The organism is Pseudofrankia asymbiotica, from assembly GCF_001983105.1.
GTDB classification, from domain to species: Bacteria; Actinomycetota; Actinomycetes; order Frankiales; family Frankiaceae; genus Pseudofrankia; species Pseudofrankia asymbiotica.
This window is the reverse complement of record NZ_MOMC01000024.1, coordinates 57,672-115,342: the sequence shown is the minus strand read 5'-3', so window position 1 is coordinate 115,342 and position 57,671 is coordinate 57,672. Positions and strand designations below refer to the sequence as shown.

Here is a 57,671-nt window from a genome sequence, read left to right as displayed (position 1 = left end):
AGGACCCCCACTGTGACGACTCACGGCAGCTCGGACCATCCCGGCGCGCACCAGACGCCCGCCCCCGCCGTCAATCCGGCGCTCCTGCGCGGGCTGACCCAGCCCAGGCTGGGCCGTCGCGACGTCTTCCGGTTGGGCGGCCTCGCCGGCGCGGCCGCGCTGCTGGCCGCCTGCGGGGTCAAGGGCGAGAAGAAGGACGACTCGGCGAGCGTCGTGCCCAGCGACTTCTGGGCGGGCAAGACCAAGACCAACACGCTTGACTTCTCGAACTGGCCGCTCTACATCGACGTGTCGGAGGACGGGAAGTCCAACCCGTCGCTGGACAAGTTCAAGGCCGACACGGGAATCAAGGTCAACTACCGCGAGGACATCCAGGACAACGAGTCGTACTTCGGCAAGGTCCGGCCGAGCCTGGCCGCCGGCAAGTCGATCGGCGCCGACCTGATCGTCATCACCAACGGCATCTTCCTGGACAAGTTCATCCAGCTCGGCTACCTGGCGCCGCTCGACCAGGCGAAGCTGCCCACGTTCACGGCGAACGCGGACGCCAGCGTGAAGAACCCGTCGTACGACCCGGGCAACAAGTACACGGTCGCCTGGCAGTCGGGGCTCACCGGCATCGCGTACGACCCGGCCAAGACCGGCCGTGAGATCACCAGCTACGAGGACCTGTTCGACCCGAAGTTCGCCGGCCACGTCGGCATGTTCGGCGACAACCTCGACCTGCCGAACCTGGCGCTCGTCGGCATGGGGGTGAACCCGGAGAAGTCCACCCCGGACGACTGGAAGAAGGCCGCCGAGAAGCTGAACAAGCAGCGCACCGACGGCATCGTCCGCAAATACTACACGCAGGACTACATCGACGCGCTGGCGGCCGGTGACCTGTGGATCTCCATGGCGTGGTCCGGTGACGTGTACCAGCAGGTCGCGGGCGGCAAGGACCTGCGGTTCGTCGTGCCGAAGGAGGGCGGGATCCTCTGGACCGACAACATGTGCATCCCGATCACCGCCCAGCACCCGGTCGACGCGATCACCTACATGGACTACGTGTACAAGCCGGAGATCRCCGCGATGCTGGCCGAGTACATCAACTACATCACCCCGGTGCCGGGGGCCAAGCAGGACGTGTCCCCGGCGCTCGCCGACTCGCCGCTGATCTTCCCGAGCGAGTCGGACCTCGCGAAGACCCACCGGTTCCGCGTCCTCACCACCGATGAGGAAACCGAGTGGAACAAGATCTTCCAGCCGGTCTACCAGTCGTGACCACCGGATCCGCGGCCACCGTCGCCCCCGCGCCGGGAGCGCCCAGCTCCCGGCGCGGGCGGCGGGGGGCGCGGTGGCGATCGCCCTTCACCCCGTACCTGCTGGCGCTGCCGGGCGGGCTGTGGCTCGCCATCTTCTTCGTCGTCCCGATGCTGGTGATGCTCTCGGTCTCGCTGCAGACCGGGAACGTCGTGGACGGCTTCGCGCAGACCTTCAACTTCGCGGTCTACCCCGACGCGATCAGGCAGTACTCCGACCAGTTCATCCGGTCGTTCGCCTACGGCGGGATCTGCACCGTCCTGTGCGTCGTGCTCGCCTACCCGATGGCGTACTGGATCGCGTTCCACGGCGGGCRGCGGCGTTCGACCTACCTGTTCCTGGTGCTGCTGCCGTTCTTCGTCTCGTTCGTGATCCGGACGGTCTCGTGGAAGTTCCTGCTGGCCGACAACGGCGTGCTGCTGGGCAACCTGAAGGACATCGGCCTGCTGCCGGACGACTTCCGGGTGCTCGCCACCTCGACGGCGGTCATCGGGGGTCTGACCTACAACTCGTTCCCCTTCATGCTGCTGCCGATCTACGTCGCGCTCGAGCGTATGGACCCGAAGCTGCTCGAGGCGGCCGACGACCTCTACGCCGGCAGGGCGGCGGTGTTCGGCCGGGTGGTGCTGCCGCTGTCGATGCCGGGCGTGTTCGCCGGCGTGCTGCTCACCTTCGTTCCCGCGACCTCGGACTACGTCAACGCCTCGATCCTCGGTGGCACCAGCGACACGATGATCGGCAACATCATCCAGACGACGTTCCTGACGAACGCGGACTATCCGCTGGCCTCCGCGATCTCGTTCATCCTGATGGTGATCCTGCTCGTCGGGATCTTCATCTACGCGCGTGTGCTCGGCACCCGCGACGTCTTCGAGATGGGCACCCGATGAGCGCGGCTCCGGCTCCGGCCTCGACGCCGTCTCCGGCCGCGTCGGCCTCGGCGGCATCCGGGGCCATGCCCAAGGGCAAGGGCAGACGCGTGCGCGGCCGGCTCGGCGAGCACCTGCTGCGGGTCTATACCTGGCTGATCCTGCTGTGGCTGGTCGCGCCGATCATCTCGATGATCGTCTTTAGTTTCAACGACACGCACAGCAAGCAGAACAACAACTGGCAGGGGTTCACCCTCACCTGGTGGAAACGCATCGGGGCCATTCCCGACCTGACCACCGCGCTGGAGAACTCGCTCACGATCGCGGTGCTGTCGACCCTCATCGCGACCGTACTGGGCACGATGATCGGCATGGCGATCGGCAAGCACGCGTTCCGCGGCAAGGGCGCCGTGAACCTGCTGCTGTTCGCGAACATCGCCGCGCCCGAGGTGGTACTTGGCGCGTCGCTGCTCTCGCTGTTCATCACGCTGGGTATTCCGCGCGGCTACCTGACGATCCTCATCGCGCACGCGATGTTCAACATCGCCTATGTCGCGGTGGTGGTCAGTACACGGCTGGCCAGCTACGACCTGAGTCTCGAGGAAGCGGCGCGCGACCTGGGAGCCGGTCCGTTCGCGACGTTCCGGCTGGTCACCCTGCCCATTATCTTCCCGGGCGTGATGTCGGGCGCGCTGCTCGCCTTCTCGCTGTCGATCGACGAATACATCATGACGCAGTTCAACGCGGGCGGAACRCTCACCTTCCCGCTGTGGGTCTTCGGGGCGACGCGGGTCGGCGTCCCGCCGCAGGTGAACGTCATGGCAACGATCATCTTCATGGGTGGCGTGCTGCTCGCCGTACTCGGCGCGACCGTCGGCCGCGGCCGGCGTACCCGGCGGCCGGCCGACGACACCGCCGCGGCCTGACCCAGCGGGATGTCAGCCGGTGGGGCTGGGGGACCGGGATGGATCACGCGACCATCCCGGTCGGCCGCCAGAGCCAGCTCCGGACCGCCTGGCCAGCCCCGCTGGCTAGTCCTGGCCGGTGGTGGCGGAGGTCGCCTCCCGCCACAGATCGATCTGGTCGCCCTTGTCCCGGCGCCAGCGGGCGGCCAGCGCGGCGGCACTGGCCACCGCGGCGATCAACGCAAGCCTGCGCATCATCGGGCGCTCTCCTTGTCCTGGTTGCTGGGCTCCCGGCCCCGCCTCGTCACGGTATCGCGGGCGTCCGGCGCCCGCGATCGGGCGCGAGGCGCCCTCTTGCGTGATTCCGGGCCGGGCGGGTGACGATGCCTGGCCTGGTCCCGGGCCGACGAGGTGGCGGGGTTCGCGGGTTGAACGCGGGGATCGTGCCTGGGCGGGCCGAGCGCCCCGGATGGACGCTCGGCGTTGCCATGGGCCGTTCAGCGCTGGTAGGTCGCCCGCAGGACGCCCCGGGCCAGCGTGTGGAACGCCAGGTTGAATCCGACGACCGCGGGCGAGACCGCGTCGTTGATCTCCAGCTTCGGGACGTCGACCGCATGCACGACGAACACGTACCGGTGCGGGCGGTCGCCCGCCGGCGGCGCCGCGCCGCCGTAGTTCTTCGTTCCCCAGTCACAAGCCACGTGATAGGCGCCCGCCGGCAGGCCGGAGAGGTCGCCGGAGGCGGCCCCCGTCGCCAGCTCGGTGACCGACGCCGGGACGTCGACGAGGGTCCAGTGCCAGAAGCCGGAGCCCGTCGGCGCGTCCGGGTCATAGCAGCTGATGACGAAGCTGGCCGTCTCGGCCGGGAATCCGGACCAGGACAGCTGCGGGGAGACGTCCTGCCCGCCGGCGCTGCCGTGCACCTGGGCCAGGGACAGCGGCTCGCCGTCGGTCAGGTCGGTGCTCGTCAGGGCGAAGGCGGGGGCAGGCGGCAGCAGGTCGAGAGGATCTGGCGCCAGGGCGCGATCGGCCAGCGACATACGGCGTTCCTCCAGATGAGCAAGGGTGGGCAGCGCGGCCCGCCACGCGTCGGCTCTACGCTTTGGCGGAACGAAAACCCGCAGTCCGAGCGCATGAGTGGGGCCTGGTCGTGAAGCTTGTCACCGCAATCCTCCGCCCGCACCGGGTAGCCGACGTACGCGCCGCGCTGACTACATTCGGTATCCATGGCATGACGACTAGCCAGGTAACCGGCTACGGTATGGAAGTTTGGCGTACCAGTACGCATAGGGGGCAGAAATTCCACGACGAAACCGTCAGCAACGTCCGGCTGGAGATCGTCACCGAGGACGCTGACGCGGAGGACGTCGTCAACGTCATCCTGCGCTCGGCCTCGAGCACCGCGAGTGGCGCGGGCAAGATCTGGATCACTCCGGTCGACGGGCTGGCCAGAGTGCGTACCGGCGAGCGCGGCTCCGACGCGCTMTGATCTCCGGGAGCCCGGTCCCAGAAGGCCTCCGATCCAGAAGCCTCGGTTCCAGAAACTGAGTACCCAGATGTCGTCTGTTGTGCCACGCCGGCCTGTGAAGGCGTAAGCTAACGTTCGTCTCGGTCGTCCTGCTCGTCGAATCCCCCCGTATCGACGAGCAGGCGATCGGGATTTTTCGTGTGCGGCCGGATCCGTCAGCGACGGTGGCGGCCGCCCCCCTCAGCGCGGCGAGCGGCGGGACGCGCGGCCGGTGGCCGGACGGAAGCGCCGGAACGCGGACGGGCGAGGACCTGGGTGGTCTCGTGGCTGGCCGGGTGCATCTCGGCGTCGAGCACCTCGTCGTCCAGCGCGTCTCGCATCGCGGGCACGATGTCGGGAGAGCGGCGCTTGGCCGCGCGGCGGGCGCGCAGGAGTTCGTAGGCGACCGGGACCACCGAGATCAGCACGATGAGGACGAGAATCGCCTCGATGTTGTTCCGGATGAAGCCGATCTGACCGAGGAAGTAGCCGAGAGCCGTCACACCGCAGCCCCAGATCACGGCGCCGATCAGGTTGTAGACGACGAACGTGCGGTAGCTCATCCGGCTCACGCCGGCGATGATCGGCGTGAAGGTGCGGATCACCGGGACGAAGCGGGCCAGCACGATCGACCGGGCGCCATGCTGCTCGAAGAAGGCGTGTGCCTTCTCGATGTGCTCCTGCTTGAACACCCGGGAGTTCGGCCGGCGGAACAGCGCGGGGCCGACCTTGCGCCCGAACAGATACCCCACCTGGTCGCCGGCCGCGGCCGCGATGCCGATCAACAGGCAGGCGAGCCAGATCGGGGTGGAGATCTCGCCCCGCGCGATCAGCATGCCGAACGTGAACAGCACCGAGTCGCCGGGCAGGAAGAAGCCGACGAGCAGCCCCGACTCCGCGAAGACGATGATCAGGATAACCGCGATGCCGGCCTTCGCCAGGGTGTCGGCATTCAGGAAGGCGGGAAGGGCAAGCGTGTTCGCCGCGATCGAGGTGGTCACAGTGCGGGCCTCCGGAGCGGACGCGGTCGCGAGGATGGCCAGCCGCCCGCGGGAACGGCATGCCCGCTCGTCGATGGCCCAGTCCGTGGGTCCAGATCAGGGTAACCAGCGCCTCCGCGCGCCAGGCGAGCGGCTGGCAATGCTCGGCTGGGCCGGCCGGAGGCCGTGCTTCGAGGCGCGGTGGCCCGGAGGCCGTGGGTCCGAGGCCGTGGTGCGGAGGCCATGGCCGGAGCGTGTGTCCCACGGCATGCCGCGGCCGGGCGGCCGGGGGCCGTGCGACGTCAGCAGGGACCGGATCGGGTGCCGCTTTGGGTGTGGGGCGGCGAAGCGATCGACGGTTGACGGTTGGCGACGGTTGTGCGTGCGGTCATAGCGGGTGAAGTTGGTTCACGTGAAACGTTCGCCGACACGGAGGGTGAATAACCTCAACATGTGCGGACGCAGGCATCTCCGGGTGGACCGGGCAGACGGCGGGCGCGGCGACGGCTGGTTGTCGTCGCGGCGGCTCTGGCCGTTGGGTGCGCGACCGCGCCGCTGACCGGTTGTGGCCCTGGTGGGGATGGTGGCGGTGCCGCGYCCGCGACGGCCGGGCCGGCCCAGGCGGACACCGAGCTACCCGCGGACATCAGGCCGGGCGCGCCGGGCGAGCTGATCTCGGCGATGCCGCTGACCCCGTCAGATGGCATGGCTGCCTGGCGGATCGTCTACCACACGCGGGACCAGAACGGCGCCGACGTCGTGGCCTCCGGGCTGGTGGTCGCTCCGTCGGCCGGGCAGGGCGGCCCGGTCCTGGCAAGCGGCCGGCCGGTGGTCGCCTTCGGGCATGGGACCACCGGCGTGAATGACGCGTGCGCGCCGTCCAGGTCCAACCCGCCGCTGTCATCCATCGGCGGGGCGCTCGGGCTGGTGACGCAGGGATACGTGCTCGCCGTCACCGACTACATCGGGCTCGGCACTCCCGGCGAGCACGCGATCTATGTCGCCCGCCCGGAGGCCCAGGCGCTGCTCGACGTCGCCCGTGCCGCCCGGGCGCTGCCGGCCGCGCACGCCGGCGGCAGCGTGGTCATCTGGGGTTACTCACAGGGCGGCCAGGCCGCGTTGGCCGCCGGAGCGCTGGCCGCCCGCTACGCGCCGGAACTCCATATCCGCGGGGTGGCGACGACCGCGCCCCTGGCTGACGTGCAGAACTCGCTGCGCAGCATGCTGGCCGCGCCCAACGGAGTCGCCTACGTGCTGCTGGCGGCGTTCGGCGTCTCGGTGATCGATCCCGGCGTGCGGCTTTCTGACGACCTCACCGCGCAGGGAGAGCGGTTGTTGTCGATCGCCCGGGAGAAGTGCGCGGTAGATCTGCTCGTCGCGAGCTCCGGGCAGACCAGCGCGACCGTGTTCGTCCACGACCCGCTGACCACGGAGCCCTACGCCTCGGTGTTCGCCGCGCAGCGGACCGCGGTCATCGCCCGGATGGCCCCTGTACTGGTGCTGCAGGGCGATATCGACGATGTGATCCATCAGCCCGTGACGGATGGTGTGGTGCGCGACCTGTGCGCCACCGGCACCGAGGTCGCCTACCACCGCTACGCGATCGCGGACCATCGCACGGTCGTCGACGCGTCCCTTCCCGAGATGTACAGCTGGATCGCGGACCGGTTCGCCGCCGACCCGCCGCCGGCCCCCAACATCTGCGCGGGCCCGCTAGCGCCCAGGCCGTAGCGGGGCGAGCACCTCGATCCAGCGAGCCAGCTCATCGAACATCAGCTTCGCGGCGGCCTCCATCGCGTCGTCGGCCCGCAGCGTGCCGGTCGAATCGATCTTCTGGCCGACAAAGGCGATGTTCACCGCCGGGCCCGCGGGGATCATCGAGAGGGCGGCGACCACGGGCTTGATCGCCTGCACGGCGCGGGTGCCGGCGGCCACCCCGCCGTAGCTGACGAAACCGACCGGCTTGTGCTGCCACTCGGCCGACAGGAAGTCGAGTGCGTTCTTCAGCGGCGCGGTGAACGAGTGGTTGTACTCCGCCATGACGAAGACGAACGCGTCCGCCGAGGCGACCGAGGCGGCCCACCGCTGGGTGTGGTCGTGGGCGTAGTCGCCCAGGCGCGGGTGCTTCGGCTCGTCGAACAGCGGGAGGTCCACGTCGGCGAGGTCGATGAGCTCGACGTCGAAGCCGCCGCGCGCGCCCGCCTGCTCGGCCACCCAGGCGCCGATGGACGGCCCGACCCGACCCGGGCGGGTGCTTGAGATGATGATCTGCAGCTTCGGCACGGCGACGGCCTCCACCTTCGGTGACGACGATGAGGATTGCGGATGCAACTACTCCGAGGCTAACGACAACCGTCGCCGTCCTCCGGCGGGCGGCCCGATGCGCTTGCCCACAGTTCCCTCATCGGCCGGCGAGCGGCGGGGCGGGGCCGGAGCCGCCAGGCCGACCCGGCGGCGGCTGCGCGACGATGCCACGACGGCGGCGTCTCGCGTGGCCGGAGGCGCTCGACCAGCCTGGTGCCTTCGGCGCCCAGGCGGTCGGCTCGCCGCCACGAGGGCACCAAAGTCGGGCATCACTGGCAGGTATGTGACGCGGCTCGCGGCAACTGGGTGATAACTAGGCCGAAGACGGTTCGGCCTCGCTGGCAGAGACGGAGAATGGCGCGGTGACTCAGGACGGCGTACCACGCGCGGGCGGCGTGGGCACGGATCCGGTTCTTGGCCTCGATCTCGGCGGCACGTCGATCAAGTGGGTGACCCTGGTCGACGGCACGGTGATCGACAAGGGCCAGGTGCCCACGCCGCGGACCGGCGTCGACGATGTGCTGCGCGCGCTCGCCGGCCTGGCCGACCAGGTCCCGGCGGCCAGCGCGATCGGCATCGCGGTGGCGGGCGCGCTGGACCCGATCGCCGGCAAGCTGCTCGTGGTCCCGAACATCCCGGGCGACTGGCCGGCCCGGGCGATCGGCCCGGAGCTCGCGAACGCCATCGGACGGCCGGTCAACCTCGCCAACGACGCACGGGCGTTCGCCTACGGCCAGCTGCGGCACGGCGCCGCCGCCACGGCGGCCGACGCGATCTTCGTGACGCTCGGGACCGGGATCGGCGGCGCGATCGCCTCCGACGGCCAGCTGCGGCTCGGCTACCAGCGCCGCGGCGGCGAGATCGGGCACATGCCGATCGAGCCCGAGGACGGCCGCAAGTGCGGCTGCGGCGCGATCGGCTGCCTGGAGACCATCGCGGGCGGCCGGGCACTGGCCGAGATGGGCGCCGACCTCGTCCGGAGCGGCTCCGCGCCGGCGCTCGCCGCGGCGGTCGAGGGCCGGCCCGAGCTGGTCACGCCCGGGCACGTGGTCAAGCTCGCCCCCGTCGAGCCGGCCTGCGCGCGCCTGGTCGCCCGCGCGGGGCGAGCCCTCGGCATCGCGTTGGCCTGCCTCGCGAACACGCTGGCGCCCGAGGTCATCGTGTTCGGTGGCGGGGTGTCGGCCGGCCTGCCGGCCTTCCGCCCGCACATCGACGAGATCATGTCCCGCTACACCGTTCTCGTCGAGAACCCGCGGGTCGTCACCGCCATCGACGGCTTCGCCGGTGCCGTCGGCGCCGCCGCCTGGGCCGCCGAGCCCCCCGCCGGCTACCCGTCCCCGACCCTGCCCAGCGCCGGCTGACCTTCGCCACAGCGGTGAAGGCCGCGATCCATGACGCCTTCACCTACGGCCTGCCAGCGGACCAGTTCGCCGCCGCGCCGCAGGATGGCCAGGCGCTTACGGCCGTCCGCGCCAAGGCACTCTCCTGGACGGCGTACCCCGTACCTGGCAATTGCCAGGGAAGTGCTGGAGATCGCCGGGAGTTGCTAGATCAACCAAGGCCCACCCCCCGCGTAGCTATCCAGTAGCGGCGCGTAAGCGTTTATTGTCACTTAATGGAGGTTAAGTGCCAATACACGAGGTGAGGGGCGTCTTCGCGGATGAGCCAACGCGATGATCAGGTCGACCAGCAGGTGGACGAGCTGCTGACCGCGATGACGCGGCTGTGGGCCGCGGCGCCGCCGGTGGTCCGGTGGCGGGCCCTGCGCGAACTCGCCGACAAGCGGGCGGGCCTGCAGGCGATGACGGTCCACCAGCTGCTCCCCGAGGACGGCTCCCGCCGAGGCCTCGGCGAGCTGGCCCGCACGCTCGGCGTGACGACCAGCTGGGTCAGCCAGCTGGCCGCGCTTCCCCGCCGGCACGCCGGCCTGTTCGCCTGGGGGCGGGCGCTGGCCGTCGCGTCCGATCTGGTCGCCCTGGCCGAACGGTCCGGCTCCAGCCGGCTCTCCGGTGAGCTCGCCGGCATGATCCGGCGCGGCCTGCACGACACCAGTCCGCTCAGTGATCTGGAGGACGCGGCCAGCCGCTGGGCGGTGGCCGCCCGCCGCCAGCGCCGCGGCCCCGAGGCGGACGCGCTCGTCGAGCGCCTGAACACCCTGCTCGCGCGGGTCACCCCCGCTCTCGACCTGGACTGGCTGGCTCGCGCCGAGATCGCCCTCGGCTACCAGACCGGCCGTCCTTCCGCCGCCGGCGGCATCGCGCCCGCGGCCGGAGCCTCCGCCTCTCGGGACGTCGCCGCTGGTGGAGCGCGCGTCACCAGCGCCGATCCGGCCGTCCCCACGCCTCGGACCGCGGCGGCCACCGACTCGGCGCCGCCGCCGGCCGTGCCTGGGCCGAGGCGCGGTCCCAGCGACCCCCTGCCCTGGAGCCGTTACCGCCTCCGCGACCGCTGACCGACTACGGCGTGCGACGCAGGACGCCGGTCGGCCGGCCGGCGGCGGAGGAATCGGAGGCGTAGGTCAGCCCGCCGTCGGTCTCCAGATGCAGGCGCACGACGTCACCCTGGGTACATGCATGTATGCCCATTATGACTGGATTCTCGCCAGAGCCGGGAATGTCCACGACGATCACCTCGTCGCCGCGGGGGCCGCCGATTCCGTCGAACCGCAGTTCTCCCGTGCAGGTGAGCGGTTCCACGTCCATACCAAGGGCCTGGACCAGGGTGGACTCCGCGTGGCCGAGGGTCTGTCCGTTCTCGCCCGCCCGCAGCGTGATCACCACGTTGGAGACGACGCCCTCACCGGAGGTGACCCGTCCTTCCCACGTCCCGACGTAGTTCGCGGGCAGCGCACCGGACCGCGGGGCGCCGGTCTGGCTCGGCTGGCTGGAACCGTCAGGGGAGTTCGAGACGCTGCGCTCAGGGCCGGAGGAGACGTCCGGGGAACCGCTGGGGCTGGTGGTCTCCAGGCCCTCGGGTCCCTCGTCACCGCTCCAGCCGGGCAGCACCAGCAGGACGACCAGCAGGGCGGCGACCACAAGGCTCAGGAAACCGGCGGCCGCGGCCACGATGAGCCGGCGCTGGCGCGAGTCGCCGGCGGGCGGTGCCGTCGCGGCTGGGGGGATCGACACGGCCTGGGGTCGCGGCGCCGACGCCGTGCCTGTCCCGGAGCCCCACGAATGGTCGTGGCTGCTCCGGGAACCCGGTGTGCTGCCTGGGTCCTGGCCGGTGGGCGGCCCGGTGTGCGACCAGGCGGGCGCGTCCAGGTCGAGAAGGGCGATGGCCTGCCGGCCCAGCCCGGTGATGAGGTCGGCCGGCAGCCAGCCCGCGGCGACCAGCGCCGCCGCGCCGCCGCCTGGCGCGAGCGCGGCGAGCACGGCGGGTGGGGTGGGCCGCGCGGCCGGGTTCTTGTTCAGGCAGGCGCGCGCGAGGTCACGCAGGTCGGGGGGCATGGCGGCGAGGTTCGGCTCCCGGGTGACCACGCTGTGCAGCACCGCGGCGACGATGGATCCGTCGAACGGACCGGTGCCGGTCGCGGCGAACACCAGCACGGAGCCCAGGGAGAACACGTCGCTGGCTGGGCCGGCGTCGAGGCCGCCCACCTGCTCGGGCGACATGAACGCGGGCGAGCCGATCGGCGAGCCGGTCCGGGTGAGCACCGAGGCGTCGACCGCCCGGGAGATCCCGAAGTCGATGACCCGCGGCCCGTCCAGGCTCAGCAACACGTTCGACGGCTTGAGATCGCGGTGGACCAGGCCGGCGCCGTGGATGGCGATCAGCGCCTCGGCGAGGCCGGCGCCGAGCGCGCGCACGGTCGGCGCCGGCAGCGGGCCATGCTCGGCCACCGCCTGCGTCAGCGACGGCCCGGGAATGTACGCGGTGACGAGGTAGGGATGCTCGGCGTCCGGGTCGGCGTCGAGAAGCGGGGCGGTCCAGGGGCCGCCGACCCGTCGGGCCGCGTCAACCTCCCGCCGGAACCGGACGCGAAACGAGGGGTCGTCGGCGTACTCGGGGCGGATCACCTTGACCGCCACGGTCCGGCCGCCGTGGCCGCGGGCCAGGTAGACGCGACCCATGCCCCCGCCGCCGAGGACGCCGAGCAGCTGGTAGCCGCCGACGACGCGGGGGTCGTCCGCACGGAGCGGTCTCACGCGGCGTCACCCTCCTCGCCTCCTGTGTCACCCCGCGGGCAAGTGTCGCGGATGCCGTCCGCCGGAATGGCGGCGGGGTGTCAGGCGCCGAGGAAGTTCAGGACGGTGTCCATGGCGCGCATGTTGGACTGCAGGGAGAAGTGGTCCGCGCCGTCGATGGTCACGCCGGCGGCGTTCGGCAGCATCGCGGCCAGGGCCTCGGGCGAGCCGGCGCCGTCACGCTCGCCGGTGACGACGAGCACCTCACACGTGACGGCGGCCAGCTCCACGGCAGTGAGTGGCTCCACGGGACGGCGAGCGAACGCGGCCAGTGCGCCGAGGTCGTTGCCCGCGCTGCGCGCGAGGCCGCGGAAGAGTCGAGCCCGGACGTCCGCCGGGTCGGCGTTGTCGATCGCGAACGGGACGGCCTCGCGGATCTCGAGAACCGCCGGGCCGATGCCCATCAGCACCAGCCGCTCGAACGAGGCGAGCCCGCGCGCGGCGCACTCGAGCAGCAGGCGAGCGCCGGCGGAGAAGCCGACGGCGTCGACGGGACCGCGGTCGGCGAACGCCTCGGCGACGGTCGCCGCGACGTCGGCGTAGTCCGCCGGGTCGATCGAGTGGGGGGCGGTGCCGTGCCCGGGCAGGTCGACGGCGATGACCTCCCGCCCGGTCTCCCGCAGCAGGTCGATCCAGCCGGCCGGGCGCCAGCCGTGCTCGCTCGAGGACGCGAAGCCATGTATCAGGACGATCGGCGCTGAATCAGCCACTCCGGCACGCTAACGCGATCCCCGCGTATCCGCCCGAACTGTCTCCGCGGACCGGACAGCTTCGAGGCGCCCCGCGCAAGAGGGCATAGGTCATCGCGCTTCGGGAAGGACTACACGAGTGTGTAGCTGACTGCTTCTCCGTATAGTCGACGTCGGGAAGAGAAGAAGGTGACGCGGATGGAGCGAGCGAACGAGGACCTGACCGCCAAGGCGCGGATCCGGGACGCGGCGCTGCGGCTGTTCGCCGAACAGGGCTTCGAAGCGACGACGATCCGGGGGGTCGCCGCGGCGGCCGGCGTGTCCTCGGGTCTGGTGCGCCACCATTTCGGGTCGAAGGAGGCGCTGCGCGACGCGTGTGACGCGCACGCGCTAGACCATGCGATGGCCGTCAAGGAGGAGGCCATCCTCGCGGGGGGACTGGCCGACTCCACGTTCATGGCGGCCGTCTACCCGTCGATGCTGCTGATGCAGCGCTACCTGGCGCGGTCGCTGGTCGACGGCTCACCGTCGGCCGCCGCGCTGTTCGACCGCATGGTCGACGTCACCGAGCAGTGGGCCCAGGCCGGGCGGCTGCCGACGAGGCCGGCCGATCCGCGGGCGTTCGCCGCCGCGCTGGTCGCCATGCAGACCGGGCTGCTCATGCTGCACGACCAGGTCTCGCGCGCGCTCGGTGCCGACATCCTCGACGCCAGCGGGAACCTCCGCCTCGGCAGGGCCGTCCTCGACATCTACACGCATCCGCTGCTCACCGAGGACCAGGCCGCTCAGGCGCGGGCCGCCTATGACCAACTGCAGGCACGCCAGCCGCTCTCGTCCGCGTCCTCGGCGGCGGCACCCCACGTCGGCGGTGGGCGCGATGGCGAAGGACCACGAACATGAGTGAGGCGATCCGCGCGGAGGGGCTGGTCAAGAGCTTCGGGGCCACCCGGGCGCTCGACGGCCTGGACCTGGCCGTCCGCACCGGAGAGGTCCACGGCTTCCTGGGGCCCAACGGCGCCGGCAAGAGCACGACGCTGCGCATCCTGCTCGGGCTGATGCGGGCCGACGCCGGCAGGGCGACCGTGCTGGGCGAGGACGCCTGGCGGGACGCGACGGAGCTGCACCGCCGGCTCGCGTACGTGCCCGGCGACGTGACGCTCTGGCCGAACCTGTCCGGCGGCGAGGCGATCGACCTGCTTGGCCGGCTGCGCGGCGGCCTGGACCGGCGGCGGCGGGCCGAGCTGCTGGAGCGGTTCGACCTGGACCCGCGCAAGAAGGGCCGGTCCTACTCGAAGGGCAACCGGCAGAAGGTCGCGCTCGTCGCCGCGTTCGCGTCCGACGTCGAGCTGCTGCTGCTCGACGAGCCGACGAGCGGTCTCGACCCGCTGATGGAGGACCAGTTCCGCCGGTACATCCGTGAGGAGCGGCGTCGGGGCGGGCGCACGGTCTTGCTGTCCAGCCATCTCCTCGACGAGGTCGAGGCGCTGTGCGAACGGGTCACGATCATCCGCGACGGGCGGGCGGTCGAGGCGGGCACGCTTGCCGAGATGCGCCACCTCACCCGGACCGTCGTGGTGGCGGACCTCGTGGCCACGGCGGACRCGGCGGCGACCGCCGCCGGTCTCGGCGCCCTGCCCGGTGTCCACGGCCTGGTGACCGAAGGTGACCGGGTCAGCTTCGAGGCGGACGCCGACGCGCTTACCCCCGCGCTGTCGCGGCTGGCCGCGGCCGGGGTCCACGGCCTGGTGAGCAAGCCGCCCACGCTGGAGGAGCTGTTCCTGCGCCACTACGACCGGACCGGTCGGGAAGGCGGCGCCGCGTCCGCCGGCGCGCCCGTCGAGACGGCCCCCACCGGCGACGGGCGGGCGGAGGCGCGGCGATGACCAACCTGTGGGGGACCGGCGCCCTGGCGCGGCTGGTGCTGCGGCGTGACCGGTTGCTGCTGCCGATCTGGGTCTACGTCGTCGGGATCCTCCCGGTCAGCTTCGCCGTGACGTTCGCCGACCTGTACCCGACACCCGCGGACCGGGCGCGCTTCGCCGCGACCAGCGCGCACAACGGCACGTTCACGGCGCTCTACGGCAGGCTTTCCGGCGCGAGCCTTGGCGAGCTGGTCACCTGGCGCGGCGGGTTCATCCCGGTCGTCATCGGGCTGATCAGCCTGCTCGCCGTCATCCGGCACACCAGGACCGAGGAGGAGGCCGGCCGGCGCGAACTGATCGGTTCGACGGTCGTCGGCCGGCAGGCTGGTCTGGCGGCGGCGCTCGCGGTCGTGTTCGTGGCGAACCTGAGCACCGCCCTGATCACCGCGGTCGCGCTGAGCCTGCGCGGCCTGCCCGTGGCCGGGTCGGTCGCCGTGGGCCTGGAATGGGCTGCCGCCGGCTGGATCTTCGCCGGCGTCGGAGCGGTGACCGCGCAGCTCACGACCAGCGCGGGCGCCGCGCGCGGGATCGGCGTCGGCGTGCTCGCGGCTTCCTACGCCGCTCGGATTCTCGGCGATCGTGGCGGCTCCGCCACCCCCGGCGGTACCGGGGGCCCGTTGGAATGGCTGTCGTGGGTCTCGCCGGTCGGGCTGCTCCAGCGCGTCCACCCGTTCGYCGGGCCGTCCGGAGCCCGGCACTGGTGGGTGTTCGCGGTGGCCGCCGGCATCGTCGCCGTGCTCGTGGCGGTGGCCGCGGCGCTGTCGGCGCGGCGCGACCTCGGCGCGGGCCTGCTGCCCGACCGACTCGGGCCGGCGACGGCACGGCCGGCGTTCGGCTCGCCGCTGGCGCTGGCCTGGCGGCTGCATCGAGGGCTGCTCGCCGGCTGGGTCGCCGGGTTCGCGCTGCTCGGCGCCGTCTTCGGCGGCGTCGCGAGTGGCGTGACGGACATCGTCGGCGACAACCCGGGCCTGCGGGACGTGCTCACCCGCCTTGGCGGCCGGGCCGAGCTCGTCAGCTCCTACCTGGCTTCGATCATGTCCATCCTCGGGATGATCGCCGCCGGCTACGCCATCCAGGCGGTGCTGCGCCTGCGCGCCGAGGAGGCGGGCGGCCGGGCGGAGCCCGTCCTGACCACGGCCGTGGGCCGGCTGCGCTGGGCCACGAGCCATCTCGTCCTGGCGGTTCTCGGCCCGGCACTCGCGATGCTGGCCGCCGGGGCCGTCACGGGACTCGTGTACGGGGCCAGCTCCGGCGACGTCGGCCACGAGACGGCCAGGGCAGTCGGCGCGGCGGCCGTTCAGCTGCCCGCCGTGGCGGTGCTCGCCGCGTTGGCACTCGCCCTGTTCGGCCTGCTCCCGCGCCTGTGGCCGGTCGGCTGGGGAGCCCTGGCCACCTGCCTGCTGATCGGGCTTGTCGGCTCCGGCCTGAATCTGAGCCACTGGCTCCTCGACGTCTCGCCCTTCACCCACGCGACCCGCCCTCCCGGCGGCTCCGTCACCGCTCTCCCGCTGGCCGTCCTGTGCGTCCTGGCCGTGGCCCTCGGCGCCGCCGGCCTCGCCGGCCTGCGCCGCCGCGACATCCCCGTCGCCTGACCCGCGGGTCTGACCAGGCGTCTGATCTGTCGCCTGGCCTGCGCCCGGCCCGCCGTCTGAAGTCGCTCCCACCTGGGCATGTACACGCAGAGAGAGCGAACAAGCTCAGGGGGTGAGCAGACATGGCCGGGTCGACAGACATAGTCAGATCCACATCCACGTCCATGCTGGTGCGCGGCGTGATTGCCTTGATCATGGGGATCTTCGCCATAGCCTGGCCCGGCGTCACCATCGCCGTACTGGTGGCGCTGTTCGCGATCTACGTGTTCTGCGACGCGTTCGGCCAGTTCCACCGCGCGTTCGCCAGCGATCGGGCCGGCCCGGTCGCCGGCCATGTGCTGCTCGGAGTCCTGGACATCGTGGCCGGCATCGTGGCGCTCGCGTGGCCCGGCATCACGGCGTTCGTGCTGACCGTCTGGATCGCGGCCTGGGCGGTGGTCACCGGAGTGATCGAGATCGGTTCGGCCGTCGCCTCCCGGGGGACCAGCGGTCTTCGCCTCAGCCTCGGGCTGCTCGGTGTCGCCAGCGTCCTGTTCGGGATCGTCGTGTTCGCCCACCCGTATGCCGGTGCCGTCAGCGTCGCCCTGCTGTTCGGCCTGTTCCTGCTGGTGTACGGCGTGGACCTGCTGGTGACGGGCGGCCGGATGCACCGCGACCAGCAGGCTGGCGGGCACCTGGACACCGGAGCCACGGGCTGGACCGGTCTCGGCCGGCACGCGGACACGCGGCGGCAGGCGGACCGCCCGACGTCGAGCCCCCGCTGACGGACAGGACGGACAGGTCGCCCAGGTCGGCCGCGCGGACACCTCGCGGAAATTTCCCTTAACGAGGTGCCGCGGCTGGGTGAGGATGGCGGCCATGGTCGCTGCCGCCCAGACTCACGCCACCCAGCCGCATCCGCCGACGCACAGCTACTCGGTCACCTGTTCGTGGTCGGGATCCACCGGGGCCGGGTACGAGCGGTACTCGCGGGCGCACGCCGGGCACGCGGGTACCGCCCCGGCGGCCGTGCGCCTGTCCGCCGATCCGGCCTTCCGCGGTGACCCGGCACTGCTGAACCCCGAGCAGCTCCTGGTCCTGTCGGCGGCGTCCTGCCAGCTGCTGTCGTTTCTCGCGGTCGCCGCCCGTGCCCGCGTCGACGTGCGCGACTACCAGGAGGCCGGCCACGCCGTCATGACCGAGGACGGCAGGGGCGGCGGCCGGATCACCGAGATCACCCTGCGCCCCCGGATCACCGCCGTCACGGACGCGACCGAGGAACGGCTGCGCCGGCTCGTCCAGCTCGCGCACCAGCAGTGCTACATCTCCGCGTCGCTCGCCTGCCCGGTCACCGTCGAGCCGGCGTTCGAGATCCTCACCCCGTACGCCTTCCGCGACACCGAGGCGGCGGTGCGGCGGCTCGGCCTCGTCTCCGAGATCTTCGACCCCGGATCGCGCGCGTTCGTCGCCGCGCGCGTGCCGGCGGGCACCGAGCCCGCGCTCGCGGTAGACCTCGGCTGCGGGCCCGGCCACACCACCCGCCTGCTCGCGGCCGCCACCGGCGCGCGCCGCACGGTCGGGCTGGACGCGTCCGCCGCGTTTCTCGCCGCCGCCTCCGGCATCGCCGCCCCGGCCTCCCCAGCCGCCGACACAGGCGCCGACACAGGCGCCGACACAGGCGCCGACACGGGCGTGGACGTCGACAGCCGGGCAGCTCAGCCGGGTCAGACCGGTCACGTGAACGGTGCCGGCGCCCGGGGCGGCGAGACGGGCGAGATCGGGTTCGTCCGCCACGACGTCCGGCGCGTCCCGTTCCCGGCTCAGGCCCGCGGCGCCGACGTGGTCTACGCGCGGCTTCTGCTGGCGCATCTGGCCGACGTCACCACCGCCATCGGCGGCTGGATCACCCAGCTCGCGCCGCGCGGCGTGCTGCTGCTCGACGAGATCGAGTCCATCGACACCGACCAGCCCGTTCTCGCCGCCTATCTCGACGACGCCAGGCGCCTGCTCGCCGCCCGCGGCACGACGCTGCACGCCGGCCGGCTGCTCAACACCGCGCTGCACGACCTGGCCGCCCACCAGTCGACACCGGACTTCGAGGTCGAGTACAACGCGACCGAACGGCTGAGCCCGCCGGTCGCCGCCGCGGCGGCGATGTTCGGCATGAACCTCGCCATCTGGCGGGCGGACCCGCTGTTCCGCGACGACCAGGCCGAGCTCGACCGGCTCGGCGCCGGCCTGGCGGCGCTGACGTCGGCGCCGCCGAAGGCCGGCATCATCACCTGGACCCTGCGCCGCATCGCCGTTCGGCGCCTCGGCACTGACGCCCGCGCCGCCGCCGCCGACCATGCCGATCCGGTGCTTTGAAGGGAACATCCTGTGACCGTCGATCAGGACGGTGCCGACAATTCCACCGGATCATGGCCCGGTTCATGATCTGGTGGGATCCTCGGACCCCGAGCTCCGAGGATCCCACCAGATCACCAGTGGCCTCCCGCGCCGGTGGTCTCGACGGCGACGCGGGCGAGGGTTCGCAGCAGCGACTGCCACCATTCGGCGAAGCGCAGCTGGAAGGACGCCAGCGGGAAGCCGTGGCGGGCCGCGTGCTCGGGCGGCAGGCGGTCCCAGCCGAAGTGCTCCACGGTGACGCGAGTCTGGACGGGCTGGCCGGCGGCGTCGTCGCGGATCTCGTCGAACCGGACGTGCAGCTCGGTTTCCTGGTCTGGGGTGAAGCTGGCGTGGCGCCAGCTGAGCACGAGCCGGCTGGGCGGCTCCCAGACGCGGATGTGGCCGACGACGAACGCGTCGCCGTCGTCATAGGTCTCGACCAGCCGGCCGCCCGGGCCCGGCTCGAAGGCCAGGGTTCCCGTGCGGTCGCTGAACGAGAAGAGTCCGTTTGGACGCCACCAGTCGGCGATCTGCGCCGTGAACACGGTGAACGCCCGCGCCGCGGGAGCTGGCACCCGCAGCGCGACCAGGACGCGTGATCCCTCTGTCATGCCCCCAACCCCTCGTCCAGCCGCTCGGCCGGGTCGCCCGCGTCGGGACCATCGGTCGCGGCAGACTCGTCGTTGGTGTCGAGCGCCTGGGGCGCGATGCCCGCGTCGCGTCCCAGATGGGCGGCGAAGGAGCTGAGCTGCTCCGCCCAGGCCTGCTCGGCGCCGGTCAGCCAACGGCGCAGCTCCACCATCGGCGCCGAGGTGAGTGCGTAGATCCGCACGCGGGTGTCGAACTCGGGGCTGGTCTCGGTCACCAGGCCGGACTGGCGCAGCACCCGCAGATGCTTGCTCATCGTCGACGGCGCGGTGCCGAGCTCCTTCGCCAGCTCGCCGGCCCGGCGCGGCCGCTCGGCGAGCAGCTCCACGGCACGGCGCCGGACCGGGTCGGCCAGCGCGGCCAGCGTGCCGTCCAGCCTCGCGGGCGCTGGCTCGCTCATGCCCAGTCGGTGGCCATGATCGGCTGTCCCAGCTCGGTCTCGGCCTCCGCGCGCGTGACGTCGCGGATGTGCGCCGAGAATGTCCAGGTGTGGCCCTCGAGGTCGACGGCCCGATAGGTCCGGTCGCCGTAGAACTGGTCCGACGGTTCGGCCTGGATCTCCGCGCCGGCGGCCCTGGCCCGCTCGAAGTGCTCGTCGAGACCGTCCGGTAGCTGGACGTGCACCCGCTGCGTGTTGGCCCCGCCGACGCTCGCCGGACTGCGAGCCCACTCAGCCCACTCGCCGCCGATCATGATCCGCCCGCGGCCGGCGCAGCTCATCTCGTAGTGGCACATCTCCGGGGCGTCCGGCGGTCCGTCGATCGCCATCGTGACCTCGAACCCGAACGTCTCGGCCAGCCAGGACAGCGCCGCCTTCGGGTCGCGGTAGTGCAGGCTCGACGTGAACACGTTGTCATCCATGTTGGAAACAGTTTCCCAATCTGGAAACATTGTCAAGCGGCTGGCTCGACGGGCTGTCCAGAGGTCCAGCATCGGCCGCCTGGCGGGGACACCCCTCCGAGTCATCGACCCGCGGCCTCCGCGGCCTCCGCGGCCTCCGCGGCCCCGCGTCCTCCACGGCCCCGCGGAGGACGAGTAGAAACACGGCCCCATCGGGCGCGTGACGGCGGGGTACACCCACCCACGGCCAGCGCATCGGTCCCGCCCTGCCCCAGCCTGTCATCTCCACGGACGTCGGCGCCCGCGCCGCCGTCCGAGCCCACGGTGAACGCGGCTTCGACACCACTCGGGACCTGGCGCACCCCTGACCGCTACCGCGCCCGCCCGCGCCGCGTCAGCGCCATCAACCGGCCCATCTTCCGCTCGGCCAAGGACATCTGGGAAAACCCAGACAGGATGACATCATTGCCGATCACAGCGACATGCGGCCTGTCCCTTTGGTGAACGCATACGACCGAACGATCCGTTTCGGGGAGGAACGCATGCAATTTAACGTCGCTCCGGTAAGCCTGACAAGCGATGAGCCCGGACCTTTCGTGGTCTGGGCTGGCGACGACGGCTACGACACCCAGGCGGGATACTTCTCGCTGCTCGCCTCCAGCGGGATCAAGGGAACCTTATTCCTGTCGGTCGACTGGGTGGACCAGCCCGGGACATCTCCGGTATACGGGGACTCGTACATCACCACCGCCCAGGTTGCGGCAATCGTCTCCGCCGGCCATGAGGTCGCCACGCACGGCAAGAATCATGAAGATCTTGGGAACTACTACCTGACATACGGTGCTGCGGCGCTCGACCTCCTGCTTGGTGCCGCCATCGGCGACATTCAATCGAAATTCGGCTTTTCGGTCAAGACGGGTTCCTATCCGGGCGGATCGGCGAACAGTCGGGTAAAAGAAATAGTCAGCCGGCGGCACGAGTTCTTCCGTTGTAGCCGGGGCGTGGTCAGCCGAAACGCGCCGGATCCCTTCGACGTCCCRGGAATAGACATCCTCGCTCCGTCCCAGTCAGCCATCGAGGGGTACATCGACGAGGCCGTGGCGAACCGCAGCATCGTCGTCCTCTTCCATCATGGATCCATTGATTCGACGCAGCTGACCAAGGTGTCGAACCTAATTTCCTACGCGAGCAGCGCGGGGTGTGACCAGGGGAACTTCTACCGGGCGATGAGCCAGCGGAGCAAGTGGCTTTCGACGCGCGCGCTGATCGATGCCCAGGGCAACGCCTTCCATCCGGTCGTCCACACCAACGAGCTGATCGTCGACCGCAACGACAATATCGGTGATCACTACGTTCTGGACCTGGACGAATCGACCAACGCGCCATTCATGGACGCGACGAGTGGAACGCCATTTGAGTTCAGAAAGGACCTCCTCGCGCTCGGTACATTTTATGTGGGGCGCCGTCGGGTGTTCGAGGACTTCGCGACGACCAACGGTTCGACGACCGTCTCGTCGGGGAGCGCGGGTTTCCGTGCCGATGACGTGGGTATTTCCATCAGCGGTACCGGCATTCCGGCCGCGACGACGATCGCGTCCATTGTGTCCCCTACTCAGGCCACCATGTCGGCCGCCGCGACGGCCAGCGGGACAAATGCGGCGGTGACGCTCGACAGGCCCCTGTCACTTGGCGTCACAGCGGCGGGAGAAATGCGTCTGTACAACGGTTTGTCCATTTACGGGACCCAGTCGCAGGAGGTGTCCTTCAGGCGTCTCGAATCGACGTTGGAAGGGTCCATCAGCGCGAACCAGTGGATTAACAGCGGTACAGCGGGCGTCGGTGGGGCGATGACCATCGACTCGGGTACCGGCGGATCCTATGTGACCATCAAGGGGTTCGCGACCAGAATCCGAAGTGAGGACGACACCCTGCGGCTGCGTCTGGGTGCCGCCAAGGACGGAATCGACTTCGGCACGGCCGAGGACGTGACAATCGAACGGGACGGGTCCGGAAACCTCGCCGCCAATGTGTCCCTCAAGACAGATGGCGACCTGATCGTGGGTACTGCCGGAAACGGACTCCTGGTCAAGGAGGGGTCCAATGCCTGTCTCGGTACCGCCACGTTGGTTAGCGGTTCAGCCACAGTCGCGACAAGTGCTGTTACCGCCAACAGCCGGATCCTCCTGACTCCGCAGAACCTGAGCGGAGTCGGCACGCCTCAGCCGATGGCGGTTTCCGCGAGGGTCGCGGGAACGAGCTTCACGATCACGTCGGCTTCCGCTTCCGACACGTCAACCGTCGGCTGGATGATCGTGGAGCCCGCCTGACGGCGGACCGAGTAGACGCGGCCCGTGCCGCCCGCGTCGGGGATGCCGAACGGCGGCGTTCACGCCGCCGGGATCACCGTGCCCAGGTCGTCGAGCGGCTTGGCGACCGGGGACGGGGTCCCGGTGGTCGACGAGACCGGAGACCCCAGGAAAGGTGATCGGACTCGTGTGCGCCGCCGCCCAGGCCACACCTTTTTGGACCGGGCGTGCTGCCTGCCGAGATGCTGGACCGGCGATCCCGGCCGCGGGTGTGCCCGAACTGATCACAAAACGGCGGCTGCGTACTGACAAGGTGAGGCCGCCGGCCCATGGGAGGACCCGACCCTACTTCGGGGACTCGGTCATGGTACGGGCCGTGACCAGCATGTTCTGGGTGACCACATGGCCCCGAGGGCCGCCTGTCTCCACTCCGAGAGCGAGCTTGTAGCCGGCGCTCAGGAGCTTCCACAGAATCCAGCGAACCCGACCGGACGCGCCGTGAACCAKAGGCTCGCACGGCCGAATGCTCACAGTCGCGAATCCGGTCAGTCTTAGAGCCTGACTGACGCTGCGTGGGGTGAGGCAGATCTCATGAGTGAGATCCCCGTGATAGTAGTTGCCCGCGAATGGACTTACGCCGTTGGGGGTGCGGGCGAGCAGCAGACCGCCTGGACGCAGCGCCCTGGCAATCAGGTCCAGCGTCCGTAGGAGCTCGTCGCGGGTGAGGTGCTCGAGGAGGTCCATGGCGGTCACCACGTCCAGCTGGTCGGTCACAGCCTCAAGCGCGGCGTCGAGCGACGCCTGCTCGACCTGCACGATGCCGGCCTGATGCGCGGTCGCCACCTGCTCGGGGCTGGCGTCGACACCACGAACCCGTCGATAACCGGCGTCCCGAAACGCGGCGACGAGCGTGCCCTGCCCACAACCAACGTCGAGGATAGCGGCATCGCGATCTGYGGGCAGGAACGGCGCGATGTCGCGCCGGAACAGCCGATTCGTGAGCTCTTGGTCAGTCTCGCCGCTGTGCGTCGTGGTGTAGCGGCGGTATAGGCGCTCACGGTCCGGGCCAGCGATGCCGGTGTCGGTATGGTTAGCAGCGGGGTTCGGGTCCCGACGTGGATGCGGGATTGTGGTAGAGGTTTGCGCTGTGGCAGACCGCGTGGCGTTCATCTCGTCCCTCCCGCGGAAATTCCTCCATGCCGATTCATGCGATCTCCCTGGCTTAGCCTGGTTGAGAGGGCGCCACCCGAGCCCGCTAGCTCACTCAGGTGGCTACGCCAGTCCGCCCTGCACCTTTGCGGGCATCAATTGACTACCTGGTGTGAGCATACCGAGGGTTCATTTCCTGCCTGACGCGTTCGCACGGCGTGTCGGGCGGCGGGATCTCTCGGTGCTGTACCCCGGCCCTTCCGTTCCCTACGTCATCGCCGCCTGGCGCCGCGAACGCCCGGACACCAAGCCGGCCGGCGGCCTCACCGGTCTCGGTGTCGTCCTCAGTGGACGTCGCTTGCCGCACGGTGAGCGGACCGCGATGCGGTGGGAGCCGTCTGCGTGGGGGTGGGCGGTGGGGACGTCGCGGCGGTCAGGCTGGTGGGGTTTTCTGCCTGCTCGGCCCGTGCCTGCCGCGTCCGTCGAGGGCGCGGCGTGGGCGGCGTGGGCGGCGGGGTGCCGAGGACGGCCATGAACACGTTTCGGATGTGCTCCTCCGGCTCGGTGGTCATCCGCGCCCACTCCGCGCAGCGTTGCCRCATCTGGTTGAGTCGGGCCCGGTCCGAGAGCAGGTCCACCAGCACCGCGGTGAGCGCCTCGGGGGACTCGTCGGCGGGGGTCGCGCCCGTGAGGCCGTCCACATACGCGTCACGCGCCCCGTATGCCGGTCCGACGACCGGGCAGCCGGCGAGTTGTGCCTCGGTCAATACCAGCCCGTAGCCCTCGCCGCTGCGCGGCGGGTGGACCCGGGTCCGGGTGCACAGCACGAACAGGTCTGCCGCCGCATACAGCTCGGCCAGCGCCTTGTCGTCCGGCGACTCGACCAGGTCGACGTCCTCATGCCCCGCGACCGCATGGCGTACCGCGTCGAGAACCGGGCCCTGGCCGGCCACAACTAGCCGTACGGGGCCGACGTGAGCGCGGATCGCCGGCAGCGCCGCGAGTAGTTCGCGCAGTCCCTTGCCCACCCAGTCGGCGTCGTTGAGCCGGAAGACGCTGAGCAACGTAGGGACGGTGCTGGGTGTGGGCCGCCRATCGCCCGCGGCGATCAGGGCCGCGCGCCACGCGGTGGCGATGCCGGGCCGCAGCACCGGTGCCATGCCGACGCGGGCGAGTGCGCCGGAGCTGTAGGAGCTTACGGTCATGGGGCGCAGGCCTGGGTGGTAGGTGAGTATCACCCGATCCACGGCTCGCATCGCCCAGATGTCCGTTCCGTGAAACAGGATCAGGCCACGTTGCGCCCTGGCGAGGGGCGCGGCCAGCGCGGCCACTGGGATGAGATTCGGGAGACCGGCGAAGACCGTGTCGAACGGGCCGGACCGCAGGGCGGTACGCAGGGCCACGGCCGTGAAACGCAACCGGGTCCGCACACTGAGGGGGTTCTCCGGGCCGCGCAGGTCCACTCGGTGAACGTCGGCGCCGCCGGCGCGCAGCCGCTGCTCGACGGCGTCGAGGTAGCGCTCAATGCCACCGCCGAGCCCTCCGGACGGCGCCAGCAGCAGGACACGAGGGCGGCGAACCCCGGTCTCAGCCTCGGTATCGATGCGATGCGTAGAGAGCACGGCGGTGACTCTAGGTGTCCAAACATCGAGACGACGGAGCGTGGCCACGGCACGCCGACGCCGTCTGACGGAATCAGGCGGAGCGGACRCAACTGGCAGGTCCCACCTAGGGTTCGCCACGTGGATCTTCTGACGACCCGGCGGACCGCCTCGACATTGCGACGGCTCGGCCAAGGACACGGACAGGGCCCGTTGCGCTGGCGCCTCGCCGGCCGGCTGGCAGCCAGCCTTCCCGATGTGCGTGGTCGCGACCGGGTCGTCGGCTGGGCCCAGGGGTCGACCGACGAGTACACCGGCCCGCTTCGTGGCCGGTTTGTCAACGGCATGCGCTTCGACGTCGAGAGCTCCCGGGATGGCTCGGCGCGTGCGTTGCCCGCGCTGCGTTACCGTCCACCCGCGCTCGCCCCGGTGTTCGCCGCCGTGCTCGGCCCCGGTGACTGCTGCTACGACGTCGGCGCGAACATCGGCGTCTACACCCTGTGGGCCGCGGGCCTCGTGAGGCCGTCCGGGCAGGTACATGCCTTCGAGCCGGTGCCGGACACGATGGCGATCCTGGAGGCGATGGTCCGGCGTAACGGGCTGTCGCAGGTGCGGCTCGAGTCCCGCGCCATCGGGGCGACGGTCGGTGAGATCGGTATGCGGGTCTACCGTGACGCCTCTGGCCTCTCCCATCCTGTCACCAGCCTCGAATCCGCCGACCGCGTCGCGCCGCTCACCACCCTCGACGCGTACACGGAGCGGCACCGACCCCCGGATCTCATCAAAATCGACGTCGAGGGTTTCGAGATCGACGTACTGCGCGGCGCCAGGAATCTGCTCGCCGCCCAGTCGCCGGCGCTACTGCTGGAGATGCTGCCCGGGCACCTGAACCGCCAGGGCCAAAGCCAGGCGGAGCTGGTCGACCTGCTCACCGAGCTTGGCTACATGATCTTCAATCTGACCCGGCGGGGCCTCGCCACGCAAGGCCCGTTCACGTCGAACGTGCTGGCGCTCGCGCCTCGGTGGAAGCGGTTCGACCCTGTCGTCGCGGCCCTCGAACGCACGCCGTTCCCGCGGAACCAGACGACGTGACCCGAGCAAAGCACCGCCTCCCGCGTGTCCATCGACGCGGCGGCTATCTGGCCTCTGTCGGAGCGACGGCGGCGACAAGCGTCGCCGTCAGCGGGCTGGGCGCGGCAGGCGGCCTGATCCTCGCCCGCTATCTCGGACCGTCCGGGCGGGGCACCTACGCCGTCATTGCCTCCTACATGCTGGCCGCCGCGACCATCGGTGAATGCGGCCTGACCTACGCCGTCTGCTACACGGTGGCGCGGAACCGTGCCGACGCCCGGGACACCGTCCGCACCGGCATGGCGATGCTGTTGGGCCTGGGGTTCCTCGTCGGCGCGGTGGGTATCGCGGCTGCGCCCTTGGTGGTCGACGACCATGCCATGGTGTCGGCGTTTCGGCTGGCCTTCGCCGCCCAACCGTTGGTGTTCGGCGCCGCCGCCTGGGTATTCGCGCTGCAGGCAACCCGGCTCGGCAGCTGGAATGTGACCCGTGCGCTCCAACCGATCGGCTATTCCGCCGCCGTGGTTGCGTTGGCCCTGGCCGACCTCCTGACCGTCGAACGGGCGGTGCTCTGCCTCATCGGCTCGATCGGCCTGCAGGCCGTCGCGGCCGCGGTCCTGTGTCGTCAGGCGCTTCCCGGGCGGGGCCGGCTGCGTCGCTCCGTCGGCAGGGAGCTGGCCAGGTACGGCGGCGCGTCGATGATCTCGTCGGTCTCTTATCTGCTCAACACAACTCTGGATCTGCTTCTGCTGGCGGTGATCGTCCAGCCGGCCCAGGTGGGGCATTACGCCGTCGCGGTCTCGATGGCCACGCTGCCGCAGCCGGTGTGCGCCGCGTTCGGCAACGTCGCGATGCCCCGTCTCGCGGCCGGGAGAGCGACCGTCGCGCACGGCCCGGCCGCCGCGGCCGACCGCCGGGTCGTGCTGGCCGCCGTGGGCGCGAGCCTGGTCATCGGCGTGTTGTGCATCGGCGTACTGAGCGTCGTCGCGCCACTGGTGGTGCATGTGGTGCTAGGACCCGCCTACGCGCCGAGCCTCGAGCTGTTCTGGCTGCTCGCGCCAGGCGCGGCGGTACTCGGCTGCAACCGGGCGACGGATGACGTGTTGCGCGGCCTCGGGCGGACGCTCGCGGTGGCCCGCTGTGAGTGGACCGGCACGGTACTGACGGTGGTGCTGCTCGCCACGCTGGTGCCGACGATCGGCGTCGCCGGTGCCGCGATCGCCTCGAGCGCCGCCTACCTCGTCACCTTCGTCCTCCTGCTCCAGGTGGCGCTGCGCGCCGTCGGTGTCACGGCCAGATCCGTGCCGGCCAGGCTGCATCGGGTCACCAGACGGGGCCGCAAGGACTGGATCACCGTCCCCTCCGAATCGGGAAGAGGAAACGCATGAAAGACGACGGCCTGGGGGGCCCATGGATGCGCGACGACGCACTTCCTTCGCGCACCCGGCGGCGGTTGTCCCTGGGATCACTCGTGACATCCAGCGGTACAGGCACCGCGGTTCCGGCTCCGGTCGGCGGCGCGCTTCGGGTTGGCGTGATCGGGCCGATCGGTGGTGACAGCTTCGCGGAGAACATCCTCGAATGCCTGCCAGGCGTCGGCGCTGACCCGGTAGCGCTCGGCCCGGCCTTCCCACAGCCGGCCAGCCGGCCCGTCGCGGCCACCCTCGAACTCCTCCGGCGGGCCTCCGACCACGCCGGCCTCGCGTACCAGCGCCGTCTGGTGGCGGCGGCCGAGCGTGCGGGGATCAATGTGGTGGTCTCGGTCGACCTCAACCTGTTGCCGGCGACAGTGCGTGAGCTGCGCCGACGAGGGGTCCGGGTCTGCATGTGGTTTCCGGACGCCGTGGCCAACCTCGACCGGCAGCGGATGCTGCTCGGCGACTACGACGCCCTGTTCTTCAAGGACCCGCTGCTAGCCCGCCGGCTGTCCGACCTGCTGGACCTGCCGGCGCACTATCTGCCGGAGGCGTGCAACCCGGTCCGCCACCGGCCACCGGCCACCGCGCCAGAGCTGCCGTATGTCGTGTTCGTGGGAAACATGTACAGCGCCCGTGCCCGGCTGATCGGGCAGCTCCTCGACCACGGCGTCGACGTGCGGATCTACGGGCCGGCGATAACCCGCTGGCTTCGTGACCCGTGGCTGGTCCGCCAGCACGCCGGGCGTTACGTGGCCGGTGAGGAGAAAGCAGCCGTGTTCCGCGGGGCGCATGCCGTCGTCAACGCGCTGCACCCGGCAGAGATGCAGAGCGTGAACTGCAGACTGTTCGAGGCGACGGCTTGTGGAGGCACTGTGCTGTGCGAGCGGCGGGAGGCGCTGCCCGGGCTGTTCGACGAGGACCGCGAGGTCCTCGCGTTCAGCACCTTCGGTGAGCTGCTCGATCGGATCAAATGGTGTGCGGACGATCGGGTGGCGGCGCGCGCTGTCGGCGATGCCGCGTCGCGACGGAGCCATGTCGACCACACCTACCAGCATCGGCTCACCGAGTTGCTCGAGGTTGTCCTGTGACCGCGGTCGGCACCTGTGAGGTCCCGCCGACGCGGACCGTGTCTTCTGGAGGGGAAGATCCTTCCGGACCGGGAGGTATCGCGCGCCGTGCGCCGGCGATATGGGGCGTGCTGGCCGCGGTGGCGGTCGCCCTGTGGCTGGTCGACCTCGTCATCGTCCCGGCTGTTCCCCACCGGGTGGTCCTGCGCTCCATCGCGCTCACGGTCGAGTACCTGGCCATCGCCGTGTTGGTTGGTGGCCGCCGTGGCCGCGTAGACGGTCTGCGCCAGTTCCGGCTCGGACCATGGTCTCTGCTGGTCTCCGCCGTGACCATGGGGCTCGCGTCCGTCGCGTGGCGGAACCCGCAGCCCAACTTTCTGGCGACCATCGATCGGTCGAGCGTCGCGCACGCGCTGGCCATCGTCGGCCTGGCCGCGCCGCTGTGGGCGATCGGCTATCTCGTCGGTCCCGGCTTGCACGCGCTTCGGGCGGGCCGCCGGCTGGCCGCGGTCGCGATCTCGGAGCGCGTCGGCGAGGGCGGCGGGACGTACCGCCCGATGGCCGTGGGGATTCTCGCGGGTGTGTCCGTCGTGGCACGCGTCGCCCAGATCACCCTCGGGCAGTTCGGCTACCTGGCCGACCCGTCCAAGGCCGTCAGTGGCGCGTCGTGGTACGCGCAGATTCTGGTGCAGGCCGGTGGCCTCGGCGTCGCCGCGCTCGCCATGGCGTCGGTCGAGCTGGCCCGGTTCGGTGGCATCCGTCGACGGACGGCCTTCCTGGTCCTGCTCGGGATCGAGGTCGGTTTCGGGTTGATCAGCGGGATGAAAGGACAGTTCGTCTGGGCCCTGCTCGCCGTGTGCGTGAGTTTCACCGTCGTCCGCGGACGGTTGCCGCTGCGCTCACTGCTCGGCGCTGTGGCCATCTTCGTGCTTGTCGTCGTGCCGTTCAACGCCTCGTACCGGGACCTCATCCGGACGCACGGAAAAGAGAACATGTCGGCATCCGCGGCGGTCGCCATGGCCCCCCAGGTCGTCGTCCGGACAGTGCAGGGTGGCGATGGCGACGGCGACGGCAAGGATCAGCCGCCGCTGACGACCCTGATCAACTCGACCGTCACCGCGCGCAGCCGGTCTGTGGACAGTGTCGCCGCCGTCGTCCAGAAGACCCCGAGCCAGGTGCCCTACCGGAGCATCTCCGAGCTGTTCAGCGAACCGGTGCAGGGTCTGGTCCCACGCGCGCTCTGGCCGGGCAAGCCGGTGCGGACCGCCGGCTACACCTTCAACCAGGAGTACTACGGCACACCTCGGAACCTGTACAGCGCGGCCGGGATCTCGCCGCAGGCGGACCTGTTCCGGCACGGTGGCCTGCTCGTGCTGCTCGTCGGCTCCGTCGTCATCGGGGCCGGCTACCGGTTCGTGGACGAGACCCTGCACCCGGCGCGCGAGCCGCGGCTGACCGCGCTGTACATGTCGCTGTTCACCCTGCTGCTGTCCTCGGAGTGGACCGTGACGGACGTTCTGATGGCGCTGCCCTTCAAAATCGGAATCATGGTCGTGGCCTGCCGGTTTGTGTATGGCGGGCGGCCGGCGAGGGACCTGGTCCGCTTCGGCCGCCGTGGTGTACCGGCCGCCAGGCGGGGACACGTCGCCTGGCGTGCTTCCGGCTCTCCGGGAGTTCCCGGCGCGTCCGGACGTGGCAGGGACGGTCAACCGGCTCTACAGCGGTCGCGCTTGACGACGACCGGATCTCGGCTGGACTACTGACCGAAAATCGTGTGTCGCGTGGCAGCAGCGCGCCATCTCTTCGCGACGACGCGGGACTGGATCGCCCCCGAGGCACAGGAGCGGACCAGGGCGTAGCAAGACCGGCTCAGGGGTCAGGGTCCGGACCGTGGCGACGTGGGACGACCCGAGCGGATGCGCGGTGACCCGCGCGGCGAAACCGCGGCCGCGTTGGCGTCATGCCTCGACGATGGCCTTTCGCGGGCGCCACGACATCGGGCAGAGGTACAGCCGGCAGGCGGCTCGACGATGAGCCGCCGCCGACCAGGGTGAGAACCGTCCAGTGCCCTCGACGACAGCCAGGTCGTCGGAGGGGACCACGACGCGGGGGCTCCAGGCTCGTACGAGAGGCCGCACCTGGGCTCGGTAAGGCCCAGGTGCGGCCGGTCGGCGCCTCGGAACACCAGGCCAGCGCCGGGGGCGGGGCCTCGGGCAGCACCGCGGCGGAGACCTTTTCCGCGGCTGTCGGGTCGAGGTCGTGCGTGGCCGGTCCCGGCGGAACCGGCACGTCGATGCGGCCAGCCCCTACCGCAGCAGGTCGAGGTGGTCGGTCGACGGGTACTCGCCGGGACCGTCGGCCCCGGCGGCCGGGTGAGCGACGGGGTCGGTGCCGGCCCGCTGGTCGGGCACCACGCTCGGGCCGGGCGAGCCCGCGGCCGGCGTGGACAGCGGCGGCAGCAGGTTGTTGCGCCGCAGCAGGCCCGCGGTCTCGGCGAGACCGACGACGTTGTCCGCCGAGCTGTACTCGCCGGCCAGTTCGCTGGCCAGCGACGGCTCGCCGATCTCGGGCAGCATCGGCGAGATCACGTAGTACTGCCCGTCACGGCGGGTCCGGTGGCACTCCTCCTCGGAGACCATGACCTCGTGCATCTTCTCGCCGGGACGCACTCCGACGACCTCCACCGGCACGTCCCGGTCACCGATGAGCGCGTGCGCGATGTCGATGACGGTCGCGGCGGGCGTCCGCGGTACGAGGATTTCCCCGGGCCTCCCACGACGGATCGAATGGAAGATCATGTCGACGGCTTCGTTCAGGGTGACCAGGAACCGGGTCATGCTGGCGACCGTGATCGTGACCGGCCCGCCGCGGGCGATCTGGTCGAGGAACAGCGGGATCACCGAGCCGCGCGAGGCCAGCACGTTGCCGTAACGCACGCCGACGAACCGGGTGCGCCCGGACCGCTCGCGCACGCCGACGTTCGCGGCGGTGAAGATCCGCTCCTGCAGCGCCTTGGTCATGCCCATGACGTTGACCGGCTTGCAGCACTTGTCCGTGCCGACGCCGACGACGCAGTCCACCTGGTAGCCATGCTCGGCGACCGCGCGCACGATGTTCGACGCGCCCGAGCAGTTCGTCAGGATGGCCTGTTCCGGGAAGTACTCACACGCGGGCACCTGCTTGAGCGCGGCCGCGTTCACGACGACGTCCGCGTCGCGCACGCACGCGGCGACGTCCCAGTAGTTCCGGACGTCGCCGAGGCGGAATTCCAGGATCCGGTCGAAGTTCCGGTAGATCGTCTCGTCGGTCGTGACCCGCTGACGTAGGTAGGCCAGCCGCATCGCGTGCTGTTTGGCTTCGTCCCGGGACAGTATGATCACCTTGGCCGGCACCCCAACCTCGCCGGACAGGATCCGCCGGACCAGTACCTGTCCCAGCGACCCGGTGCCACCGGTCACCAGAACGCGCCGGCCGGTAAGCATTCCGGCACTGTCCCTCGCGCTCGCTGTGCTCTCAGTCATCGCTGCGTCCTCCGTGGTCCCTCAGCATGATCCGTTTGGCGAGCTMGTCGAGCATCGAGTCCCAGCCAGGGGCGGTGTAGCCGGTCGCGGCCGCGAACCGGTCGGCAAGCAGGCTGCGGTCACACGGCGGGCCGTCTATGGCCACCACCTCGGCCGCCGGCCGCCCGGCCGCGCGCAGCCTTTCCGACAGCCGGACGAGCAGATCGAACTTGGTGATCGGCTCCGGTGCGGCCACGTGCCACAGCCCGGTCAGGTCCTCGTGCTTGGTGAGGATCCGGTCGAGGAGCCGGGCGATCTCCATCGTGGTGAGCCCGGTGTAGACCGCCCGCTTGTAGCCGGATACCTGGCCGCCGCGACCGAGGAACCACTCGACCAGACCGCTGGCCCGGCCCGCCAGCTCCAGACCGATGATCGAGGTCCGCAGCGTCAGGGCAGGGGCCTCGCGGACCTCGCCGAGCAGCTTGGACATTCCGTAGACGTCGACCGGATCCGGCTGGTCGTCCTCGGTGTAGCGGCCCCGTCGGCCCGAGAACACGCAGTCGGTGCTGACGTGTACCAGCCGGATGTCGGCTATCCGGCACAGCCGGGCAAGGCGGTGCGGGAAGATCGTGTTGATCTCGACGGCAGGCAGCGCCATCTGTCCTTCGCTGCGCTGCTTGACCAGACCGACCGCGTTGAGCACCGCGCCCGGCCGGAATCGGTCGAGTAGGCCGGCCACGTCGTCGTGGCAGCGAACGTCGATGCCGGAGAAGACCCGGTCGGCCGGAAGCGCGCCCAGCGCCGCCGGCAGCCGGCCGGCGCCGCGTACCGTCACGGCGACGTCATGGTGGTCGGCGAGTGCGCCGGCGAGCTCGTGGCCGAGCATCCCGTCACCGCCCAGAACGAGGACTCTCATCCGGCCCTCCCCGGCGTGTCGGCCGCCGCCGGCCGATCTGGATGTGGTGGCTGAGACTGGTCGGCCATCTCCGCCGGCCGCGCGGCCGGGATCCGCTCGGGTACGGCCGCGCGGCCCGCGGCGGCGCGCAGGTGCCGCTCGACCCGGTCAAGCAGTGCGGCCCGCTCGTAATGCGCCACGTAGTACTCGCGGGCGGCGTTCCCCATGGCCGCGCGCTCGGCTGGCGTGAGCGCGCGGACGGACGCGATCGCGTCGGCGAGCGCCGCCGCGTCCTGCGCTGGAACCGCGAGTCCGCCCGCGGCCGCCACGACCCGGGCGGTCGTCCCGTCCGCCGCCGCCACCACCGGTCGGCCGCAGGCCAGGAACGACTGCACCCGGCTCGGGATCGTCAGCGCCCACACCGGGTCCCGACGCAGCGTCGTGACCACCACGTCCGCGTGCGCGAGCAACGCGGGCATCCGCTCGAGCGGCGCACGCCCCAGCAGGTGGACCCGGTCACCGAGGCCCCTTCGGCGCACCTCGTCCGCCAGCCACTCGCCGCGCTGGCCGTCGCCGAGGACCACCCAGTGCACGTCGGCGCCAGTGGGCAGGTCACGCAGCCGCTCGGCCGCGTCGACCAGCGTCTCGAGGGCCTGCGCCACGCCGAGGTTGCCGGCGATCATCGCGATGAACCCCTCGGGCATCCCGGCCTCCCGGCGGACCTGGGGGTCGGGGGGCAGCGGGCGGTAGCGGTCCTCGGCCCAGTTCGGCAGGTAGTCAAGCCGGTCGGCCGCGACGCCGGCCGCGCGCAGCGGCGGCAGGAAGTCCTCGGACTGGCCGAGCACCCGCGCGCAGCGCTGGTAAGCCGCGCCGACCGCCTTCTCGAGCAGGCCGAGCACCCGCTCGGAGCGCACCACGCCCGTCGCGCGAAGCGTGTGTGGCCACAGGTCCTGCACCCACAGCACCACCGGGGTCCCGCGGATTCGGCGCAGCAACAACGCCGGCACCACCATCGTCACCGGCGATATCTGGAAGACGAGCACGACGTCGGACGGCGGCAGCCGAGGTACACCGAACACGCTGGCGCTCGCGGCGAACGTCAGGTAGTTCAGCGCGAGCCGCCATCGCTCGCCATCTCCGCGGGAGGCCAGCGGCACCCGTACCACCTGAACGCCCTCGTACCACTCCCGGCCCGGCCGGCGACGGCGCGGAAACATCTCGCGACGCGGGTAGCTTGGCTGCCCGGTCAGGACGGTGACCTGATGGCCGCGTTCCCGCAGCCCGACGGCGAGGTCGTTGACCCGGAACTGCTCAGGCCAGAAGTACTGACTGACGATCGTCACCCGCACGGGCGCACTCCACTTCTTCTCACGAACTCGGTCGCGGCCCTGGCGGYCGGCGCGACGTCGGCGAACACCTCGAGGTGGCGAGCGGCGGCACGCTCCCAGGTGAGCTCGGCGAGCACCAGCGCGCGCAGGCGCGCGCCGCGCTGGGCCAGTGCGTCAGGGCGGGCGAGCAGCTGGCGCAGCCCGGCGGCCAGGCCGGGCGCCGTCGCCGCCACCACCAGCCCGCCGCCGCACCGCGCCACCTCGTCGAAACCGCAGGCATCGGTGATGAGCACCGGTGTGCCGTTCACCCCGGCCTCCAGAGCGACGATCGACATCGCCTCCCGCCGCGACGGCACGACCAGCAGCGACGCCGCCCGCAGCGCCTCCGTGCGCTCGGTGCCGGCGACGACGCCGACGAACCGGACCGCGCCGGCCACCCCGAGGGCCGCGGCCTGGGCGTGCAGCTCGGCGGCGAGTCCCTCGTCCGGCCCGGCGAGAACCAGCAGCCAGCCGTCGGCGGCCGCGTCGGACGCCGCGAACGCCTCTACCAGCAGGTCGACGCCTTTGATCCGGTTGAGCCGACCGAGGAAGAGCAGGTAGCGGCGGCCGGCGAGGTCGTGCCGGCGCAGAAAGGCCCCGCCCGCGTCCCGGTCGTGGTCGGCGGCGGACACCCCGTTGGGGATCACCCGCACGGCGGCCGACTCGCGGCCGTACCGCGCGAAGTCCGCCGCCTCGTCGGCGGTGACGGCGATCGCCGCCGCCGCCTCGCGCACGATCCGGGTACCGACGGCCGCGTTGTAGGCGCGCTTCGCGACGCGGCTGCGGCCGGCGACCGGTAGTGAGCCGCAGGGCGAGACCACCCACGGGACGTCGTGGCGGCGGGCGGCGCGGTAACCGAGGGCGCCCAGCGCCGTCCAGTGCCCAAGCAGATGCACGACGTCGGCGGCGGCGACCCGTTCGGCCACCCGACCCGGCCGCGCCGGCACATAGAAGCGGCGGTTCGGGCAGGGCACCGTGGTCAGCGCGGCGGGAGCCAGCGAACCGATCCGGGTGTCGGTCAGGTCGAGATCGAGGGTGAGCAACTCGGCGCGCAGGCCCGGCTCCCCGGCCCGCGCGTAGGCGCGGGTCAGCTGGTAGGCGCGCTCGGCCAGGCCGCCGCCACGGCGGGCGTCGGCCATCATCACCACTGTCAGCACCCGCACGGCGCGCCACCCCCAGGGGCGATGTCGACGTCACCGCCCGCGCCGATGCCCCCGGCGCGGGCTCGGTCCGGGAACTGGCCGTCGACGATTCGGGCGATCTCGTCGGCCAGCGCGCACGGAGCGGCGAACCCGGCGGCCCGCAGCGCCGCGGAGCTGTACCACTGGCCCGGCCGAGGGCGGCCGAGTACCCGGGCCGCGCCGTCGACCGCCGCCGCCGGCAATGGCAACCGCCACAGCGCGGGCAGGCCGGCGAGCCGCCGGACGGCGTCCTGCATGGCCGCGTAGTCGACGTTCGCCCGCGCCAGCGCCGGATCCGCGCGGCCCGGATCGTCGACGACGTTGAACACCGCCCGGCGCGCGGCCAGCGGGGTGTCGAGCGCGAACTGGACGGCGGCAGCGGCATTGTCCGCCGTCACGTAGGAGACGGGGGTACCCCGCCGGAGCGAGCCGAGCGCGGCCGCCCGGACCGGTCTGCGCAGCGCGTCGAAGATCGGCTGGTAGGAAGGCGGACGCCGGGCGGAGATCACCGAGCCCATCCGCAACACCACCAGCTCGCAGTCGGCGCGCAGTTCTGTCAGCCACGGTTGCTCCGCGGCGAGTTTGGCCCGGGCATAGGCCGAGCGAGGCCGGCAGGCCGTGGTCTCGTCGACCAGGCCACGGTGGCCCGGTCCGTACACCGAGACCGTGCTGATCAGCGTCACCCGCGTGATCCGCGGGCAGGTGTTGACCGCGGACAGCAGGTTGAGCGACATCGCCACCGCCTGCTCCGGGTCACCGAAGTTGTGCGCCAGGTGACACAGTGCCGTGTCCGCCGGCATGTCCAGGGCCTCGACGCGGTGGGTGACCAGCGCCCCGGCGGCGAGGTCCACGCAGGCAAAGCGCTCGCGCGGACCGAGCACCTCCGGYTGGCGCCGGCCAAGCAGCACCACACCACGGCCGGCGAGCGCCGCCCGGACGTGGCCGCCGAGGAATCCCCCGCCGCCGGTGAGCACCACCTCCGACCCGGCTACATCTCGCCGGAGACTGGGCACCGGGGCCGCGACCGGCGGTGCCGCGCGCGCGGCGAGCGGCCGGGCGAGGTACTCCGTGGGCTTATCCACGTCACTTCTTGTATCACTTGCAACACTTAAAGTAACTGACCTGTGGTGACGAGGGTGGCCGAGTTCCGTACCGCCCCGGACTAGAGCGCCTGTGGCGTGGGGCGCGGCGTGGGGACACCGGTCCGGGCGGCGCTGGCCGGGACGTCGATTTCACCACCGTCGGTGACCTGGCCGGCACGAGAGGACCGCAACGGCGCCGCCGGCACGCCGCCGACCCGGGCGCCGGCGGCCACGTCGGAGGTCACCACCGCGCCCGCTCCGACGATGGCGCCGTCGCCGACGGTGACACCGCGCAGGACCGTCGCCTTCGCCCCCAGCCACACGTCGCGGCCGAGCACCACCGGCGACGCCGCGAACCGCATCGCGGAGGCTGGGACTCCGGGGGCGACCACGTGGTCCTGGTCGCGGACCACACACATCTCCGCCAGCAGGCTGCCGGCGCCTATCACCACCTGCCGGCGGGCGACCACCACGCAGTAGGGACCGACGAAGTCCGCGCCGAGGTCAAGGAGTGCTCCGTCCTCGGCCTCGAGATGGACGTCGCGGGCGAGGACGGCTCCCCGGATGACCATCGTCCCGTGCGGGGCGCAGCGAATCACGCAGCGTGGCCCGAGGAAGGAATCGAACCCTATTCGGACCCGCGGCTGTGTCATCCGCAGCAGGACGATCCTCGTCCACGAGGCGACACGCGCCGTGCCGCGCAGGCATCGCCGCACGGCATGCGCGTAGGCGGCCATGAGGCCGGTGGTCCCGACGTCGTCCGCCGTCCTGTCGGGGCCCGGTCTCGCGGCGGGGAACAGCGGAGTTCGGCGCACTGCCATCCTCTCTTTCCGCGGGTCTCCTCGGCGTGCCTGAGGACTGGCCGGCTGTCGGCGGACCTGGTGGCCACGACTGCCGGGACCGGGCTCAGCCCGTGGCGCGTTCCCAGCGCGCCGGTCGTGGCTCGTCCGGCAGCGGGGAGTCGACCGGCGGCAGCGTTCCGACGCCGTCGACCAGGCCGCGCCCATACGACCGGCAGAGGGAGAGCCCGCGCCCATGCGCCAGGTCGAAGACCGTGTGACGGGGGAGCGCGGCGAACGCCAGCCAGAGCGCGACCGCGCGGGCTCGCCAGGGGTGGCCGTGGACCCTCGCGAACCAGAGGCGGTTGCGCACCGTGTAGTAGGCGTACGCGTTGCCGGGGACGGTTCCGCCGCCGGTGTGCCATGCCTGGTAGGGGCTGACCATGACCCGCCAGCCGGCGGCGACCGCGCGGAGCGCCAGGTCGGTCCCCTCGTAGTAGCGGAAGTAGCGGGTGTCCATGGGTACCTGGCGGTGGCACTCGGCTCGCACGAAGAGGATCGCGCCGGGCACGAACACGACGTCGGCCGGCTCTGGGCGCCCTCGGCGACGGCGGCGCGGCACCGTGAACAGCGCGGTCAGGCGGTCCGCTCCGGGGTGAATCCCGTCCGCGTTGAGCAGGGTGGGGCCGACGATGCCGACGCCCTCGCGGGAAACGAGATCGAGGCAGGCCAGGACCGTCCGCTCGGGCAGCAGCACGTCATTGTCGAGCAGCAGGTAGACGTCGGTGTCCTGCTGGGCGTCAGCGCCGAACCGGAAGCCGCCGGCGAACCCGAGGTTGGCGCCGGGAACGAGCCAGTTGGTGGCGGCCGGCAGGTCGCCCGGGCGGAGACTTCCATCGTTGGCGACGACGATCACGTCCGTCACCGCGGACATGTCGTCGAGCCGTCGGGCAAGTTCCACGGTCGGCTCGGTCGGTCCCCAGTGCACGATGACAGCGGTCGTCCGCGGCCAGCGGGCCGTCGGGTCCGGGGCGTCGACCGCGTGGTCGACGAGTGGCGGGTCCGTCGCGTCCGCGGTGCCAAGGGACTGTTCGCGGCCGTCGACCTTGGGTGGGGAAATCGTCCGCAGGCTCATCGCACCCTGACCTCCAGGCGGGACACGCAGATGTGTCACCGAATCTTTACTATTAGTGATCGAGCGTAGGCCAGCCGGCCGCCAATCCGAGGCTCGCCGGGAAGCGTGTCGCGGGCCGGTCGCGCGGCACGCGGCCGCGGCCAGGCGGTCTGTGAGCCGGTTGACGTCACCGACCGGGAAGTCGTGGCTGAGGCCACCGGTCAGGGTGTCGGCGGCGTGGGCTGTCGAGGATCTCAGACTTCGTGGCCTAGTGTAATTTTATAGCTACTCTGTGTGGCGCAGTTGTGAGAGTTTCCGCGCTGGGAGCCCGAGACGATCAGAGGAGCGGCTGGATGGCGAAGGTCGTGGTGTTCGGCGCCACCGGGTTCGTCGGGYGAGCGGTAGCCGAGGCGATCGCCGCCTCAGGCGACGAGGTGACGCCGTTGCCTGYCCACCGGCTGCGCGCCAGGCCGACCCGTGTTGTCGAACTGGCGGACTTCCTCGCGGCGACGGCCGCCGGAGACACGGCGGCCAGGCAGGCAGGCTCACCGACGGCGCCGGGTTTCGACACGACGTTCGATGGGGCGCTCAGGACTGGACTTGTCGACGCCAGGGTCGTCGACGACGTCGCCGCCTCGCTGAACGGGCATGACGTCGTCATCAACGCGGCCGGGCTGCCGGACGCGACGGCGCCCGCGACGCCCGAGCTGTTCGGCGCGAACGCGCTGTGGCCCCTTGTCCTGGGCCTGGCCTGCGAGCGCGCCGGGGTCGCGCGGCTCGTCCACGTGAGCACCGCCGCGGTCCAGGGCAGGATCCGGATCCTCGATGACAGTCCGCGGTATGCGCCGGTCAGTCCGTACGCGGAGGCGAAGGCGCTCGGGGAACGACTGCTCACCGGCCTCGCCGGGAGCAGCCGGCTGTCGGTCACTCTGTTTCGGCCCCCGTCGGTGCACGGAGCCGGACGGGACCTCACCCGGGCATTCGCCCGGTGGTGCGACCGTTTCCCGTTGGTCGTCAGCGGACGAGGGGACCAGCCGGTTCCGGTGGCTCTGATCGGCAACGTCGCGGCGGCGCTCGCGGCGCTCGTGACGGCCGACGACCCGCCCCTGATCGTGTCGCACCCGTCCGAGGGCCACACGGTCCGCTCGCTCTACGGGTCGTTCGCGCCGGGCCGGCGAATCTGGTCGCTGCCGCCGGGGGTGGTCCGTGCGGTCCTGCGCGCGCTGGAGCCCGTGGGCCGGGTCTTCCCTCCGGCGGCGGCGGCGAGCCGGCGGCCGGAGCTGCTGTTGCTCGGCCAGGCACAGGCAACCAGTTGGCTTGAGGGCCAGCGGTTCGTGCTGCCGCTCGGGCACGCCGAGTGGGCCGAGCTGGCGCGCCGCAGCCGCGCGGGCCTGGCGGTCTGATCACCTTCCGCACCGGACCGACGTATTCGGGAGAGGCGCCGATGTCGCTGGACCGCCTGAAAGTAATGATCACGGTGGGTACGAGGCCGGAGGTAATCAAGCTGAGCCGGGTGATAGCCGAGCTCGAGCGACACCTCGAGGTCTGCCTCGTCCACTCCGGCCAGAACTACGACTATGAACTGAACCAGATCTTCTTCGAGGAGCTGGAGGTCCGCAAGCCGGACCATTTCCTCGACGCCGTCGGCGCGACCGCGGCCGAGACGATCGGTCAGGTTATCGCGCGGGCGGACGCGGTGATGGCCACCGAGAACCCGGACGCCCTCCTCCTCTACGGGGACACGAACACCTGTCTTTCCGTGATCCCGGCGAAGCGGCGCCACATTCCCGTTTTCCACATGGAGGCGGGTAACCGGTGTTTCGACGACCGCGTCCCCGAAGAGATCAACAGGCGGCTCGTGGACCACCTCAGCGACGTGAACCTCCCGCTGACCGAGCACGCCCGCCGGCACCTGCTCGCCGAGGGCCTGCCGCCGGAACGGACGTTCGTGACCGGCTCGCCGATGAAGGAGGTCCTTACCTACTACCGGCCGGGTATCGATCGCAGCGACATCCTGTCGTCGCTGGGGCTGCGTGCCGGCGAGTACCTGGTGGTCAGCGCGCACCGGGAGGAGAACGTCGACCAGCCTGAACTGCTGCGCGCCCTGCTGGTGACGCTCGACCGGCTCGCCGTCACGCACCAGGTTCCGATCATCGTGTCCACGCACCCACGCACCCGCGACCGGCTGGCGGAACTGCGTCGCGACGGTGCCGCGGTCACGCTCGACGAACGGGTGCGGTTCTGCAAGCCGTTCGGCCTCTTCGACTACGTCGCGCTGCAACGCGACGCCCGTTGTGTCGTTTCCGACAGCGGGACGATCACAGAGGAGTCCTCGCTGCTCGGCTTTCCCGCGGTCATGATCCGGGCGGCGCACGAACGGCCGGAGGGCATGGACCACGGCGTGCTCGTGTCGAGCGTCCTGCATCCGGACAGAGTGCTGGCCGCGGTTGAACTCATGACGACGCCGAACCGGTCGCACCCGCGTGTCGTCACGGACTACGACGTCGGCGACGTCTCGCGGCGGGTTCTGCACATCATCATGAGCTACGTCGACAACGTGCGCCGGACGGTCTGGCGCGAGCGTCCCCCGCTCCTGTCCTGAGCTGCCGCTGCACCGCGGTGTCGCCCGCGCCATCGCGGTCTGCCTGGTCGGGTCCGCGGCCAGCGCGCGGCGTCACTGTCCGTCAACCTCGGTCGGTCCCGTGGTATGCGGATTTTGCGTGTGCCGATCACTGTCGCTCGGTACTTCTCGGCTTAGTCGCTCGACCGCCTGATGCGATGCCCCATTGCCGCTGGTGTTCCGGCCCTCGGGATGCGGCCATCCATCGCGCGTGTAGGTCTTCCGGCGCGCCTCCATTGGTTTCGGCGCATCGGCTCTACTGTCACTCTGGGTAGTTAGTGGATCTCTTAAAGTGATCAAAGCGGCGGGTGTGGTCGTCGTCGGCCGCGCTCACCACGACGGAAAGGGAGGAGCGAGCCCGTGGAGACGGACCCCACTGCGGACCTTCGGGTCGATCTTGCCCGCAGTAGCCGGAGCATGGTCGTCATGCTTGCGCGGCGATGGCACCTGCTACTTGCCGTGACGATCCTGTGCGGCATGGCCGGGTTCCTGTTCGCCTCGCTCCAGTCGACGCTGTACTCGAGTAGCGCGACGATGCTTCTCAACGACCCGCACATCTCCAGTGTGTTCAACGACAACAACCGTTTTGTCGGCGACCCGTCGCGATATGTCCGCTCCCAGGCGCGCTATCTCACCTCCACCGAGGTGCTCACGACCGCCCGTTCGCTCCTCCACAACCGGCTCACGGTCGAGCAGCTGCGAGGCCGGGTGCAGGCGACCTCGTCGGACCAGCTCGACCAGGTCAACGTGACCGCCACCGACCCGACGGCCGAAGGCGCCRCCGCCGTGGCCAACGCCGTCTGCGAGGCCTACCGCCAGACCGTCCGGAACCTGACCCAGGCGAACGCGAAGTCCACCACGGACGAGCTTGACCAGACGATCACAGGCCTGCGCGGACGTATCAGCGACCTGGACGAGCAGCTGAACTCGAGCGACGGCCCGGCCGACCCGAGCCTGTCCGCCGCCCGGCAGGCCGCTGCCACCCAGCTGCTGACGCTGCAGAGCCGGGCCGACGAGATCGCGGTGGACACCGCGACGTACGGCGACGGCGTGYAGATGTTCGAGCAGGCGAACCCGCCGAGCGCGCCGACACAGCCCAGGCCGCTTCGCGCGATCGCCATCGGCGTCTTCATGGGGCTGTTGCTTGCCGCCGGTGTCGTGTGGTGGCGCGACGAGTTCCGCCGGAAGGCCGACGAGAAGCAGGACCCGGCGGCCATCCTCGGCGTCCCGCTTCTCGGCGACGTCCCCGAGTTCGCCGTCTCCACCGGCGACCGGGCGCTGCCCGCCGCGCGCGACCCCGGCTCCCCGGCGGGCGAGGCCTACAACTTCCTTGTGGAGAGCATCGGGTTCGCCCTTGCCGCCGAGGGCGGCGGCAGCGTTGTCGCGGTGACCAGCGCACGCCCCGGTGACGGCAAGACGGTGACCGCGCTCAACCTCGCGATCGCGATGGCCCGCGACGACCGCAAGGTGGCGGTCGTCGACGGTGACGAGCGGATGCGGGGGCTGACCGGGCTCGCCGACGTCTCCCACGAGCCGGGTCTGTCCGACCTGGGCGGCGACGTGCCGATGAGCGCCACCGTGCGTGACCTCGACGTCAGCGGTGCCGAGGCGCTCGACGTCGTGCCGGCCGGCACCGTGCTCGACGATCCGGCCAGCTTCTTCCGGACCGGCCGGTTCCGCCACGCGGTCAGCCGGCTGCGCGACTACGCCGACGTCGTCATCGTCGACTCGCCGCCGCTGCTCGCGGCCAGCGACGCGGCCGCGATCGCCTCACAGGCCGATGCGGTGGTGCTGGTGGTCGGGCGCGGCACGCCGCTGCGGGTACTCTCCGAAGCCCGCCACCGGCTGGAGTTCGTCGGCACGCCGGTGCTCGGCTACGTCTTCAACAGGTCGGTCGGGTCCGGGCGGCGCTACGGCTACGGGTACGGCTACGGGCACCCGGCCCGATCCGCGGCAGCGGCGGCATCGTCTGGCCGCCACCGGGTTCCCGACCAGCGGCTTGGTCAGGACAGCTCGGTCAAGGCCAGCCGATGACGACCGATCCGGCGCCACGGCTGGGCCGCGCCGTCCCAGGTCCGCAAGGAACCTGGGACGGCGGCCCGGCCCCACCGCCCGCGAGGCCAGAACACGCATGGCGCCTCGAGGAAGGGCGAATCGATGAGGGTGACGATCGTCAGCCAGTACTTCTGGCCTGAGCGGTTCCAGGTCAATGACCTCGCCGTAGGTCTGCGCGAGCGCGGCCATCGGGTGACGGTGCTGACGGGACAGCCGAGCCACCCGCACCGGCAGGCGTTCGCGGGCCGCTGGCGCTCGGCCAGGGAATGGTACGAGGGCGTCGAGGCGGTGCGGGTGCCACTGGCCTCCGGTGGTGGCGGCGGCGAGCTGTGGCGCCTCGCGCTGAGCCACCTGTCCTTCGCGGCCAGCGCCAGCGTGCTGGGCGTGCCCCGGCTGCCGCCGTCCGACGTGGTGCTCGTCTACCAGGTGTCGCCGGTGACGACGCTGGTGCCAGCGCTGCTGCTGAGGCGGATCCGGGGCACTCCGGTGGTGCTGTGGGTGCAGGATCTGTGGCCGTGGAGCCTGTATGCGACAGGCGCGGTCCGCTCCGAACGGGTGCTCACCCTGCTCGACCGGATGGCGCGCGCCGGCTATCGGCGCTGCGCCCGGGTACTCGGGCGGTCCGAGGACTTCCTGCCGCTGCTACGGGAGGCCGCCGTCCCGGTCGACCGGCTCGACTACCTGCCGAACTGGGCGGAGGAGCGCTACCGCCCCGTTCCGGCCGACCCGGAGGTGCGCCGCGCGGCCGGAATCCCCGACGGGTTCGTCGCGATGTACGCCGGCGACCTCGGCGTCGCCCAGTCGCTGGAGACGCTGGTCGCGGCGGCCGAGCGACTGCGGGAGGACCCTCATGGCGCGCGGGTGCGCTGGGCGGTGCTCGGCGGCGGCCCGAGGGCTGAGTGGCTGGCGGATGAGGTGCGCCGAAGAGGCCTCGGTGACCGGGTCCACCTGCTGGGACGCGCCCCGTTCGAGCGGCTGCCCGACCTGCTGGCACACGCGGACGTGCTGGTCACGACACTGCGTCGCGATCCCGTGTGGGAGTTGACGGTTCCGAGCCGGGTACAGTCGTTCCTCGCCTGTGGCCGGCCGATGGTCTCGTCGGCGACGGGCGCGACGGCCCGTGTGGTCGCCGCGGCTGGCGGAATCGCGGTACCGGCGGAGGACCCGGTGGCGCTCGCGGACGCGGTCGTGAAGGTGGCCGCGCTGGGGCCAGCCGAGCGGGCGGCGATGGGCGCCGCCGCGCGGCGGTATTACCTGACCCACTACCAGCGGGCCGCCCTGCTTGACCGGGTCGAGCGACATCTGCGCGCCGCCGCGGGTCTGTCGGCCGCGCCGGAGCGGGTGCCGGTCGGTGGGCCGGCTGTCGGCGCGGGCGCCGCCGCGCCGGCCCTGAGCAGGTGACCGACGTGGCGGCGGGCCCCCCGCGCGCGGCGTCGACGGTCCGCTCTGTACTGCTGCTGGGCCCGGACCATCCGACCCGGCGCGAGACGGTCATCGCCGGCATTTCCGCGTGCGTCGACGGCGCCGGTGACCATCGGGGCGACCCGGCCGCACTCGGCGCGGCGCTGTCGGCCGGCTGGTTGCCGAAGGCGGTGCCGTCCGTCGAGCCCAACGAGGACGGCGTCATGCTGGCGGCCGGCCCCGGTGGGCTGCTGCTCGCGGTGGCGGACGGCCACGGCGGCTCGGCCGCCGCGACCGCGGCCCTGCGCGCGCTGGCCGTCGCGGCGGCCGACCTGCTCGCCCCTCCCGCGGAAGGAACCGATCGCCGTGGTGGCGCCCGACTCGTGCGCGCCCTCGCCGCGGCCGCCGTGGACGGCGTCGCGGATGTCGCCGAGCCGGCGCGCACCGCGCTGGGTCTCGTGCTCGCCGTCGACGAGTCGATCTTTTCGACCGGTTATGGCGACACACTGACGGCACTGGTGCGTCGAGGTCGCCCACGGGTGATCAGCACGCCGTCCGAGTTCCTCGGTCCGGGTACCCGAGGGAGCCAGGACGAGGGCCGGTCCGTCGAGAGGCGCCGCCGTCGCCCGGGAGACGCCGTCCTGATCGTCTCCGACGGCGTGCCCGACTACCTGGGCCGAGCCTTCCCCGAAGCGGTGGGGACCGTTCTGCGCGGCGACGGGCGGTCCGTTCCCGACGCGCCCGCGGTCGCTCGCGCCCTCGTCGGCCGGGCCGGGGCCGCCGGTGCCGGGGACAACATCACGGCGGCCGTGCTGCTGCCCGCCGCGCCGCCATCATGGCGGGCCCGCCTGCGCCGCTGACGCGGCGTTCCGCTGTCTCGGCCAGGGTCGCGAACGTAGCCGTGGGAACTCGGAACTTGGCGCGACACGCTTTTTACGGTGCGTGGAGCTTCCCTAGTCATCGCTCTCTGGCTACGGTCTTTTCCGTCAGGATTTGAATGCGGTGCGTCAGCAACATGTCGCGAGGCGGCCGCCTGCCAGACCAAGGAGCCCGCGATGCGGACGGATCGGGTCAGGGCGCCGGCATGCCGGCGGCATGCCGGGGCGCCCCGCGCCGGAAGGGCGAAGGCCGCCGCGGTGGCCGCGGTCGCGCTCGGACTGGTCACGGCCGGGTCCGGGTGTGGCTCGACGATGGCCGGCGGCAGCCCCGCGACCGTGGCCGCGGCCTCGTCGGGAGCGGGTTCGCGAGGGCCCGCGCAATCCGCCGCCCCCTCGGCGTCCGGCCGGGACGGCGTCGGCGCTTCCGGCGCGGCCGCGGCCGGATCCAGCGCCGCGCCCGAGGAGGTGGCGGCCGCGCCCGTCTGTGCGGCGGCCGCCCTCTCCGGCAGGCTGGACGACATCGAGGGCGCTGCCGGACAGGTATACGGAAAGCTGGTGCTCGCCAACGCGGGCCCGGCCGCCTGCAAGCTGAACGGCTTCCCCGACGTCCGATTCGTCGACGCCGGCGGGGCCGAGCTCGGCGCGCCGGCGGACCATGACGACTCCAGGCCCATGCCGGAGCCGGCACTGCTGGCACCAGGTGGCACGGCGACGGCCGTGCTGCGCATCACCCAGCCGGGCGTCCAGCAGGGCTGCCTCACCTCGGACGCGACCAGGGAGGCATCCGCCCTGAGGGTGACACCTCCCGGCGGAACAGGCACCGTGTCGGTCGGACTGTCCGGCGGCGTCGCGGCGTGCGTCTCCACCGACGTCCGCCAACTCCTGATCGGCCCGCTGAGCGCCTGACGCCCGCTGCCGGCCCGCGCCCGTGCGCCGGCGAGGTCCTGGCGCCGTTCCCCGGCAGGGGCCCGCGGGTTCCCGCCTGGAGGCGCGCCCGAGCTGGTTTCATCCACGTCCGCGCCGGACTCGGCGGAGACATCGGTGCTGTCGGTTGTGCCGCGCAAACCCGGCGTCGCCGGAGTTGCCGGGAGTACGGCGGCAGGCAGGTGAAACGCGCGACTTCTTCCCGGCGACGCCCTCCGCTGGTTTCCTGGTAAATCCTAGGGGCGCGCAGACGGCCGGCGGAGGGAGTCGTGATGGACGACGCGACGACAATTCCCGGAAGAAATCCGACGTCGGCGGCCGCGCCGGTGGCACCGGGGTCGCGGGATGCCCGGACGGCGGCCGCGTGGGTGCCCGCGCAGCCGAGGGCTGGGCGGGCGGGCGACCAGGCGCCCGTCACCACACACCGACTGCCGCGGGTACGCGTGGTCGACCGCGACGAGTTCCTGCTCGGCGCGGCCGCCGGTCGGGTGGTGACCCATGTCGGGTTCGTCGACGCCACCGTGCGCGACGACATCGCGCGCACCGACGGCCGCTGGCTGCACGCCCGGCTGGCCGGCGTCGCGCGGGACCTGGTCGGTGTCGACATCAACGTGGATGGCGTCGCCGGGGCGCGGGCTGCCGGTTACGAGGCCCACGCGATCGACTGCGAGGACCCGGCCGACATCGCCCGGGCGGCGATCCGCCCGGCCGAGCTCGTCGTCGTCGGCGAAGTGATCGAGCGCGTCGACGGCGTCGGGGCCTTCCTCGACGGCCTGCGCGCTCTGACCACGCCCGACGGGACGATGATCGTCACCGCGTCGAACGCATTCCGGCTGATGAATCTCGCGGCCACGCTGACCGGCCGCGAGCTGGCGCATCCAAGGCACGTCTCCCGTTTTTCGTGGTACACGCTCGTCAATGTTCTGGAAAGAAACTCGTGGCAGGTCGTCGCCTTTCATCCCTATGAGGACTCCGAGGGAGCGGCACCCGGCCGCGCACGAACCGTACTGGCGGCCGAACGCGCCGCGAGACTGTTCGCGCCCTTCCTCGCGAGCGGACTGATAGCCGTCTGCCGCCAGGCCCCTTCCACCGGCTGATGGTCGCTGGCGGGCCGTCCTCGCCCTCGGCCGCCGTCCCTCATGCGCCGGATCCCGGCTGGCCGCCGATTCCAGGCCTTGAGCCAGCCGCCGGATGACGTCTTCTCCTGGTTGAGTGGCGCGCGGTGGGCAACAGCGTCACACGTCCTGCTCGCCGGGCGTCCGCGTTTATCTCACGCGGCCGGGACTGTTGCCACCGTCCCGGCGCGTGGTTGGGATCGCGGCGGTCCCGATGGCCATGCGGCGAGGTTTCCTCGTCCTACCGACGTCGAAATCGAAGGYGTTCGCCACGCGTTCTGCCGGGCGGTGCGACCGGAAGGCCTCGTGTCAGCGACCATGGAGGACGTGGGGCCCAGACACAGTGACGACCAGGACCCGGCCCGCGTCGACCCGGCCGGCCGCGGCATGCTGTCCGCACTGGTCGCCCTCGTGCGGGACACCCGTGGCGACGAGTCGACGCCGATCCGGTACATCCAGTGCGACACCTGCGGGGGCCCGACGCCGCATCACGCCGAGGTCCAGATCTTCTCCGCGACCTCCCGGAACCCCACGTTCGTCGCGTCGCCGCCCGAGGTGGTCTGCGGCATCTGCGCCTCGGTCCACCCACGCGTCGTCGATGACGAGCCGCCGCTCGGCACTGAGCTGACCTGCGCCGCCCGTGGCCCACGCCCCTGGCCGGTGCGGCGGCTGGTCCCCGACCGCTGGCTCGCGCGCCGCTGGCTCGGCGCCTGCACCCACCGCTTCTCCGTCCCGGCCGCCGCCGCCACGGTCGTCTGCCCCCGTTGCGCCACGACCCAGCCCGGCCCGGGCCCCGCCGCCCGCCCCGCGCGCGACCACCTCTGATCCTCGCCGGGGTCGTCGGCCGCGACGCCGCGGTCGGCGGCGATGAAAGGCCCGGGCCGCGAGACGGTCACCGCATCCCGCCGTCCCGATCCCCTGGCCGGGAGAGGGAGTAGACGGTTGTGGGGCGGTCGAACAGCGTGTCCTGGCGAAGGGGCCGGAAGCCGAGGCGTTCGGCGACGCGGATCGACCGGGTGTTCGCCGGCCTGATCATCGCGGTGAAGTAACGATCAGGCAGTTCGCGAAAGCCCCAGTCGAGCCAGGCGCCGGCCGCCTCGGTCGCGTAGCCGTGGCCCCAGCGGTCGGGCCGCAGGGTCCAGGCGATCTCGACCTCGTCGAAGGACTCCCAGTACCGCAGGCCGGACACACCGATGAAGTCCCCGGTCGACCTGAGTTCGATGGCACAGCGCCCGTGGCCGCGCGCGGCCCACTGCCGTTCGACCGCGGTCAGGCGGTCCAGCGCCTCCGACCGGGAGTAGGAGCCGAGGAAACGGCTCACCTCCTCATGGGCGTGGAGGCTGACGTAGGCGCCCACGTCGTCGACCCGCAGCGGGCGCAGCAGCAGCCGTTCGGTCTCAAGCATGTCGTGTCACGTTAGGCGATGGGGGAGTCGGGTCGCTTCGGCGCCCGAGCCGCCTCCCGAGGTCCCTGGCCGGTCACCCTGGCGCCGGCCAGTCGGGCCGCCGCGGCGGCGAGCCACCGCTCGGGCTCGGCGAGCGCCGCGGGGACACCGCGGGCCAGGGTGGCGATCGCGAGAGCGGCGTCGACGCCGGGCGGCGACGGCGCGCCCAGCTGGCCGGCGACGATCAGGACCGGCACCGGGCCGGCCTCGCCGCCGCGGGCGGCGGCGAGGCGCAGTACCCCGCCGACGACCTTGCCCGACATCGAGGTCGCGTCGAAGCGGCCCTCGCCGGTGATGACGAGGTCGGCATCGGCCAGGGCGGTGGGCAGCCCGGCGTGCTCGGCCACCGTGGCGGCACCGGGCACGAGCCGGGCGCCCCAGGCGGCGGCGAGGCCGTAGCCCGTGCCGCCGGCCGCGCCGGCGCCTGGCGCGTCGGGCTCGCCGCCGAGCAGCTGGGCGAGCCGGTGCAGGCCGTCGTCGAGCAGGCCGATGTCCTCAGGGCTCGCGCCCTTCTGCGGGCCGAAGACCGCCGCGGCGCCGCGGGGTCCGCACAGAGGAGCGTCGACGTCGGTCAGGCAGAGCACCCCGCCGGGCGGCGCCGGGCGCAGCCCGCGCGGGTCCGCGACGGCCAGCCCGGCGAGCGCCCCGCCACCCGGTGGCAGCGGAGCGCTCGCGTCGTCGAGGAAACGGGCGCCGAGGGCCGCCAGCGCCCCGGTACCGCCGTCGGTCGACGCGGAGCCGCCGAGGGTGACGATGATCCGGCGGGTCGCCGCGTCGTCGAGCGCCGCGGCGAGTAGCTGGCCCAGGCCGATCGTGTGCGCGCCGAGCGGGTCGCGCCGCGCGCCGAGCAGGGGCAGGCCGCTGCCCCTCGCGAGCTCGACGACCGCTGTCCCGTCTGGCAGCGCGAGCCACTCGGCGTCGACCAGGCGGCTGTCCGGGGTGCCATCGGGGCCGGTGACCTTGACGGGCCGGCGGCGCGCGCCTGGCACGGCGGCCGCGAACACGTCGAGCGTGCCCTCCCCGCCGTCCGCGATGGGCAGCCGGACGACGTCGTCGCCGGGCCGGGCTGACAGCCAGCCGTCCGCGAGTGCCGCCGCGACCCGGTCGGCCGTGAGTGAGCCCTTGAACGAGTCCGGCGCGATCACGACCTTCAGTCGACGATCCATACCGTAATTTTGGTTCGCTCCGTCCGGGCAGCGCATTCCGGCCCCGTACTCACGACCATCAACGCAGCCAGGCGTCGATGCCGGCGAGAGCGCGTGCCTGGACGTCGGCGGGGGCGGCGCCGCCGGTGATCGAGCTGCGGGCACAGGCGGCGAGCTGCTCGTCGGTCAGGGCGAGCGCTTCGCGGCACAGCTCGTACTCCTGCAGGCAGCTCGGCCCGAAAAGGAGCGGGTCGTCGGCGTTGATCGAGCAGCGCACACCGGCGGTGAGCAGCGCCGGGAGCGGGTGCTCGGCCAGCGATGGCACCACGGACAGCTGCACGTTCGAGGTAGGGCAGACGTCGAGCGTCGTTCCCCGCTGCGCGAGGACCTCGACCAGCGCCGGGTCCTCGATCGCGCGGATGCCGTGCTGGAGCCGGTCGGCGTCCAGGATGTCGATGGCGGCGCGGACGGACGCCGGGCCGTCGAGCTCGCCGGCGTGCGGGGTGGACAGCAGCCCGGCGTCCTTCGCATAGCGGAACGCGTCGACGAACGGGTCCGGCGGGTAGCCGTTCTCGTCGTTGTGCAGGCCGAGCGCGACTATGCCGGCGTCCCGGAAACGGACGGCCGTCTTGGCGACCTCCACCCCGTGCTCGGGAGTGTCCAGGACCCGGTCGACGGCCGCCATCCAGCGCACGGTCACGCCGTGGCGGGCGCCGGCTTCCTCGCCGCGGGTGAGCACGGTCTCCCAGGCCGCCTCGGCGCTGGCGAAGATCTCCAGGTACGGGTACGGGTAGAAGCTCGGCTCCAGGTAGACGATGCCCTCGTTCGCGGCGTCCTCGACCATCTCGTCGACGAGCCGCTCGAAGTCGGCCACCTCCCGAAAGATCGGCAGGATGCCCCCGACCACCTCGCCGAAGCCCCCGAATTCCGTGAAGCCGGTGGTTCGGGGCGTCGGCAGGCCGCTGCGCGCGGCGAGCGCGGCCAGCGTCGACGGACGCATGCCGAGCTCGAAGTGCAGGTGCAGATGCCCCTTGGGCAGGTCGCGCAGGTCTCGCATCACCAGTCCTCACGCCGCGTGGTCGGCTCGCCGCCGCGATAGCGCCGCGGGCAGGTCCAGCCTGGCCGGCGAGCCGGCGAGGCAGTCCTGACCCGCGGTGGCGCGCCTGCGACGACGGTACGGAGCGAACCGTCCGCCCGGAAGATCATGGCCTGGTATTTACCGCTTGGACACACGTTTCCCCGCGTCACGCGCACACCGCGCACCGCGTTCGCCGCGCCGCCTGACGCGGTCCCGGCCGGCGGCATCCGGTCGTCGACACCGGTCCCCGGCATCGCGGCCGAACGACTGTCCGATGCGCGACGCGCGCGAGCCCGAGAGGGGCTTACGAGGTCAACAGAAAAGTGATATCACTTTGATAGACGACGAGCGGGGTGCCGCCAACAGGGTGGCCCGCTCGCCGGATCGGAGGAGACCGCTATGACCACGGGTAACCCGCCCCAGGCCTCGACGAACGCAGCCGGCCCGGACCCCCACCGGGACGGCCTCGACCCGGGCGAAGTGGTCGACATGCCGCGGCCCCGGGTAGGGGAGCGCACGATGACAGGCCTTTCGGGCGCGGTCGGGCTCCTGGGCGCGCTCCTGATCTTCGTGATCGGGGCGGCGCTGATCGTGCTCGCGGGCCTGCTGTTCGACGACGGCACGGGTGGCGGCGGCGCGGCCGCCCTCGTCGCCGGGCTGCTCGTCCTGATCGCCAGTTTCGTGTTCCTCGGCGGGCTGACCGCCGTCGCTCCAGGGCAGGCGCGGGTCGTGACGCTGTTCGGCCGCTATGTCGGGACGATCCGGGTCACCGGCCTGCGCTGGGTGAACCCGTTCACCAACCGGCGCAAGGTCTCGACACGGATCCGCAACCATGAGACCGGCGTCGCCAAGGTCAACGACGCTGACGGCAACCCGATCGAGATCTCGGCCGTGGTGGTGTGGCAGGTCGCCGACACCGCGCAGGCTCTGTTCGAGGTCGACGACTTCGTCGAGTTCGTCGCCATCCAGACAGAGACCGCCGTTCGGCACATCGCCACCCGATACCCGTACGACGCGCACGAGACAGGGCAGATGTCGCTGCGCGAGAACGCCGACGAGGTCACCGGCAAGCTGTCGGTCGAGATCGGGGCGCGGGTGGCGTCAGCCGGTGTCCACGTCATCGAGTCGCGGATCACCCGGCTTGCCTACGCACCCGAGATCGCCCAGGCGATGCTGCGCCGTCAGCAGGCGAACGCGGTCGTCGCCGCCAGGTCCCGGATCGTCGAGGGCGCGGTCGGCATGGTGGAGACGGCGTTGGCCCGGCTGGAGAGCCAGGACGTCGTCGAACTGGATGAGGAGCGTAAGGCGACCATGGTCAGCAACCTGCTCGTGGTGCTGTGCAGTGAGCAGTCGACCCAACCGGTGGTGAACGCCGGATCGCTCTACCACTGATCCGCGGCCCGTGACGGAGCGGAAGAAGATCCTGCTACGGCTCGACCCGGCCGTGCACGACGCGCTGGCGCGGTGGGCTGGCGACGAACTGCGCAGCACGAACGCCCAGATCGAGTTCCTGCTGCGTGGCGCGCTGTCGTCCGCCGGCCGCCTGCCAGGCACCGTCGGCCGGATACCGCGCCGCGGCCGGCCGCCCAGGTCGGCCGCCGACACATCGCCACCGTCCGGCGAGGACGAACTCACCGCCGGGGTCGCCGACGAGGCCGAACTCGAGGCGGACCACGACCATCCAGCCGATGACGACGACTCATGACTCCCAACGCCGCATGGACCCGAGGAGCATGCCGTGGACCTGCCCGACTCGCTGCCAGCCCAGCTTTACCTGCTGACCTACAACCCGGAGAAAGAGCGGATGGACGGCTGCGTCGCCAGTGGCTATCTGGGACCGGCGCTGCGCGCCGCGGCCCTGCTGGAACTGCGGCGGCGCGGCCGGATTCTCGACGAGGCCGGCAAGGTGGTCCCGGGCCCGGGAGCCCGTGCCGGTGGCCGGACCGGCGCGCCCGGTGGCGCCGGCGCAACGGCGCTCGATGACCCGATCCTGACGCGGGTACTGGAGCAGGTCGGGACCTCCGGGCGTCAGCGCTCCTGGAAACACTGGATCGGTAAGGACAACCGGCGTACGACCCGATGTGCCCGCGACTACCTGGAAGCCGGCCGCTGGGTCCGGGTGGACCGGACGCGGGTGATCGGGATCTTCCCGCGGACGGTCGTCACTGTTCGCGACCCGCGTACGACACGGGCGCTGATCAACGACGTGCGCCGCGCGCTGCGCGGCCCGACACCGGTGGACCGCCTCGACGGCCGTGACCGCCAGCTCGCCGCGCTCGGCGCCCTCGCCGAGATCCGCGTCCTCGCCACCGGACGGGAGCGGCGCGCGCACAAGGCCCGCATCGGCGAGCTCACCGCCTCCATCGCCCCGGCCGGCCACGCCCTGCGCAAGGTCGTCCAGGCCCAGAAGGCCGAGCACAGCGCCGGAGGATGAGCCAGCCCCGACCGGGCTGACGGGCGTCCGGGTGAGGTGGAAGGCTGTACACGTGCGTGTCGTTCTCGCCGAGGACCTGGCCCTGCTGCGTGACGGGTTGATCAGGCTGTTGACCGCCTACGATTTCGAGGTGGTCGAGGCGGTCGACAACGGGCCGTCACTGGTGCGCGCGCTGACCGCGCACCGCCCCGATGTCGCCGTCGTCGACGTCCGACTGCCGCCGACCTTCACCGACGAGGGCCTGCTCGCCGCGATCGAGGCACGTTCGCGCATCCCCGGTCTGCCGGTGCTCGTCCTCTCCCAGGACGTGCAGCCGCTGTACGCCCGCGAGCTGCTGGCCAGCCCCGGGGGCGGGGTCGGCTACCTGCTCAAGGACCGGGTCAGCGACGTCGGCCAGTTCGTCGACGCGATTCGCCGGGTCGCGGCCGGCGGGTCCGCGATGGATCCGGAGGTGGTGGCCGAACTGCTGACCAGGCGTTCCCGGGACGAACCCCTGCGCACCCTGACGGCCCGCGAGCGTGAGGTACTCGGGCTCATGGCCGAGGGACGCTCGAACGTCGCCATCGCCGGCCGCATGTTCGTCACCGAGAAGGCCGTCGGCAAGCACACCAACAACATCTTCAGCAAGCTGGGCCTGCCGCCGTCCGCCGACGACAACCGCCGCGTCCTCGCCGTCCTTGCCTATCTGAACTCCTGAGGCGGGCTCGGGTGAGGCACCCAGTGCCTCACCCGAGCCCGCCTTGAACTCAGCGGTTCATGCCGGTGAGGATGTAGCCGATCTTCAGCCAGGACTCCCGGCCAACGATGCCGTCAGGGGCGATCGGACCGTAGTACGGCGAGTTGAGCCGTTGCAGCGAGCCGACCCTGGCCACGGTCTTCGGGCCGAAGGCGCCGTCGGGCGTGAGTCGGTTCGGGTCGCCTGTCGGCGCCTCGTGGCCGAAGATGATGTTCAGCGCGTTCTGGAGGGTGACGACCTGCGGGCCGCGGTCACCCTGTCGCAGGGTCGGCATCGAGACGTAGCGCTGCTGTGCCTGAGTGGTGCCAGAGCCACCGCTCATCGCCAGCGCGGCTGCCAGAATGTCCGGCCGGCGGTTCGCGCGGATGGTGCCGGGGCAGGAGTGGTTGCCCCAGGGCACGCCTCCCATGCGATGGGTGCCGAGGCCGTACCCGTCCACGCTGTCGGTTATCTCGGCCTTCCAGCCGAACTCGGTCATTCCCCACGCGTACAGCTCGGCGAGCCGCTGAACCTGGACGGGGGTGTAGTCCTCGGTGTCGTAGCCCTCGCACTCCACCGAGATCCAGTACGGGTTGCCGGCCGCCTGTGCCCAGGCGCGCTGGTCCAGTGCGACGTACTGCTCGAGCGCGCCGCCCTTGGACACCCACAGATGGCTGGAGACCTCGCTCGCCGGGTTGTTGAACATCCCGTACAACGAGYCGTTGCCCACCTGGACGTGCGGGATCAGGCCGCGGGTCGGCTGCACCATCGCGCCGGACGTGTTGCGGACCGGGCGCCAGGTGGCGGGCGCGTATCGGGTGGCGGCCACGGTCACCGCCCTCGCCGTCGCGGCGTGGCGGCCGTGACCACCGCGCCGCGCGTGCCCGTTGCCGCCCTCGCCGTGCTGGTCCGTGTGTCCATAGAAATCCCTACAACCACCTTTGCCTGTTTTGGATCTCTGCCTGACCCGATGGCTGGACCGTCGCCCGCCATGCCCAGAAAAGCGCAACTTGCGGCAACCATCGCCTGTGGTGTCCATCACGTCTTTGGTGTCGGCTAGATGGCCCAGCGGCCGATAAGTCCAGTACCAGCAGAGATGCATCTCGCCGGCCTGACTCACGCGGCGCGCGCTCACATCACGAAGTAGTTCACTCATGACCCGAACGGTGGCGATCCTGCCCGAAATCGGCGGGTCGACGGCCGAGCGCCGACCCGGGAGGCGCCGCCCCGGCGCCGCRCATGCGCGTACCCGACAAGGCTTGGATACCGTTAGTGACGGTATATCGACGCAGTGCGATACCAGCCGTCTCGTCGGTCTGGAACCAGCCTGGCCACCGCTCCACCCCTTTCTAGACTTCGGCGCATGGTTGTGCCGGCTTCTGCCAGTCCGCGTGCTGACGACCAGGCTGTCGCCGAGGTCGCCGTCCTGCCCGGTCCGCCGCCCGCCGCGGTGCGGGCGCTGCGGACCGCCGTGTTCGTGGACGAACAGGGGGTTCCCGCCGAGCTCGAGCACGACGACGCTGACGCGCACGCCGACCACGCGGTTGTCTGGGACGCCCGCGGCCGGGCGCTCGCGACCGGCCGCCTGCTCGACCCGGCGTCGGTCCCGGGCCTGGACACGGGTCCCGAGCCGGGTCCGGGCGAGGCGGTGCGCGGCGTTTCGCCGGCGGAGCCGGCCGGGGTGATCGGGCGGGTGGCGGTCCGGCCGGAGGCGCGTGGGCGGGGTCTCGCGCGGGTCGTGATGGCGGCCCTGGAGCGGCGGGCCGCCGAGCGTGGCCTGCCGGCGATCCGGCTGCACGCGCAGGCCGCGGTCGTCGGGCTCTACGTCGGGCTCGGCTATCACGCGTTCGGGCCGCGTGATCTGACCGCGGGGATCGAGCACGTCTGGATGACCCGCTCGATCCTGCCGGGCCTGCGGGCGGTCAGGGACGCCGACGGCCCGGCGCTGGAGCGCCTGATCGGCGGGATCTGGGCCGAGTATCCGGGCTGCGTGCTCGACGTCGACGGTGAGGAGCCGTGGTTGCGCGCCCCGGCCGCCGCCTACGCCGGCGACACCCTCCCTGGCCGCTATCGCGGCGCGATGTGGGTGGTCGCCGAGGAGGACAGCGCCGCCGACGGGGCGCCGCTCGCGGGCTGCGTCGCGGTGCGGGAGACCGAGCCGGGCCGGGTCGAGCTGAAGTCGCTCTACGTGGCGGCCACCGCGCGCCGGCGCGGCCTGGGTGCGTCGCTGACGCGCCTGGTGGAACGCGAGGCGCGTCGACGGGGCGCCTCGGTCGTCGAGTTGTGGACCGACACGCGGTTCACGGACGCTCATCGCTTGTACGAACGACTTGGTTACGTAGCGACAGGAGAGGTCCGGGACCTTCCCGACCTCTCTAACACAACGGAGTTCCGGTATAGCAGAGAGCTACCGTCGCAACCCTGACCGGTTCGTATTGCGATTTTCTTGCTGCATCGCGAAGTTGTTGTGCTGGTTGRCCGGTCAGGGCTCCACACGTCGACGTCTTCTGGGCTATACAGCTTGGAACCTGTTGTCTAACTCACAAGTAACCTGCGGGGCCGCCACCGTCGCCCCACTGATCCGCTGGGAGCCCGCTCGTGTCCACACCCCCAGGTCCCGCTGAGCCGCGCGGACCCGAGCCAGCTGGCCGTTCCGGCTCCTTCTGGACGTCGGCAGCGCAGAAGGCTGGGAAGCGTGGTGGCATTGTCGCGATCATCGCGGTCCTGCTCACAGTGGGCCTGGGCTTCGGCATCACCCAGCTGGAGTTCAGCACCGATCAGAGCAACTACCTGAACTCCGACTCGGAGATCGCCAAGGACAACGTCTCCTACCAGTCCCTGTTCGGCGGCGAGGCGATGATCTCGGACCTGACCGTCGACAAGGGCAAGAAACTCACCGATCTGTTCACCCAGCACAACCTCGCCGAGTTCGACGCGGTGACCAAGCAGCTCGAGRCCGACCCGCGGGTCGTAGCCGTCATCACCCCGGTGACCGCCCTGCAGTTCACCCACAACCTGGTCACCAGCTCTGACGGCAACCCGGTGAACAGCCCGGCGGGGAAGATGCTGCTCGGCGCGCAGCAGCGGGACACCGATCCCACCTCACAGGCCAAGCGCCTCCAGGACTCGATCGCGACCCTGGGCCGGATCAACCAGATCCCGCCCGCGCAGCAGACGCTCAGCAACCCGGCCTGGGTCGACTTCCTGCTCCATGACAACA

Annotated in this window: 53 protein-coding genes (1 of these 53 only partly in view); 31 read left to right on the top strand and 22 right to left on the bottom strand. The window is 71.5% G+C overall.

The features are described from left to right. The first annotated feature begins 12 nt into the window (after positions 1–12). The 3 genes from BL253_RS13155 to BL253_RS13145 are packed head-to-tail and all read left to right on the top strand — an operon-like array spanning position 13 to position 3,097. Positions 13–1,263, top strand: coding sequence for a polyamine ABC transporter substrate-binding protein (locus BL253_RS13155; protein ID WP_076816757.1), 1,251 nt, complete (start codon positions 13–15; stop codon positions 1,261–1,263). Then, the gene (locus BL253_RS13150; protein WP_081438268.1) at positions 1,260–2,192 is read left to right on the top strand and encodes an ABC transporter permease; all 933 of its coding nucleotides are present in this window, start codon (positions 1,260–1,262) and stop codon (positions 2,190–2,192) included. Before BL253_RS13155 ends, BL253_RS13150 begins: the two co-directional genes overlap by 4 nt. Beyond that, positions 2,189–3,097 carry an ABC transporter permease gene (locus BL253_RS13145; RefSeq protein WP_076816755.1) on the top strand — a complete coding sequence of 303 codons (909 nt, stop codon included), beginning with the start codon at positions 2,189–2,191 and terminating at the stop codon, positions 3,095–3,097. The genes BL253_RS13150 and BL253_RS13145 overlap by 4 nt, the downstream gene beginning before the upstream one ends. 105 nt (positions 3,098–3,202) lie before the next feature. On the opposite strand, the gene BL253_RS42900 is transcribed toward BL253_RS13145, so the two are convergent. Both BL253_RS42900 and BL253_RS13140 read right to left on the bottom strand, forming a co-directional pair. Further along, the gene (locus BL253_RS42900) at positions 3,203–3,334 is read right to left on the bottom strand and encodes a DLW-39 family protein (RefSeq protein ID WP_241834749.1); all 132 of its coding nucleotides are present in this window, start codon (positions 3,332–3,334) and stop codon (positions 3,203–3,205) included. A 239-nt stretch (positions 3,335–3,573) separates the two neighbouring features. Continuing rightward, the gene (locus BL253_RS13140) at positions 3,574–4,116 is read right to left on the bottom strand and encodes a YbhB/YbcL family Raf kinase inhibitor-like protein (protein ID WP_076816753.1); all 543 of its coding nucleotides are present in this window, start codon (positions 4,114–4,116) and stop codon (positions 3,574–3,576) included. A 110-nt stretch (positions 4,117–4,226) separates the two neighbouring features. Here BL253_RS13140 and BL253_RS13135 point away from each other — a divergent pair, with 110 nt between their 5' ends. After that, a complete protein-coding gene (locus tag BL253_RS13135; RefSeq protein WP_076816752.1) occupies positions 4,227–4,565 on the top strand; it encodes a P-II family nitrogen regulator in 339 nt (112 codons plus the stop codon). Between the two features lie 194 nt (positions 4,566–4,759). On the opposite strand, the gene BL253_RS13130 is transcribed toward BL253_RS13135, so the two are convergent. Beyond that, positions 4,760–5,584 carry a DedA family protein gene (locus BL253_RS13130; RefSeq protein WP_076816750.1) on the bottom strand — a complete coding sequence of 275 codons (825 nt, stop codon included), beginning with the start codon at positions 5,582–5,584 and terminating at the stop codon, positions 4,760–4,762. 660 nt (positions 5,585–6,244) lie between these two features. On the opposite strand from BL253_RS13130, the gene BL253_RS13125 reads away from it, so the two are divergent. Next, positions 6,245–7,294, top strand: a complete 1,050-nt coding sequence (locus BL253_RS13125; protein WP_241834748.1) for a lipase family protein — start codon at positions 6,245–6,247, stop codon at positions 7,292–7,294. Here BL253_RS13125 and BL253_RS13120 read toward each other — a convergent pair. Continuing rightward, on the bottom strand, positions 7,277–7,846 hold the full coding sequence (locus BL253_RS13120) for an NADPH-dependent FMN reductase (protein WP_076816860.1): 570 nt from the start codon (positions 7,844–7,846) through the stop codon (positions 7,277–7,279). The genes BL253_RS13125 and BL253_RS13120 overlap by 18 nt on opposite strands. A 383-nt stretch (positions 7,847–8,229) precedes the next feature. Here BL253_RS13120 and BL253_RS13115 point away from each other — a divergent pair, with 383 nt between their 5' ends. Both BL253_RS13115 and BL253_RS13110 read left to right on the top strand, forming a co-directional pair. Continuing rightward, positions 8,230–9,228, top strand: coding sequence for an ROK family protein (locus BL253_RS13115; RefSeq protein ID WP_076816748.1), 999 nt, complete (start codon positions 8,230–8,232; stop codon positions 9,226–9,228). 299 nt (positions 9,229–9,527) lie between these two features. Further along, positions 9,528–10,319, top strand: a complete 792-nt coding sequence (locus BL253_RS13110; RefSeq protein ID WP_076816747.1) for a hypothetical protein — start codon at positions 9,528–9,530, stop codon at positions 10,317–10,319. 4 nt (positions 10,320–10,323) lie between these two features. On the opposite strand, the gene BL253_RS13105 is transcribed toward BL253_RS13110, so the two are convergent. Both BL253_RS13105 and BL253_RS13100 read right to left on the bottom strand, forming a co-directional pair. Further along, positions 10,324–12,015 (bottom strand): serine/threonine-protein kinase, encoded by a 1,692-nt coding sequence (locus BL253_RS13105; RefSeq protein WP_076816745.1) that lies wholly within the window; start codon positions 12,013–12,015, stop codon positions 10,324–10,326. 80 nt (positions 12,016–12,095) lie between these two features. Continuing rightward, complete coding sequence (locus tag BL253_RS13100) at positions 12,096–12,764, bottom strand: alpha/beta fold hydrolase (RefSeq protein ID WP_076816744.1); 669 nt, start codon at positions 12,762–12,764, stop codon at positions 12,096–12,098. 177 nt (positions 12,765–12,941) lie between these two features. On the opposite strand from BL253_RS13100, the gene BL253_RS13095 reads away from it, so the two are divergent. The 5 genes from BL253_RS13095 to BL253_RS13075 all read left to right on the top strand — a co-directional run bounded on the left by BL253_RS13095 (position 12,942) and on the right by BL253_RS13075 (position 18,603). Beyond that, positions 12,942–13,643 carry a TetR/AcrR family transcriptional regulator gene (locus BL253_RS13095; protein WP_076816742.1) on the top strand — a complete coding sequence of 234 codons (702 nt, stop codon included), beginning with the start codon at positions 12,942–12,944 and terminating at the stop codon, positions 13,641–13,643. Beyond that, positions 13,640–14,626: an ABC transporter ATP-binding protein gene (locus BL253_RS13090; RefSeq protein WP_076816740.1), complete on the top strand. Its 987-nt coding sequence runs from the start codon at positions 13,640–13,642 to the stop codon at positions 14,624–14,626. The genes BL253_RS13095 and BL253_RS13090 overlap by 4 nt, the downstream gene beginning before the upstream one ends. After that, positions 14,623–16,257, top strand: coding sequence for an ABC transporter permease (locus BL253_RS13085; RefSeq protein ID WP_076816739.1), 1,635 nt, complete (start codon positions 14,623–14,625; stop codon positions 16,255–16,257). The genes BL253_RS13090 and BL253_RS13085 overlap by 4 nt, the downstream gene beginning before the upstream one ends. Before the next feature lie 179 nt (positions 16,258–16,436). Then, complete coding sequence (locus BL253_RS13080; protein ID WP_241834747.1) at positions 16,437–17,021, top strand: HdeD family acid-resistance protein; 585 nt, start codon at positions 16,437–16,439, stop codon at positions 17,019–17,021. A 94-nt stretch (positions 17,022–17,115) separates the two neighbouring features. Then, positions 17,116–18,603 (top strand): OsmC family protein, encoded by a 1,488-nt coding sequence (locus BL253_RS13075; protein WP_076816735.1) that lies wholly within the window; start codon positions 17,116–17,118, stop codon positions 18,601–18,603. Between the two features lie 113 nt (positions 18,604–18,716). Here BL253_RS13075 and BL253_RS13070 read toward each other — a convergent pair whose 3' ends face one another. From BL253_RS13070 to BL253_RS13060, 3 genes are read right to left on the bottom strand one after another with little or no spacing between them, the layout of a single operon-like run. Beyond that, positions 18,717–19,235 (bottom strand): SRPBCC domain-containing protein, encoded by a 519-nt coding sequence (locus tag BL253_RS13070; protein ID WP_076816733.1) that lies wholly within the window; start codon positions 19,233–19,235, stop codon positions 18,717–18,719. After that, on the bottom strand, positions 19,232–19,672 hold the full coding sequence (locus BL253_RS13065) for an ArsR/SmtB family transcription factor (RefSeq protein ID WP_076816732.1): 441 nt from the start codon (positions 19,670–19,672) through the stop codon (positions 19,232–19,234). The genes BL253_RS13070 and BL253_RS13065 overlap by 4 nt, the downstream gene beginning before the upstream one ends. Beyond that, positions 19,669–20,133 (bottom strand): VOC family protein, encoded by a 465-nt coding sequence (locus tag BL253_RS13060; protein WP_076816730.1) that lies wholly within the window; start codon positions 20,131–20,133, stop codon positions 19,669–19,671. Before BL253_RS13060 ends, BL253_RS13065 begins: the two co-directional genes overlap by 4 nt. A 521-nt stretch (positions 20,134–20,654) precedes the next feature. Between BL253_RS13060 and BL253_RS13055 the strand changes: the two genes are divergently transcribed. Beyond that, positions 20,655–22,439: a polysaccharide deacetylase family protein gene (locus tag BL253_RS13055; protein WP_076816728.1), complete on the top strand. Its 1,785-nt coding sequence runs from the start codon at positions 20,655–20,657 to the stop codon at positions 22,437–22,439. A gap of 324 nt (positions 22,440–22,763) precedes the next feature. Here the strand turns inward: BL253_RS13055 and BL253_RS13050 are convergent, their stop codons facing one another. Continuing rightward, positions 22,764–23,588, bottom strand: a complete 825-nt coding sequence (locus BL253_RS13050) for a class I SAM-dependent methyltransferase (RefSeq protein WP_081438266.1) — start codon at positions 23,586–23,588, stop codon at positions 22,764–22,766. 323 nt (positions 23,589–23,911) lie between these two features. Further along, positions 23,912–25,189 carry a glycosyltransferase family 4 protein gene (locus BL253_RS13045; RefSeq protein WP_241834746.1) on the bottom strand — a complete coding sequence of 426 codons (1,278 nt, stop codon included), beginning with the start codon at positions 25,187–25,189 and terminating at the stop codon, positions 23,912–23,914. Between the two features lie 120 nt (positions 25,190–25,309). On the opposite strand from BL253_RS13045, the gene BL253_RS13040 reads away from it, so the two are divergent. The 4 genes from BL253_RS13040 (at position 25,310) to BL253_RS13025 (ending at position 30,487) form a co-directional block, all read left to right on the top strand. Beyond that, entirely contained in the window at positions 25,310–26,260 is a 951-nt protein-coding gene (locus tag BL253_RS13040) for an FkbM family methyltransferase (RefSeq protein WP_241834745.1), read from the top strand. Next, positions 26,257–27,627 carry a lipopolysaccharide biosynthesis protein gene (locus BL253_RS13035; RefSeq protein WP_076816725.1) on the top strand — a complete coding sequence of 457 codons (1,371 nt, stop codon included), beginning with the start codon at positions 26,257–26,259 and terminating at the stop codon, positions 27,625–27,627. Before BL253_RS13040 ends, BL253_RS13035 begins: the two co-directional genes overlap by 4 nt. An 83-nt stretch (positions 27,628–27,710) precedes the next feature. Beyond that, a complete protein-coding gene (locus tag BL253_RS13030; protein ID WP_081438265.1) occupies positions 27,711–28,745 on the top strand; it encodes a CgeB family protein in 1,035 nt (344 codons plus the stop codon). A 107-nt stretch (positions 28,746–28,852) separates the two neighbouring features. Beyond that, positions 28,853–30,487: a hypothetical protein gene (locus tag BL253_RS13025; RefSeq protein WP_241834744.1), complete on the top strand. Its 1,635-nt coding sequence runs from the start codon at positions 28,853–28,855 to the stop codon at positions 30,485–30,487. A 543-nt stretch (positions 30,488–31,030) separates the two neighbouring features. Here BL253_RS13025 and BL253_RS13020 read toward each other — a convergent pair. The 7 genes from BL253_RS13020 to BL253_RS12990 form a co-directional block, all read right to left on the bottom strand. After that, a complete protein-coding gene (locus BL253_RS13020) occupies positions 31,031–32,245 on the bottom strand; it encodes a polysaccharide biosynthesis protein (RefSeq protein WP_076816721.1) in 1,215 nt (404 codons plus the stop codon). Beyond that, positions 32,238–33,140, bottom strand: a complete 903-nt coding sequence (locus tag BL253_RS13015) for a dTDP-4-dehydrorhamnose reductase family protein (RefSeq protein WP_076816719.1) — start codon at positions 33,138–33,140, stop codon at positions 32,238–32,240. The genes BL253_RS13020 and BL253_RS13015 overlap by 8 nt, the downstream gene beginning before the upstream one ends. Next, on the bottom strand, positions 33,137–34,468 hold the full coding sequence (locus BL253_RS13010) for a glycosyltransferase family 4 protein (protein WP_076816717.1): 1,332 nt from the start codon (positions 34,466–34,468) through the stop codon (positions 33,137–33,139). Before BL253_RS13010 ends, BL253_RS13015 begins: the two co-directional genes overlap by 4 nt. Further along, positions 34,459–35,649 carry a glycosyltransferase gene (locus BL253_RS13005; protein WP_076816716.1) on the bottom strand — a complete coding sequence of 397 codons (1,191 nt, stop codon included), beginning with the start codon at positions 35,647–35,649 and terminating at the stop codon, positions 34,459–34,461. Before BL253_RS13005 ends, BL253_RS13010 begins: the two co-directional genes overlap by 10 nt. Further along, positions 35,637–36,749: an NAD-dependent epimerase/dehydratase family protein gene (locus BL253_RS13000; protein WP_076816714.1), complete on the bottom strand. Its 1,113-nt coding sequence runs from the start codon at positions 36,747–36,749 to the stop codon at positions 35,637–35,639. Before BL253_RS13000 ends, BL253_RS13005 begins: the two co-directional genes overlap by 13 nt. Positions 36,750–36,829: 80 nt before the next feature. Beyond that, complete coding sequence (locus BL253_RS12995) at positions 36,830–37,564, bottom strand: acyltransferase (RefSeq protein ID WP_420801654.1); 735 nt, start codon at positions 37,562–37,564, stop codon at positions 36,830–36,832. 91 nt (positions 37,565–37,655) lie between these two features. Continuing rightward, positions 37,656–38,663 carry a glycosyltransferase family 2 protein gene (locus BL253_RS12990; protein ID WP_076816712.1) on the bottom strand — a complete coding sequence of 336 codons (1,008 nt, stop codon included), beginning with the start codon at positions 38,661–38,663 and terminating at the stop codon, positions 37,656–37,658. Between the two features lie 332 nt (positions 38,664–38,995). Between BL253_RS12990 and BL253_RS12985 the strand changes: the two genes are divergently transcribed. From BL253_RS12985 to BL253_RS12950, 8 genes are all read left to right on the top strand, one after another. Further along, positions 38,996–40,045 (top strand): NAD-dependent epimerase/dehydratase family protein, encoded by a 1,050-nt coding sequence (locus tag BL253_RS12985; RefSeq protein WP_076816710.1) that lies wholly within the window; start codon positions 38,996–38,998, stop codon positions 40,043–40,045. 41 nt (positions 40,046–40,086) lie between these two features. Next, complete coding sequence (gene wecB, locus BL253_RS12980; RefSeq protein ID WP_076816851.1) at positions 40,087–41,244, top strand: non-hydrolyzing UDP-N-acetylglucosamine 2-epimerase; 1,158 nt, start codon at positions 40,087–40,089, stop codon at positions 41,242–41,244. Between the two features lie 378 nt (positions 41,245–41,622). Beyond that, positions 41,623–43,296 (top strand): tyrosine-protein kinase domain-containing protein, encoded by a 1,674-nt coding sequence (locus BL253_RS12975; protein WP_076816708.1) that lies wholly within the window; start codon positions 41,623–41,625, stop codon positions 43,294–43,296. A gap of 123 nt (positions 43,297–43,419) precedes the next feature. Further along, positions 43,420–44,718: a glycosyltransferase family 4 protein gene (locus tag BL253_RS12970; RefSeq protein ID WP_076816707.1), complete on the top strand. Its 1,299-nt coding sequence runs from the start codon at positions 43,420–43,422 to the stop codon at positions 44,716–44,718. 5 nt (positions 44,719–44,723) lie between these two features. Next, positions 44,724–45,578: a protein phosphatase 2C domain-containing protein gene (locus BL253_RS12965; RefSeq protein ID WP_131831488.1), complete on the top strand. Its 855-nt coding sequence runs from the start codon at positions 44,724–44,726 to the stop codon at positions 45,576–45,578. 195 nt (positions 45,579–45,773) lie between these two features. Then, positions 45,774–46,502, top strand: a complete 729-nt coding sequence (locus BL253_RS12960; RefSeq protein ID WP_076816703.1) for a DUF4232 domain-containing protein — start codon at positions 45,774–45,776, stop codon at positions 46,500–46,502. A gap of 290 nt (positions 46,503–46,792) precedes the next feature. Beyond that, positions 46,793–47,617, top strand: a complete 825-nt coding sequence (locus BL253_RS12955; protein WP_131831487.1) for a class I SAM-dependent methyltransferase — start codon at positions 46,793–46,795, stop codon at positions 47,615–47,617. 324 nt (positions 47,618–47,941) lie between these two features. After that, positions 47,942–48,460, top strand: a complete 519-nt coding sequence (locus tag BL253_RS12950; protein WP_241834742.1) for a hypothetical protein — start codon at positions 47,942–47,944, stop codon at positions 48,458–48,460. 67 nt (positions 48,461–48,527) lie between these two features. Here BL253_RS12950 and BL253_RS12945 read toward each other — a convergent pair whose 3' ends face one another. Genes BL253_RS12945 through add form a run of 3 tightly spaced genes read right to left on the bottom strand, consistent with a single transcriptional unit; the run spans position 48,528 to position 51,281 of the window. Then, a complete protein-coding gene (locus tag BL253_RS12945) occupies positions 48,528–49,040 on the bottom strand; it encodes a GNAT family N-acetyltransferase (RefSeq protein ID WP_076816698.1) in 513 nt (170 codons plus the stop codon). 11 nt (positions 49,041–49,051) lie between these two features. Next, positions 49,052–50,245, bottom strand: a complete 1,194-nt coding sequence (locus tag BL253_RS12940) for a glycerate kinase (RefSeq protein WP_081438264.1) — start codon at positions 50,243–50,245, stop codon at positions 49,052–49,054. A 58-nt stretch (positions 50,246–50,303) separates the two neighbouring features. Continuing rightward, positions 50,304–51,281 (bottom strand): adenosine deaminase, encoded by a 978-nt coding sequence (gene add, locus BL253_RS12935; protein WP_076816696.1) that lies wholly within the window; start codon positions 51,279–51,281, stop codon positions 50,304–50,306. Positions 51,282–51,701: 420 nt separating this feature from the next. On the opposite strand from add, the gene BL253_RS12925 reads away from it, so the two are divergent. Genes BL253_RS12925 through BL253_RS12910 form a run of 4 tightly spaced genes read left to right on the top strand, consistent with a single transcriptional unit; the run spans position 51,702 to position 54,433 of the window. Beyond that, positions 51,702–52,694, top strand: a complete 993-nt coding sequence (locus tag BL253_RS12925) for an SPFH domain-containing protein (RefSeq protein ID WP_096335987.1) — start codon at positions 51,702–51,704, stop codon at positions 52,692–52,694. Positions 52,695–52,704: 10 nt separating this feature from the next. Beyond that, positions 52,705–53,007 carry a type II toxin-antitoxin system antitoxin gene (locus BL253_RS12920; RefSeq protein ID WP_076816693.1) on the top strand — a complete coding sequence of 101 codons (303 nt, stop codon included), beginning with the start codon at positions 52,705–52,707 and terminating at the stop codon, positions 53,005–53,007. A 33-nt stretch (positions 53,008–53,040) separates the two neighbouring features. Next, entirely contained in the window at positions 53,041–53,736 is a 696-nt protein-coding gene (locus tag BL253_RS12915) for a GOLPH3/VPS74 family protein (RefSeq protein WP_076816691.1), read from the top strand. Between the two features lie 52 nt (positions 53,737–53,788). Further along, positions 53,789–54,433: a LuxR C-terminal-related transcriptional regulator gene (locus BL253_RS12910; protein WP_076816689.1), complete on the top strand. Its 645-nt coding sequence runs from the start codon at positions 53,789–53,791 to the stop codon at positions 54,431–54,433. Positions 54,434–54,482: 49 nt separating this feature from the next. Here BL253_RS12910 and BL253_RS12905 read toward each other — a convergent pair whose 3' ends face one another. Continuing rightward, positions 54,483–55,280 (bottom strand): peptidoglycan recognition protein family protein, encoded by a 798-nt coding sequence (locus BL253_RS12905; RefSeq protein WP_076816847.1) that lies wholly within the window; start codon positions 55,278–55,280, stop codon positions 54,483–54,485. 534 nt (positions 55,281–55,814) lie between these two features. Here BL253_RS12905 and BL253_RS12900 point away from each other — a divergent pair. Both BL253_RS12900 and BL253_RS12895 read left to right on the top strand, forming a co-directional pair. Further along, on the top strand, positions 55,815–56,876 hold the full coding sequence (locus tag BL253_RS12900) for a GNAT family N-acetyltransferase (RefSeq protein ID WP_198946252.1): 1,062 nt from the start codon (positions 55,815–55,817) through the stop codon (positions 56,874–56,876). A gap of 173 nt (positions 56,877–57,049) precedes the next feature. Continuing rightward, positions 57,050–57,671 carry the start of an efflux RND transporter permease subunit gene (locus tag BL253_RS12895; protein WP_076816688.1) on the top strand. Its footprint extends 1,931 nt past the window's final position, so 622 of the gene's 2,553 nt are visible here — the first part of the coding sequence; the start codon lies at positions 57,050–57,052; the stop codon falls past the right edge of the window.

Coding starts and splice junctions, on each gene's coding strand:
- BL253_RS13065 (WP_076816732.1), bottom strand. CDS start 19,672: ATGAGCGAGCCAGCGCCCGCGAGGCTGGACGGCACGCTGGCCGCGCTG.
- BL253_RS12990 (WP_076816712.1), bottom strand. CDS start 38,663: ATGAGCCTGCGGACGATTTCCCCACCCAAGGTCGACGGCCGCGAACAG.
- BL253_RS13020 (WP_076816721.1), bottom strand. CDS start 32,245: ATGACTGAGAGCACAGCGAGCGCGAGGGACAGTGCCGGAATGCTTACC.
- wecB (WP_076816851.1), top strand. CDS start 40,087: ATGTCGCTGGACCGCCTGAAAGTAATGATCACGGTGGGTACGAGGCCG.
- BL253_RS13125 (WP_241834748.1), top strand. CDS start 6,245: ATGCCGCTGACCCCGTCAGATGGCATGGCTGCCTGGCGGATCGTCTAC.
- BL253_RS12945 (WP_076816698.1), bottom strand. CDS start 49,040: ATGCTTGAGACCGAACGGCTGCTGCTGCGCCCGCTGCGGGTCGACGAC.
- BL253_RS13075 (WP_076816735.1), top strand. CDS start 17,116: ATGGTCGCTGCCGCCCAGACTCACGCCACCCAGCCGCATCCGCCGACG.
- BL253_RS42900 (WP_241834749.1), bottom strand. CDS start 3,334: ATGATGCGCAGGCTTGCGTTGATCGCCGCGGTGGCCAGTGCCGCCGCG.
- BL253_RS13110 (WP_076816747.1), top strand. CDS start 9,528: ATGAGCCAACGCGATGATCAGGTCGACCAGCAGGTGGACGAGCTGCTG.
- BL253_RS12900 (WP_198946252.1), top strand. CDS start 55,815: ATGGTTGTGCCGGCTTCTGCCAGTCCGCGTGCTGACGACCAGGCTGTC.
- BL253_RS13140 (WP_076816753.1), bottom strand. CDS start 4,116: ATGTCGCTGGCCGATCGCGCCCTGGCGCCAGATCCTCTCGACCTGCTG.
- BL253_RS12955 (WP_131831487.1), top strand. CDS start 46,793: ATGGACGACGCGACGACAATTCCCGGAAGAAATCCGACGTCGGCGGCC.
- BL253_RS12925 (WP_096335987.1), top strand. CDS start 51,702: ATGACCACGGGTAACCCGCCCCAGGCCTCGACGAACGCAGCCGGCCCG.
- BL253_RS12960 (WP_076816703.1), top strand. CDS start 45,774: ATGCGGACGGATCGGGTCAGGGCGCCGGCATGCCGGCGGCATGCCGGG.
- BL253_RS13070 (WP_076816733.1), bottom strand. CDS start 19,235: ATGACAGAGGGATCACGCGTCCTGGTCGCGCTGCGGGTGCCAGCTCCC.
- BL253_RS13095 (WP_076816742.1), top strand. CDS start 12,942: ATGGAGCGAGCGAACGAGGACCTGACCGCCAAGGCGCGGATCCGGGAC.
- BL253_RS12940 (WP_081438264.1), bottom strand. CDS start 50,245: ATGGATCGTCGACTGAAGGTCGTGATCGCGCCGGACTCGTTCAAGGGC.
- add (WP_076816696.1), bottom strand. CDS start 51,281: ATGCGAGACCTGCGCGACCTGCCCAAGGGGCATCTGCACCTGCACTTC.
- BL253_RS13060 (WP_076816730.1), bottom strand. CDS start 20,133: ATGGATGACAACGTGTTCACGTCGAGCCTGCACTACCGCGACCCGAAG.
- BL253_RS12970 (WP_076816707.1), top strand. CDS start 43,420: ATGAGGGTGACGATCGTCAGCCAGTACTTCTGGCCTGAGCGGTTCCAG.